52 protein-coding genes are annotated in these 55432 nt (G+C 53.4%); 29 read left to right on the top strand and 23 right to left on the bottom strand.

The window, feature by feature from the left end; translation table 11 throughout:
• The 3 genes from AC4FIC_RS10700 to AC4FIC_RS10690 all read left to right on the top strand — a co-directional run.
• A partial coding sequence (locus AC4FIC_RS10700; protein WP_488043845.1) for an ABC transporter substrate-binding protein occupies positions 1 to 340 on the top strand: 340 nt, incomplete at its 5' end.
• A gap of 3 nt (positions 341 to 343) precedes the next feature.
• Positions 344 to 2716 (top strand): putative bifunctional diguanylate cyclase/phosphodiesterase, encoded by a 2373-nt coding sequence (locus AC4FIC_RS10695; protein WP_273285271.1) that lies wholly within the window; start codon positions 344 to 346, stop codon positions 2714 to 2716.
• A 124-nt stretch (positions 2717 to 2840) separates the two neighbouring features.
• Positions 2841 to 4187 (top strand): class II 3-deoxy-7-phosphoheptulonate synthase, encoded by a 1347-nt coding sequence (locus AC4FIC_RS10690; RefSeq protein WP_100256717.1) that lies wholly within the window; start codon positions 2841 to 2843, stop codon positions 4185 to 4187.
• Between the two features lie 45 nt (positions 4188 to 4232).
• On the opposite strand, the gene AC4FIC_RS10685 is transcribed toward AC4FIC_RS10690, so the two are convergent.
• Together AC4FIC_RS10685 and AC4FIC_RS10680 are read right to left on the bottom strand one after the other, a co-directional pair.
• A complete protein-coding gene (locus tag AC4FIC_RS10685) occupies positions 4233 to 5351 on the bottom strand; it encodes a M15 family metallopeptidase (RefSeq protein ID WP_100256716.1) in 1119 nt (372 codons plus the stop codon).
• 209 nt (positions 5352 to 5560) lie between these two features.
• Positions 5561 to 6004: a tellurite resistance TerB family protein gene (locus tag AC4FIC_RS10680; RefSeq protein ID WP_273285275.1), complete on the bottom strand. Its 444-nt coding sequence runs from the start codon at positions 6002 to 6004 to the stop codon at positions 5561 to 5563.
• A 132-nt stretch (positions 6005 to 6136) separates the two neighbouring features.
• On the opposite strand from AC4FIC_RS10680, the gene AC4FIC_RS10675 reads away from it, so the two are divergent.
• Complete coding sequence (locus AC4FIC_RS10675) at positions 6137 to 6532, top strand: DUF2721 domain-containing protein (RefSeq protein ID WP_100256714.1); 396 nt, start codon at positions 6137 to 6139, stop codon at positions 6530 to 6532.
• Here AC4FIC_RS10675 and dapE read toward each other — a convergent pair.
• A complete protein-coding gene (gene dapE, locus AC4FIC_RS10670) occupies positions 6529 to 7659 on the bottom strand; it encodes a succinyl-diaminopimelate desuccinylase (RefSeq protein ID WP_100256713.1) in 1131 nt (376 codons plus the stop codon). The two genes, AC4FIC_RS10675 and dapE, sit on opposite strands and share 4 nt — an antisense overlap.
• Before the next feature lie 75 nt (positions 7660 to 7734).
• Between dapE and AC4FIC_RS10665 the strand changes: the two genes are divergently transcribed.
• Both AC4FIC_RS10665 and AC4FIC_RS10660 read left to right on the top strand, forming a co-directional pair.
• Positions 7735 to 8019 (top strand): hypothetical protein, encoded by a 285-nt coding sequence (locus tag AC4FIC_RS10665; protein WP_100256712.1) that lies wholly within the window; start codon positions 7735 to 7737, stop codon positions 8017 to 8019.
• Complete coding sequence (locus tag AC4FIC_RS10660) at positions 8012 to 8404, top strand: hypothetical protein (protein ID WP_100256711.1); 393 nt, start codon at positions 8012 to 8014, stop codon at positions 8402 to 8404. Before AC4FIC_RS10665 ends, AC4FIC_RS10660 begins: the two co-directional genes overlap by 8 nt.
• Positions 8405 to 8463: 59 nt before the next feature.
• On the opposite strand, the gene AC4FIC_RS10655 is transcribed toward AC4FIC_RS10660, so the two are convergent.
• Complete coding sequence (locus AC4FIC_RS10655) at positions 8464 to 8925, bottom strand: cold-shock protein (protein WP_100256710.1); 462 nt, start codon at positions 8923 to 8925, stop codon at positions 8464 to 8466.
• Between the two features lie 231 nt (positions 8926 to 9156).
• Here AC4FIC_RS10655 and AC4FIC_RS10650 point away from each other — a divergent pair, with 231 nt between their 5' ends.
• Complete coding sequence (locus AC4FIC_RS10650; RefSeq protein ID WP_100256709.1) at positions 9157 to 9363, top strand: SlyX family protein; 207 nt, start codon at positions 9157 to 9159, stop codon at positions 9361 to 9363.
• 91 nt (positions 9364 to 9454) lie between these two features.
• Positions 9455 to 11914, top strand: a complete 2460-nt coding sequence (gene plsB / locus AC4FIC_RS10645) for a glycerol-3-phosphate 1-O-acyltransferase PlsB (protein ID WP_273285281.1) — start codon at positions 9455 to 9457, stop codon at positions 11912 to 11914.
• Positions 11915 to 11946: 32 nt separating this feature from the next.
• On the opposite strand, the gene AC4FIC_RS10640 is transcribed toward plsB, so the two are convergent.
• The 5 genes from AC4FIC_RS10640 to AC4FIC_RS10620 all read right to left on the bottom strand — a co-directional run bounded on the left by AC4FIC_RS10640 (position 11947) and on the right by AC4FIC_RS10620 (position 16974).
• Positions 11947 to 12717, bottom strand: coding sequence for a class I SAM-dependent methyltransferase (locus AC4FIC_RS10640; RefSeq protein ID WP_476194900.1), 771 nt, complete (start codon positions 12715 to 12717; stop codon positions 11947 to 11949).
• 491 nt (positions 12718 to 13208) lie between these two features.
• Positions 13209 to 14012 carry an undecaprenyl-diphosphate phosphatase gene (locus AC4FIC_RS10635; RefSeq protein WP_100256705.1) on the bottom strand — a complete coding sequence of 268 codons (804 nt, stop codon included), beginning with the start codon at positions 14010 to 14012 and terminating at the stop codon, positions 13209 to 13211.
• Positions 14013 to 14163: 151 nt separating this feature from the next.
• The gene (gene tsaB / locus AC4FIC_RS10630) at positions 14164 to 14862 is read right to left on the bottom strand and encodes a tRNA (adenosine(37)-N6)-threonylcarbamoyltransferase complex dimerization subunit type 1 TsaB (RefSeq protein WP_100256704.1); all 699 of its coding nucleotides are present in this window, start codon (positions 14860 to 14862) and stop codon (positions 14164 to 14166) included.
• A 137-nt stretch (positions 14863 to 14999) separates the two neighbouring features.
• Complete coding sequence (locus tag AC4FIC_RS10625) at positions 15000 to 15740, bottom strand: hypothetical protein (RefSeq protein WP_273285286.1); 741 nt, start codon at positions 15738 to 15740, stop codon at positions 15000 to 15002.
• A 625-nt stretch (positions 15741 to 16365) separates the two neighbouring features.
• On the bottom strand, positions 16366 to 16974 hold the full coding sequence (locus tag AC4FIC_RS10620; protein WP_475843661.1) for a hypothetical protein: 609 nt from the start codon (positions 16972 to 16974) through the stop codon (positions 16366 to 16368).
• A 361-nt stretch (positions 16975 to 17335) separates the two neighbouring features.
• On the opposite strand from AC4FIC_RS10620, the gene AC4FIC_RS10615 reads away from it, so the two are divergent.
• A complete protein-coding gene (locus AC4FIC_RS10615) occupies positions 17336 to 18292 on the top strand; it encodes a class I SAM-dependent methyltransferase (RefSeq protein ID WP_100256701.1) in 957 nt (318 codons plus the stop codon).
• Between the two features lie 32 nt (positions 18293 to 18324).
• Here AC4FIC_RS10615 and AC4FIC_RS10610 read toward each other — a convergent pair whose 3' ends face one another.
• The 5 genes from AC4FIC_RS10610 to AC4FIC_RS10590 form a co-directional block, all read right to left on the bottom strand.
• Positions 18325 to 19056 carry a winged helix-turn-helix domain-containing protein gene (locus AC4FIC_RS10610; protein WP_100256700.1) on the bottom strand — a complete coding sequence of 244 codons (732 nt, stop codon included), beginning with the start codon at positions 19054 to 19056 and terminating at the stop codon, positions 18325 to 18327.
• Between the two features lie 237 nt (positions 19057 to 19293).
• Positions 19294 to 19923, bottom strand: coding sequence for a uracil phosphoribosyltransferase (gene upp / locus AC4FIC_RS10605; protein WP_100256699.1), 630 nt, complete (start codon positions 19921 to 19923; stop codon positions 19294 to 19296).
• Positions 19924 to 23553, bottom strand: a complete 3630-nt coding sequence (locus tag AC4FIC_RS10600) for an ATP-binding protein (protein ID WP_100256698.1) — start codon at positions 23551 to 23553, stop codon at positions 19924 to 19926. It lies immediately after the preceding gene.
• A gap of 6 nt (positions 23554 to 23559) precedes the next feature.
• A complete protein-coding gene (locus AC4FIC_RS10595; protein ID WP_100256697.1) occupies positions 23560 to 24288 on the bottom strand; it encodes a DUF4194 domain-containing protein in 729 nt (242 codons plus the stop codon).
• Positions 24278 to 25798, bottom strand: coding sequence for a Wadjet anti-phage system protein JetA family protein (locus tag AC4FIC_RS10590; protein ID WP_227003776.1), 1521 nt, complete (start codon positions 25796 to 25798; stop codon positions 24278 to 24280). The genes AC4FIC_RS10595 and AC4FIC_RS10590 overlap by 11 nt, the downstream gene beginning before the upstream one ends.
• A gap of 139 nt (positions 25799 to 25937) precedes the next feature.
• Here AC4FIC_RS10590 and bcp point away from each other — a divergent pair, with 139 nt between their 5' ends.
• The 3 genes from bcp to AC4FIC_RS10575 all read left to right on the top strand — a co-directional run bounded on the left by bcp (position 25938) and on the right by AC4FIC_RS10575 (position 28181).
• On the top strand, positions 25938 to 26414 hold the full coding sequence (gene bcp, locus AC4FIC_RS10585) for a thioredoxin-dependent thiol peroxidase (protein ID WP_100256696.1): 477 nt from the start codon (positions 25938 to 25940) through the stop codon (positions 26412 to 26414).
• A gap of 74 nt (positions 26415 to 26488) precedes the next feature.
• Positions 26489 to 27136, top strand: a complete 648-nt coding sequence (locus tag AC4FIC_RS10580; protein ID WP_273285294.1) for a tetratricopeptide repeat protein — start codon at positions 26489 to 26491, stop codon at positions 27134 to 27136.
• A gap of 79 nt (positions 27137 to 27215) precedes the next feature.
• The gene (locus AC4FIC_RS10575; RefSeq protein WP_100256694.1) at positions 27216 to 28181 is read left to right on the top strand and encodes an asparaginase; all 966 of its coding nucleotides are present in this window, start codon (positions 27216 to 27218) and stop codon (positions 28179 to 28181) included.
• A 10-nt stretch (positions 28182 to 28191) separates the two neighbouring features.
• Here AC4FIC_RS10575 and AC4FIC_RS10570 read toward each other — a convergent pair whose 3' ends face one another.
• Positions 28192 to 28560 carry an SEL1-like repeat protein gene (locus AC4FIC_RS10570; RefSeq protein ID WP_100256693.1) on the bottom strand — a complete coding sequence of 123 codons (369 nt, stop codon included), beginning with the start codon at positions 28558 to 28560 and terminating at the stop codon, positions 28192 to 28194.
• Positions 28561 to 28675: 115 nt separating this feature from the next.
• Between AC4FIC_RS10570 and AC4FIC_RS10565 the strand changes: the two genes are divergently transcribed.
• From AC4FIC_RS10565 to AC4FIC_RS10555, 3 genes are read left to right on the top strand one after another with little or no spacing between them, the layout of a single operon-like run.
• Positions 28676 to 29065, top strand: coding sequence for a hypothetical protein (locus tag AC4FIC_RS10565; RefSeq protein ID WP_100256692.1), 390 nt, complete (start codon positions 28676 to 28678; stop codon positions 29063 to 29065).
• Positions 29062 to 31416, top strand: coding sequence for an ATP-dependent helicase C-terminal domain-containing protein (locus AC4FIC_RS10560; RefSeq protein ID WP_273285298.1), 2355 nt, complete (start codon positions 29062 to 29064; stop codon positions 31414 to 31416). Before AC4FIC_RS10565 ends, AC4FIC_RS10560 begins: the two co-directional genes overlap by 4 nt.
• A gap of 37 nt (positions 31417 to 31453) precedes the next feature.
• Positions 31454 to 31843: a diacylglycerol kinase gene (locus AC4FIC_RS10555; RefSeq protein WP_273285300.1), complete on the top strand. Its 390-nt coding sequence runs from the start codon at positions 31454 to 31456 to the stop codon at positions 31841 to 31843.
• Between the two features lie 7 nt (positions 31844 to 31850).
• Here the strand turns inward: AC4FIC_RS10555 and AC4FIC_RS10550 are convergent, their stop codons facing one another.
• Positions 31851 to 32198: a hypothetical protein gene (locus AC4FIC_RS10550; protein WP_100256690.1), complete on the bottom strand. Its 348-nt coding sequence runs from the start codon at positions 32196 to 32198 to the stop codon at positions 31851 to 31853.
• A 276-nt stretch (positions 32199 to 32474) separates the two neighbouring features.
• The gene (locus AC4FIC_RS10545) at positions 32475 to 32792 is read right to left on the bottom strand and encodes an ArsR/SmtB family transcription factor (RefSeq protein ID WP_100256689.1); all 318 of its coding nucleotides are present in this window, start codon (positions 32790 to 32792) and stop codon (positions 32475 to 32477) included.
• 125 nt (positions 32793 to 32917) lie between these two features.
• Between AC4FIC_RS10545 and AC4FIC_RS10540 the strand changes: the two genes are divergently transcribed.
• From AC4FIC_RS10540 to bioA, 6 genes are all read left to right on the top strand, one after another.
• Complete coding sequence (locus AC4FIC_RS10540; protein ID WP_100256688.1) at positions 32918 to 33358, top strand: RDD family protein; 441 nt, start codon at positions 32918 to 32920, stop codon at positions 33356 to 33358.
• Positions 33359 to 33478: 120 nt separating this feature from the next.
• Positions 33479 to 34948 carry a leucyl aminopeptidase gene (locus AC4FIC_RS10535; RefSeq protein ID WP_100256687.1) on the top strand — a complete coding sequence of 490 codons (1470 nt, stop codon included), beginning with the start codon at positions 33479 to 33481 and terminating at the stop codon, positions 34946 to 34948.
• 129 nt (positions 34949 to 35077) lie between these two features.
• Positions 35078 to 35506 (top strand): DNA polymerase III subunit chi, encoded by a 429-nt coding sequence (locus tag AC4FIC_RS10530; protein ID WP_100256686.1) that lies wholly within the window; start codon positions 35078 to 35080, stop codon positions 35504 to 35506.
• Positions 35507 to 35508: 2 nt separating this feature from the next.
• A complete protein-coding gene (locus AC4FIC_RS10525; RefSeq protein WP_273285304.1) occupies positions 35509 to 36168 on the top strand; it encodes a hypothetical protein in 660 nt (219 codons plus the stop codon).
• A gap of 169 nt (positions 36169 to 36337) precedes the next feature.
• Positions 36338 to 39226, top strand: a complete 2889-nt coding sequence (locus AC4FIC_RS10520; RefSeq protein WP_287438378.1) for a valine--tRNA ligase — start codon at positions 36338 to 36340, stop codon at positions 39224 to 39226.
• 98 nt (positions 39227 to 39324) lie between these two features.
• Positions 39325 to 40617 carry an adenosylmethionine--8-amino-7-oxononanoate transaminase gene (gene bioA, locus AC4FIC_RS10515; protein ID WP_100256683.1) on the top strand — a complete coding sequence of 431 codons (1293 nt, stop codon included), beginning with the start codon at positions 39325 to 39327 and terminating at the stop codon, positions 40615 to 40617.
• A gap of 16 nt (positions 40618 to 40633) precedes the next feature.
• Here bioA and AC4FIC_RS10510 read toward each other — a convergent pair whose 3' ends face one another.
• Positions 40634 to 41065, bottom strand: a complete 432-nt coding sequence (locus AC4FIC_RS10510; RefSeq protein ID WP_100256682.1) for a YqaA family protein — start codon at positions 41063 to 41065, stop codon at positions 40634 to 40636.
• Between the two features lie 309 nt (positions 41066 to 41374).
• Here AC4FIC_RS10510 and yfbR point away from each other — a divergent pair, with 309 nt between their 5' ends.
• Entirely contained in the window at positions 41375 to 41998 is a 624-nt protein-coding gene (yfbR, locus tag AC4FIC_RS10505; RefSeq protein WP_100256681.1) for a 5'-deoxynucleotidase, read from the top strand.
• A gap of 3 nt (positions 41999 to 42001) precedes the next feature.
• On the opposite strand, the gene AC4FIC_RS10500 is transcribed toward yfbR, so the two are convergent.
• Genes AC4FIC_RS10500 through AC4FIC_RS10490 form a run of 3 tightly spaced genes read right to left on the bottom strand, consistent with a single transcriptional unit; the run spans position 42002 to position 45033 of the window.
• On the bottom strand, positions 42002 to 42676 hold the full coding sequence (locus tag AC4FIC_RS10500) for a TetR/AcrR family transcriptional regulator (protein ID WP_100256680.1): 675 nt from the start codon (positions 42674 to 42676) through the stop codon (positions 42002 to 42004).
• A 54-nt stretch (positions 42677 to 42730) separates the two neighbouring features.
• Positions 42731 to 43408 carry a sensor histidine kinase gene (locus tag AC4FIC_RS10495; protein WP_273285312.1) on the bottom strand — a complete coding sequence of 226 codons (678 nt, stop codon included), beginning with the start codon at positions 43406 to 43408 and terminating at the stop codon, positions 42731 to 42733.
• Positions 43409 to 43416: 8 nt separating this feature from the next.
• Entirely contained in the window at positions 43417 to 45033 is a 1617-nt protein-coding gene (locus AC4FIC_RS10490; protein WP_100256678.1) for a tetratricopeptide repeat-containing response regulator, read from the bottom strand.
• Positions 45034 to 45416: 383 nt separating this feature from the next.
• Here AC4FIC_RS10490 and AC4FIC_RS10485 point away from each other — a divergent pair, with 383 nt between their 5' ends.
• The 5 genes from AC4FIC_RS10485 (at position 45417) to AC4FIC_RS10465 (ending at position 50963) form a co-directional block, all read left to right on the top strand.
• On the top strand, positions 45417 to 46607 hold the full coding sequence (locus tag AC4FIC_RS10485) for a tetratricopeptide repeat protein (RefSeq protein WP_158524305.1): 1191 nt from the start codon (positions 45417 to 45419) through the stop codon (positions 46605 to 46607).
• Positions 46608 to 46619: 12 nt separating this feature from the next.
• A complete protein-coding gene (locus tag AC4FIC_RS10480) occupies positions 46620 to 48686 on the top strand; it encodes a FecR family protein (RefSeq protein WP_476194318.1) in 2067 nt (688 codons plus the stop codon).
• Positions 48687 to 48873: 187 nt separating this feature from the next.
• Positions 48874 to 49392, top strand: coding sequence for a bifunctional 3-hydroxydecanoyl-ACP dehydratase/trans-2-decenoyl-ACP isomerase (fabA, locus tag AC4FIC_RS10475; RefSeq protein WP_100256675.1), 519 nt, complete (start codon positions 48874 to 48876; stop codon positions 49390 to 49392).
• Between the two features lie 9 nt (positions 49393 to 49401).
• Positions 49402 to 50622: a beta-ketoacyl-ACP synthase I gene (gene fabB, locus AC4FIC_RS10470; protein ID WP_100256674.1), complete on the top strand. Its 1221-nt coding sequence runs from the start codon at positions 49402 to 49404 to the stop codon at positions 50620 to 50622.
• Between the two features lie 173 nt (positions 50623 to 50795).
• Positions 50796 to 50963 (top strand): GNAT family N-acetyltransferase, encoded by a 168-nt coding sequence (locus AC4FIC_RS10465; protein WP_193437324.1) that lies wholly within the window; start codon positions 50796 to 50798, stop codon positions 50961 to 50963.
• On the opposite strand, the gene AC4FIC_RS10460 is transcribed toward AC4FIC_RS10465, so the two are convergent.
• On the bottom strand, positions 50952 to 51554 hold the full coding sequence (locus AC4FIC_RS10460; protein WP_100256673.1) for a MarC family protein: 603 nt from the start codon (positions 51552 to 51554) through the stop codon (positions 50952 to 50954). The genes AC4FIC_RS10465 and AC4FIC_RS10460 overlap by 12 nt on opposite strands.
• A gap of 505 nt (positions 51555 to 52059) precedes the next feature.
• On the opposite strand from AC4FIC_RS10460, the gene AC4FIC_RS10455 reads away from it, so the two are divergent.
• A complete protein-coding gene (locus AC4FIC_RS10455) occupies positions 52060 to 52245 on the top strand; it encodes a hypothetical protein (protein ID WP_100256672.1) in 186 nt (61 codons plus the stop codon).
• Positions 52246 to 52374: 129 nt separating this feature from the next.
• Positions 52375 to 54351, top strand: coding sequence for an amylo-alpha-1,6-glucosidase (locus AC4FIC_RS10450; RefSeq protein ID WP_273285318.1), 1977 nt, complete (start codon positions 52375 to 52377; stop codon positions 54349 to 54351).
• A gap of 67 nt (positions 54352 to 54418) precedes the next feature.
• Here the strand turns inward: AC4FIC_RS10450 and AC4FIC_RS10445 are convergent, their stop codons facing one another.
• A complete protein-coding gene (locus tag AC4FIC_RS10445; protein ID WP_100256670.1) occupies positions 54419 to 55321 on the bottom strand; it encodes a VF530 family protein in 903 nt (300 codons plus the stop codon).
• Positions 55322 to 55432: the final 111 nt, after the last annotated feature.

The following is a 55432-nucleotide window of genomic DNA, read 5'->3' as shown; positions in this document are numbered from 1 at the left end:
CGTGCTGCAAGAGCGCTACGACAATATTGAATTTGTCGTGCCGGATGAGGGCACCGTACTGTGGATCGACTATTGGACGCTGAGCGCCAACAGTACCCAAACAGAGCTCGCAATGGCCTTCTTCGATTTTCTACTCGAACCGGCAAATAACGCTCAAAATGTACGTTATCACTACTCGGCGACCTTCAGCGACCAGGCCAAGTCGTTACTGCCGGCGGACATACGCACTAATGAGGCGGTGTTCCCGGCCAATGCCGACCGCTTTGAAACGCTGCAGCGGCCGTCCCGCCAAACAATTCGTACCATGATGAAGATTATCAATAACCTTGATATTGACTGAGCGATGAAGCTACAGACCAAATTCTTAGTCAATCTGGGTTTGATAGCCGCAGTGGCGCTGCTGGTGTTTGCGTTTTTCAACCGACAGATTATCGATCAGTTTAATGAGGATGAGATCCACAGCCGGCTGAGCACTCATCTACAGCTCAGCAGTGAACTGGTGGACAACCTCTTGGCCAATGTGAAATCCGACCTGGATTTGATCAGCAACGACAGCGTGATCACCAGTTACTTCGCAACCAATGAGATCAGCCGCTATCAGCTGTTCCATTCCGAGGGCACCCGGACGCTCAAGCGGTACTTTAAACATCGGGAATTCTATGCCGAAATTGCCATCGTGTTACCCGATGGTTTCAAAGACATCTATGTCAAGGATAAGGCCGTTACCGATACAGACCTGGACACAGGACTCCTGACACGAGCCGGAAATAGCGTGGCGCAAAGTGACACCATCCTCTTTGGCGTTGAGTTACTCGATCCCAAACGCGTCTTATTGAATGCCTACCAACCGATTCGGCAATTTTCCAGTCGGCTGATGACCGATCTTAATCCATTGATCGGTTATATTAAAATTTCCGTCGACCTGGTGCGTTTGACCAACAAGAACAGTTCCGAGCGTATTCTGTCGTCCTTTATTGTCGATGGCCAAAATTACTACGATCTTGACACGGCAGCCGAGCTGAAAATTGATCTCGCCTCAGTCCAAGCAAGTCGAGTCAATAGCGTCTCAAAACCGATCTTGGATCGGCTCATCCTGCAGTCCAGCTTACGCAACGATATTTACTTCGATGTCTCGACCCAACTGCTGCAGCGCGGCCTGATCATTATTATTCTCGTGGTGGTCAGCCTGTTAAGCATGACGGTGCTGTTGTTGCGAGTCGTTATCCTCAGGCCACTGGCGGTCTTTTCGGATTTAATCGCTCAATCCGATAGCCCTGCCGTCGGCGATATAAGCTTGCGCCAATACGATGACAATGAGTTCGGCAAACTCAAACAAAAATTTGATGGCCTGATGTACCGCCTGCGGGAATCCTCATCCAGCCTCGAACGTCAGGCCTTTTCCGACCCACTAACCGGCCTACCCAATCGAGCCGCCCTGTATCGCTTCTTGGCAAGCAATACCGGGGCAGAGGTTCTGCGACCCCTGTCGATTTTGTTTCTCGATCTGGATGGCTTTAAACAGATCAATGATATGTATGGCCACACCACCGGCGATTTAGTCTTGATTGCCGTCGGCAAGCGCCTGCGCCAACTGGTCCGCGGCCAAGCGATTGACGATCTGTGTCTGCACCAACTTGATGCCCGGCAAGACTCGGTGATCCGGTTGGGAGGCGATGAGTTCACCATTATTTTGACCGGTGATGAAAACGCGGAGTTTGTTGCCCGGCGCATCGTCGAGGGCTTTCAAACAGCCATAAATATTGATGACAAGGCCTTCTACACCGGCGTCAGTATTGGCATTTCGCAGTACCCAGCGCATGCCACGTCGCCATCTACCTTGATGCAATATGCCGATTTGGCGATGTATCAGGCCAAGAAGCAAGGCAAGATGCGCAGCGTGCTCTTTTCACCGGAACTGGTCGAATTTGAAAAGCAACGCCAACTCATTGAGACCGCTGTGCGTGAGGGCATCGAGCACGGTCGCTTCAGCGCCTACTTCCAACCCAAGGTGCGCATTGACACCGGCGCCATCGTCGGATTCGAAGCGCTCGCCCGGCTACGGGATGATCAGAGTGCACTGGTGCAACCCATCGCCTTTATTCCGGTGGCCCAGGACAGCGGGGTACTGGAATACATCACCTATGCGGTGGCCGAATCAACCTGCAAGTTACTCCAACAGTTGGCTCAACCCGGTTTGGTTGGGGCTATTAATATCTCACCCACACAGCTAAACGATTTGCGCCTCATAGCGGACATTCGTACCATCATGGCGAGCTATGATGTGGTGCCGCAACAGATTGAATTTGAGATTACCGAGGAGGAATTAATCGGCAATCCACAGATTGCCAAACAAAACCTAGATCTATTGCGTAGTTTCGGTTTTCGCACAGCTCTGGATGACTTCGGCGCCGGCTATTCCTCGCTCGGCCAGATTAAAAAATATGCCTTCGACACATTGAAACTCGACCAGCTGTTTGTCAATACCGAGGATTACAACAGCACCGCAGCCTATGGGGTGGTCAACTCAATCCAGGCGTTGGCCAATACCCTAGGCATGGCGGTGGTTGCCGAAGGCGTGGAAACAGCGGCACAAATGGATTTCGTGCGTGCCATCGGGATCGAGATCGTGCAAGGATTCTACTATTCCGAACCCTTACCTCTGGAGGCCTTCGTGGAGTTCTATTATGCCAATCAACGCACCCTAAAGCGCTCCTAGTTGGCGAGCATGTATGCAATTTAGTACAAGCAAATCGAACTCATTCACCGCAAGGGTCGATTGGGCCTAGCAATCGAAAATTTGTCGCCTAGAATACACCTTCTTATTTTTTACAGAGAAACTCATGACTGACTGGACCCCGGACTCCTGGCGCGGCAAAACGATCCGTCAAATGCCGAATTATCAGAACCCAACTGCGGTCACCGCCGTTGAACAGCAATTGGCCAACCTGCCGCCCTTGGTCTTTGCCGGTGAAGCCCGTCAGTTGAAAAAGGAATTGGCGAAGGTGGCTCGTGGCGAGGCTTTTTTACTGCAAGGGGGCGATTGCGCCGAGAGTTTCCGTGACTTCCGCACCAACCATATTCGCGACACCTTTATGGCCTTGCTGCAAATGGCCGTGGTGCTGACCTATGGCGGGCAGAGTCCGGTGGTCAAGGTCGGGCGTATTGCCGGGCAGTTTGCCAAACCTCGATCAACCGACAACGAAACCATCGATGGCGTGACCTTGCCCTCATATCGGGGCGATATCATCAATGATATTGAGTTTACCGCAGCGGCCCGAGAGCCTGACCCGGAACGCATGCTAAAGGCCTATCATCAGTCCGCTTCGACCCTGAATCTAATCCGCGCCTTTGCCCAAGGCGGCCTCGCGGACCTGCATCAGGTGCATAAGTGGAATCAAAATTTCGTTGAAAAAAGCCCCCAGAGTGCTCGCTATCAATCATTGGCCGAGCGCATTGATGAAGCCTTGGCCTTTATGAGCGCCTGCGGTATTTCGCCTGAAAATACCGCCCAGATACGTGAAACGCAATTCTATACCTCGCACGAGGCGTTGCTGTTGCCCTATGAACAGGCGCTCACCCGAAAAGACAGCTTTAGCGGTGACTGGTATGACTGTGCTGCGCATATGGTATGGATCGGGGATCGCACACGTCAGCTCGATGGCGCGCATTTGGAGTTCTGCCGCGGCATTAAAAATCCGCTCGGCCTCAAGGTTGGTCCGTCCACTGACCCGGAAGAGTTGATCCGCCTGATCGATATTTTGAACCCGAACAATGAAGCCGGCCGCTTAAATCTAATAGTGCGCATGGGAGCGGAACAGATCGGCGAGCACTTTCCGCGTCTGTTACGCCATGTCAAGGCGGAAGGCCGCTCGGTGGTGTGGAGTTCCGATCCCATGCATGGCAACACGATCAAAGCCAGTACCGGTTACAAGACCCGTCGGGTCGATGATATTTTGGCCGAGGTGCGAGATTTCTTTGCCATCCATAAGGCAGAGGGCACCTACGCCGGTGGGGTCCATTTTGAGATGACCGGGCGCAATGTCACAGAATGCTTGGGCGGTGCCTTTGAGATTTCAGAAACTGATCTGGCCGATCGTTATCATACCCATTGCGATCCGCGCTTGAACGCAGACCAGGCCCTGGAATTGGCCTTTTTGATTGCCGATAGCTTGAAGCAGTCACGCTGAAGGACAATTTAAAGGCAAAAAAAAAGCGCCCTCGGCGCTTTTTTTTTAAACCACTCGAATGTGCCAAGGCTCGTAGCGAACCCCTAGGCTGTTATCGGCGGTATAGCGAATCTGCACATAACCTAGATTCTGCAGTTTTTTGAACTCATCGGTGGCCGCAAAGGCGGAGGTGAAGTTCTCCAAACCGGCGCCAACCTGACCCACATCGAAATCACCGATAGCGTGGTACGAATGACCTGGCGGGGCGAGTGAACGGGATGCCCGGGACATGTTACCGCTGGCCTGAACGGTTTTGGCCATAAACAACTGGTACTGCTTCGGTACATTGCGGACGCCACTGGTTAGGATCAGCGACTCACCGACTTCGGTGCGCAATTTGCTGTAAAAGTTTTCTGACTGACCTCGAAACACATAGTGTCCGGTACCGGATATCTTAATTATGTCTTTTTCCGCAATCACATTAGTTTGCTTGGCGATAACCTTTTCACCGAAAAAGCCCAATCTGCTTGAGTCTGCGGTAAAAATCTCATCCAAAAAATCTTTCTCGGCTCGGGTAAATTCACCTATTCGGGCCGAGTATTTACCGTACTTATAGGTATCATCGAGCGACAAAACATTGAAATTGCCATAACCAACGTATTTTTGGACCCTGTTTATCCGCTCTAATGTTTGCACCAGCAGCGTGTATTGAGCGCCATCTAAGACGATATCGTCGGTGTAGTTCGCTTCGAAATTGGCAATTTTTTCTTGGCTGGAATCTGCTGAGGCCTGCATCTGGGATGCATCCTGTGGTGCAGTAGCACGTTTTTGCGCTGCGGTTAAGACAACCTCTTCAATAGGGGTTTCACTCGCCGGTTGTGCGGGGAGTTGGTCTATCAGCTGCTCGGCGCGATGTTGTTCAAAGGCCACGGCCGGTCGGGCATGACTTGGAGTCGCAGGCTGCATTGGGGCTTTTGCCTGGGTTGCCGGTCGCACCAACATGCCCTCATCCGATGACGGATTGGAACCGTTTAACACCTGCGCAGCAGCTTTGGTTGCGCGCTGGGCCAAGGGTATGTCGATCAGCGCAGAGCCTTGAGCCAGCATATCCCATGACACATAGCCTGCGCCCGCCACTAAGGCTGAGGCGGACACAGACTGTACAATAAATTCTCGACGCTTCAATTAGGTACTCCGCCCCGAAGGACACCAAATATCAGATAAAAAAAACACACTCATTGCTCAGAATAGCGTCTGTACTGCTGTCTGTGCAACTACTTTAGCACCTTGAAGTTGCACAAGATGGAAAACAGCCCGGCTCTAAGGCCTTTTTGTCTGAAAAACGCCTCGACGTCGATCTATCGGCGATCCAGGTCAGGTATTAGAGCCCGTTATCATTGTGCTGCGCTCGGGCTGGCAGCGGCCTTGGCACGAATAAAATGAGAATGGTGCAGGTGCAGCAAATCGGCCACACGGCGAATGCGGTGATCCTCATACTTATCGAGTCGACCGTCGGCATAGGCGACCCGCCACAGATCGACGATCAGTTCAAAGCGCTCGGTTTCACTCCACTGGCTATTGAGCACCGTGGTGAATTGGAATAGGTCACTACTGGCGTGACGCCGTTCGAGCGCCAAATCGATACAGGCTGCTATAGCGGCGGGGGTGTCGCCTGTACGACGGGCCAGAATGTCACTGATGCAATCACGCTCACGACGATCGATTTCATTGTCTGCCAGCATCACCTCGATCAACAACACCGCGGCGGATTCGTCCACCGTGAGCGCCAATGGGACTTCGGTCTTATTGGCAAAAAAGGCCATTATTTGGTCGAGCATTAAATTTCCCCTCCCCTCTTATTAGCGTTATATGGCAACATGGTATCACTTAGGTCGGCCCACGGCCCGCCAGCGAAGGCTAAGCCGCCGCTATTGGAACGGCTAGCTTTCAAATTCGGAGTATTTACGCGCATGTCCCTGACCACACCTGCCCTGCTTTTTCCGGCTATTTCCCTGCTCCTGTTGGCCTATACCAATAGGTTTTTGGTAATCACCCAATTGATCCGATCGCTCTATAAACAGAACGACACCAATCCCGATCTAGACATCCGTAAACAGATCCTGCATTTGCGAGTGCGTATTATCGCTATTCGCCGAATGCAGGTCGCCGGGATATCTTCTTTTATACTCTGTGTCGTGACCATGTTTGCGATCTTTGTCCAGCAACTCTATCTCGCCAATATTTTCTTCGCCGGCTCAATGGTGCTATTGCTGGTATCACTCTTTATCAGCCTGTATGAAGTCCAGATCAGTGGCCAAGCCCTGCAGCTGCAACTGAAGAACCTGGAACAGCTCAGCGACGACTAGGCCAATAGATTGACCATGATGCCGTAATACATTTTGGTCAACGGCTCTAGGTCGGCCACCGCGACACATTCATCAACCTGATGGATGGTTTTATTGGTCGGACCCAATTCAACCACCTGAGCGCCAGTCGGTGCGATAAAGCGGCCGTCGGACGTGCCACCGGCAGTCGACAGTTCGGGCGCATGGCCGGTGACTTCGGTAATGGCTTGAACGGCAGCTTGCACCAAGGCACCCTTGTCGGTTAGGAAAGGCTGGCCCTTTATCTCACAGCGCAGACTGTAGTCTAGACCATGTCGATCCAAAATTGCCCGCGTGCGCTGCTCCAAACTCTCGCCCGTGACCTCGGTACTAAATCGGAAACTGAACATCAGTTCCGCCGTGCCCGGTATCACATTGGACGCACCGGTGCCGGAGTTGAAGTTGGAGACCTGAAAAGATGTTGCGGGAAAATAGTCGTTGCCCAGATCCCAGACCTCGGTTGCCAGATCGGTCAGTGCAGGCACCACCAGATGTACCGGGTTTTTCGCCAATTGCGGATAGGCGACATGACCCTGCACGCCTTTGATCGTGAGGTGACCCAACATCGAACCGCGCCGACCGTTTTTAATGGTATCGCCCACGGTCACGCTGCTGGATGGTTCGCCTACTACAGCCCAATCAATCTGTTCCTGGCGTTTGGCCAGCTCAGCCAAGACCGCCACCGTGCCATGATAAGCATCGCCCTCCTCATCGGAGGTGATCAGGTAGCCAATACGGCCGCGATGATTGGGGTAATCGGCCACAAACCGTTCGCCGGCGACCACCATGGCCGCCAGACTGCCCTTCATATCGGCGGCACCGCGACCGTAGAGCATGCCATCGCGTTCGGTCGGCACAAAAGGTGGCGACGTCCAGTGCGCCGGGTCGCCGGTCGGAACCACGTCGGTGTGGCCGGCAAAGACCAGCAGTGGCGCACCCGTGCCATGGGTCGACCAGAGGTTATCGACATCTTCCACGCGCATGGGCTCATTAACAAAACCGTAATCGGCCAATCGACTGGCCATGATCTCTTGGCAACCCTTATCATTGGGTGTTACTGAATCGCGTTCAATCAACTGACGGGTCAGCGCTAGGGTTTCAGACTTCATTGGCAAGGCACTCACACTTTGATTTAAAAGACAGCTATCATACGCATAAAGCAATCCGTATTTAAGAGGCGTGCCATGAACTTCCGAGATCGACTGCATGACTGGTTGCAGCGCCACACTGGCGATCCCCGGCGTGCGATGACCTTTTTTACTGGCGGAGGGTTCGGCTTCGTGATTGGAATGATGATAATATTGATCAGCGAGCGCCTGATGACCCCCAGTTTAAATCAGGAATTAACGGCTTTGGCTGGCCTTTTAGTAACCTGTATCGGGACTATGATCGCGTTTTGGGGCTATATGGGTATAAGTCTATTTAAAATATTAATCTATCTACTCGAGCGGAAAACCAATAATGAGTAACGCACCCGATATTGAAATTTATATCCAGGAATTATCAACTGATCGGGCCATCGCCTGGCTTGAGTCGATCTTCAGTGAGGTTAAGGTTGCACAGAAGAAGAAAGGTATGCCGAAAAAAGCCCAACCCTTAACTATTAACTGGCAGGGGGCCACGATCCCGGCCGTGGTATTTGAAGACGTAGTGCCGGGCTTTACCAGCATATGGCTCGACAGCCCGAGTCTACCCTGGTCCGATGACCGAGAGTGCGCCAGTGCCGCGGCGCAGTTTTTAGACTTGACGGTGCGTGTTACCGCCGGCAGCTGGCAACAGGATGACAATGGCGACGCCTGGATAGAAGTATTGCCCAACGGCAGCACGCATGAGATTAGCTGGAAAACCGATTGATAACTCGGTGGCCATAAAAAAAGCGGCCAAGCCGCTTTTCAAAGCCGATTAAAAGGGTTTTAGTTCTGGCGCAGGATGGTCACATCTTCTGCTTGCAAGCCCTTAGAGCTTTCGACAACGCCAAACCGTACCCGCTGGCCTTCCTGTAAAGATCGATGACCTCGGCCGCGAATCGAACGAAAATGGACAAAAACATCCTCACCACTTTCACGGGTTACAAAGCCAAAGCCCTTGCTGACGTTAAACCATTTGACCTGACCCTCTTCGCGGTTATCTTCATCAAATTGTGCGGCCAGAGGTTGTACAATGAGTTGACCTAGCAGCATCAAAACCAACACGGCGAGGGCTAAGACTCCATAAGCGGCCATCTCACCACTTGAAAATTCCATATCGATCAAGGACGCGACGCTGTTATTCGCCACACCGGTCACCAAAGACAAGGCACCGGCTAAAATGATTGGTGCTGGCAAGGCCACCAATATACTGACACCCAAACGAACTAACCATATTTTACTGTTCATATCATCTACTCATTAAATTACACTATGACTTAACCGGTCGGACAACCGAACGGTGTGACTGACCCGCACCATCCCCAAACTGGGCATTTACGGTATTTAAATAAACCATTTAAACATTCTACATCTAGGGAACGTCTCGAACCCGATACTTTTTCGCCCATTTTGGCGACCAAAGCGGCATAATGCCAACATTTGCCCCCTAAAAGCAATTAACTAATAACCGAGAGCCGAATGACTGACGAAACCCGTATCATCGAATTGGAATCCCGACTGACCCACATGGACGACACAGTAGAACAACTGAACGATGTTATCAGCGCACAGCAACACCAAATAGACCGCGTGGAACGGTTGTTGAAGCGGTTAATGGATCAGCAGCAGGACCTAAAAGACCAGTTTGCGCCAGAGGTCAACGATACACCACCACCCCATTACTAGCTCTGACTCAGGCCGCAAACTTCAGGCCGCTAGGCGTTCGGGCGATTAGCGGTTAAAATAGTATTACTTAATTCAGGACATCAGCCTCTCTATGCAATCGTTACGTTCGAGCCTTCGTCGCGTGAGTCAAACAGTCCTGTTTTGGTGGGTCAAGGTGGGCGAAAACCCGCACCATACCGACATCGACTTACTTAAAAGTAATAAACACTGCGTCTTTGTTTTAGAGCATGAGTCAACCTCCGACGCCTTGGTCGCCGATCATAAATTGCGTCAACTGGGCCTGGCCGGACTCTATCCGAAAATTGATATCCCCGAATTGGCCGATGAGCCGTCTTTGCTCACAGTACATCCGCGCGCATCGATGATCCGGCGCAATAAGGCCGGCATAACGCCGAGAATACAGCGTATTCTGGGTTATCTGGCTGAGCACCCGGACGAGGACATCTTGTTGGTCCCGGTGGCACTCTATTGGGGCCGAGCGGCGACGAGCGGCAACAGTTTACTGAGCGCGTTTTTGAGTTCAAACTGGACTGTGTTCGGTCGCTTCAAAAAACTGCTCACCGTCCTGTTTAATGGCCGTGATACCTATGTTGAAATCAATGAGCCGATTTCTTTGCGCCAATTGGTGCTAGCTGACAAAGATCTGGCCGTCACCACCCGTAAAGTTGCCCGCGTCTTGCGCATACATTTTCGGCGTGTACGAACCGCCGTGATCGGGCCCGACTTATCGCACAAGCGCGTGATGATTGACCGACTGCTGCAAACCGAACCGGTCCGCAACGCTATCGCCCAACATGCCAAAGCCAAAAAAATCAGCCTGGAAAAATCGCGTGCTCTGGCCCGTAAACATGCGCTCAATATTGCTGCGAACGTATCGTATGGCACAATACGCATTCTCGAGATCCTGTTAACTAAGCTGTGGAACAAAATTTACAACGGCATCATTCTGCGCGGCATCGAACCGGTTCGAGAACTGGCGAAGGACCATGAAATTGTTTACGTGCCCTGTCATCGCAGCCATATCGACTACCTATTGCTGAGCTATTCACTGCACAACCACGGCCTCAATGTGCCTCATATAGCGGCCGGAGAGAATCTGAACATGCCCATCGTCGGCAACATTTTACGCCGCGGCGGGGCCTTTTTCATCCGTCGCAGCTTTGGTGGGGATAAGCTCTACACGGCGGTTTTCAACGAATACATCCACACCGTCTTTACCCGCGGCTATCCGGTCGAGTACTTTGTCGAAGGTGGCCGCTCGCGCACCGGGCGTATGCGGGCGCCAGCCACCGGAACCCTCGCCATGACCGTGCGCAGTCATCTGCGCGATAACAGTCGACCGGTCGTTTTTATTCCAGTCTACATTGGCTATGAAAAGGTCTTTGAGGGCGGCTCCTACCTGGGTGAACTCAAAGGTAAGGTGAAAAAGAAGGAAAATCTATTTGACCTAGTCAAAACCGTTAAACAGCTGAAAAACTATGGCCATGTGTTTCTGAATTTTGGCGAACCCTTGAAGCTCAATGACCAATTGAATGCCCAACAGCCCGATTGGCAGGACAAAACTTATGGTCCGGATGATCGACCGACCTGGATGTTCAACTTCATTGACCGCCTATCGATCGATGTGGTCACACGTATCAATTCCGCCGCGGCGCTCAATCCAATCAACCTCATTGCCACGGTTTTATTGTCGACACCGCGCCAGGCCATTGAAGATCGGTTGCTGCGGAACCAATTGCAGTTGTTGATATCGCTGCAAAAAGACGCGCCCTATAGCCCCTATGTCACCTACCCCGAGGGTAGCGTCGACGAGTGGATCGGCTATGCGATAAAAATGGGCAAGCTGCGGCTAATACCGCAAAAACTTGGCAACCTGTACGGCTTTGACAGTCAAAATAGCGTATTGATGGCCTACTACCGCAACAACATTCAGCACCTTTTTGCTCTACCTTCTCTGATCGCCGCGCTGGTCGTGCGCGCAAACGGCATTAGCGTTGAGCTTTTGTTGAAGCGCATTGCACTGATTTACCCCTATGTTCGCAGTGAGTTGTTTATTCAAGATGATCGCGACCAAGCGTTGGCAAAAACGGCCGATATCGTTGAACTGTTGCTCAGCTATCACTTAATTTGGCGCGACGATCAGGGAATATTACACAGTCCCGATAAGGCTCAAGATGAAAGCTTGCAACTGCAATATCTGGCAAACATCATGCTGCCAACGCTGGAACGTTATCTACTGACCCTGTCAGTATTAGCGCGCATGGGTTCTGGCCAATGCAGTCAGACGGTACTGGAGAACCAAGCCCAACAGATGGCACAGCGCTCGGCCTTACTCAATGGCCTAGATGCTCCGGAGTTTTTCGATAAGGCGCTGTTCAAGAACTTTATTCAAACCTTGAAAGCGTTGAAGGTTTTAACCTTGAATGAGGATTCCAAGCTGGATTTCGATCATCGCATACAGGATGTAATCGATCAGGCTGGATCGGTGATCCCGGACGACGTTTGGTACAATGTCTATCAGGTCACCAAACGCTCCAGCCCACCGACCTAAAACCTCGCACGCTGACGGGCCCTCAACGGGACCTAGCTGATAGCCTTTTTGGAATAGATGTCAAAGCGACTGCTCTTTCCAATATGGGAGGTAGTGGGAGCTTTGCCGGCCAAATGCGGCGCTTGCTTTGGCCGCTTAACCACTACCCGACACGCCGCTATGTCTAAGGCCGGTTCCAGAAGAGCATCGGCATCGGCATCATCCCCCACCAAGTCGTGAAACAGCACCATCTCTTTTTTAACCTTGGCCGATTTTGAGCGCTCAGGAAACATCGGATCAAGATAGATAACCTCTGGAGCGAATTCGCTCAGACTCGCGCTGCTGTCCAGCAAAGATCCGGATGCTAGGTTAAGTCGATGTTGAATATCATCCAGCTCTGCGTTGAACCCGAGCCTATATAGGCCATCAACCAGAAGGAGATGCACACCTCGATGCCGCTCTAACATGAGCACCTGCGCGCCCAGACTGGCCATTACAAAGGCATCGCGACCCAGTCCCGCAGTCGCATCGAGAATGCGCAGATTTTTCTTCTTGCCCAGACCGACGGCCTTGGCAATCGCTTGACCGGCGCCGCCGCCATACAAGCGCCGATGGGCTGCGGCACCCGACTGAAAGTCAACATACACCGGATGCACCTTTGGCCAACCGGCATCGGCGAGACCCAGCATGCCTTGATCAATAATCAGAAAAGGTTGTTCGATCGGCTTAGTGATTTGACTAACCCAATCCAATGCCGTCGTGTCACGCAGCAGGAGTTGATTTTCATAGTGCTTAGGATTTGGACAGTAGAGTCTCAGCTTCATTTTCCTAGCGTAGTTTGAATATAGTTAACTGCCCCTGCAGCGCAGGTGGCGCTCTAAACGTAGACATCAACACGATATAACCCGGGGTCTTGATTTTGAACGCTAAAGGTATCGGCCGCTTCGACTTGCTGATAACGACTGATAGCATCACTGTTGACCCTGGTCACCGCTTTTGGCAAAACCATTAACTCTTGACTCGCCAGCTGTGACTTTGCCGCCCCTGTTATCGACCCGAAAGCGTCTTTGCGGTTGTCGTTGGCCGGAGCTGAGGTCGTTTGAGGGTCTTTGGCGACGCGCTCAAACTTGGACCGATCCTGGTTTGCCGTGCGCTCGCTACTCTCGCTCGAACCGTTGGTTTTCCGAGCAGAATTTACCGAGCCTGAGGCGCCATGTAAGCCATACGAATTTGGAATCTGCATCAATCAATACCCGATAAAAACAAGTCAATTCGATTCCCGATCAGCTTACCATTTGAAGCGCGCCAGTGCGACCTACCCAAAGTAGACATAAAATAGGACCGCACCCAAGACTAAGCGATAGATCACAAAAGGCAGAAAACCCGATCTCTCTATCCATTTAAGGAACATCACAATGCAGGCAAAAGCGCTGACAAACGAGAGGATGGTACCAAAGAGGATCGCCGACAGATCAAACGCTGATGGGGTTTGAATCAGCTCGACTGATTTCAGCAATCCGGCCGCCAGAATCAAGGGAATCGACAACAGAAAACTGAACTTGGCGGTATCCACCTTGTTAATACCCAGCATAAGGCCAGCGGTCATGGTAATACCCGAACGCGAGGTGCCCGGTATCAACGCCACCGCCTGGGCCAGGCCAACCCAGATAGCATCCTTGAAGGTCAGGTCCGACAGTGCGCGAGTCTCTTTCGCCTTTACATCGGCCCACCAGAGGACCAAACCAAAGACGCTGGTGGTTACCGCTATCACCAAGATACTGCGCAAATGATTTTCGATGAAGCTTTCGGCAAGAAAGCCAACAATGACTGCAGGGATGGTAGCGATGACCACCATCCAACCTAGGTTGGCCGTGCCGCGGTCATGCTCTTGCCGGCCGATGGCTTTCAGGCAGTTGACGACTATTTGAACAATAAGCTGTCGAAAGTAGATAATAACCGCGAGCAGGGATCCGACATGCACGGCGACATCGAAGGCCAAACCCTGATCGGGCCAGCCAAACAGATGAGATGGTAAAATTAGATGAGCCGAACTGGAAATAGGCAAAAATTCCGTTATACCCTGAATGATTGCTAAGACGATCCACTGTGTCATTGTCATGTTGTATTGTGCGCCAAAGATTAAAATTATTAATAGAGCTGCCGATAGTAGAGCGAAAACACCACAGAAACCACCACCGAGGGGCTAAATATTGCCCAGCCCGCAGCCCACACCCGTCGCTGGGTTGGCATCGCGCGGCGCAATGAGTCCTTTAGGTACCGATTTTGGGTTTTTGCGTCCAGGTCACCTGGTTTCTTAGATAGACCGGCTGGGCCAATTCTGCTGCGACCGGCACCAGAAGGGTCTCGGCCACTAGCACCTGAGCCAATTGTGCGCTGGCCAAGGCATGCGGCAGTTTTTGTTCGAGCACCCCTTGCTGCAGGCACTCACTGAGCCGTGCGGGGGTTTCATAGTCAGTTGACCAGCCACTGCCAATAAATACCGTGCCGGCCTCGGGCAACACGTCTATATCGGCCAGAGGAGTGACCCGTTCGGCCATGGTCAGTTCGGGTATGCCCTGAGCGTTGACTCGATAGGCGGCAAAATAGACTTCGGACATGCGCGCGTCCAAGGCAACCCAAATATCTCGATGACCCAATTGCGCCGCGCTCCAAGCCAATGACTGAAGTGTGCTGATCGGTGCTAATGGGCATTGCGCCGCCAGGCCCAGGCCTTGGGCAACACCGGTAGCAATCCGCACTCCCGTAAAGGAACCCGGACCCCGGCCAAAAACAATCAGATCGAGCGCATCGGCACGGATACCGGCCAATTGCAGTAACTTCTCTATTTCGGGCAACAGTATTTTGGCGTGTTCACGCGGTCGCAGCTCATGAAACACAAAATGCTTTGACTCGAGTACCAGGGCAATAGAACAGATGTCTGCAGTGGTATCGATTGACAGTATATTCATTGTTGGCGACTTAACCCAAAAAAATAAGAAGCCCAGTTTACCATAGCGAGCGGCATAAAAAGAAAGCTTTGCGGACAATAAAAAAGCCGCTGAGCGGCTTTTTTATTGCTTAGGGCAAGGGGCTTAACCTTGGAGGTCTAGGCCTTTGCCTTGTTGACCTTTGACTTTGTGACCTTGGCTTTATTCAGGGCCGACACCTTCGCCTTAATCTTCTTCGCCGCAGCGGCAGTCTTAGCCAGCGCCTTTTTCTCGGCCAACTTGAGCTTACGAGCATTGCGTCGGGCGCGGGCAGCCAGCCACTTGCTCTCAAACGCTGCCAAAGCTTTGGCCAAATCGGCTTTCTGCTTGGCAGCCAATGTATCGGCCAGGGCCTTAACGGTGGCATCGGCTTTGGCAGACTTGGCTGTCAGAGCAGCTTCGGTGGCAATTACCTTGAGATCAAACTTTGCCGCACGGACTACTTTCTTGGCATCGGTTAACGCGGCGCGCGCTTTGGCAACGGCGGCACGAGCGGCAATAAGTTGATTCTTAGTGGTGGCCGAGTTACTGGTTTTAGCTTTAATAGCTAGCTGAGCTTTCTTGGCACTGGCTTTGGCCAAAACCACTTCGGCTTTGGCAACCGCAGCAATGGCCTTGTCAGCGGCTTTTTGACTGGCGCTCGCCTGATTATTGGTCGCTACAACCGCCTTGCGAACCGTTGGTGATTTTGTCGCGGCTGTGGCTTTCTTTGGGCTTGCCTTGTTACTGACTGTTTTTGCGGCTTTAGGTTTACGGGCTGTTGCCGGTTTTTTTATTGTGACCTTTTTAACTGAAGTTTGTTCGGCTACTTGCATTTTTGGGTCTGTAACAGATGCGGGTTTTTTCTTGGCGAGTGCCATTGTGGATTCCTCATATTAGGATTAAATAACGATACATTACATTTAAGTAATGTAAGTATGCCGCCTAATGCCATCACTGTGAATCGAAAAATAAACTTTTTTTGTAAAATTTAAAGCTTTTCCATATTTATTTTCATTTTTTGGCTAAATCGGTACTGCAGAAATTATCATATTGATCCATCAAACTATTTATAGACTTAAACCGAGAATATGGCGAATAAATGCATAGGCCTATTTTATCCACCGACTAAGCTAAAATTCATAATCGGTCTAACAGGTTATTCTATCGACTATAGTGAGATGCATGCATTGTCAATAGCGAGTGCGAAAAAAAAATTTACAACCTAAGTATTGGCAGCGTCATGTGTAATGGGGCCTTTATTATGTTCATAAAGATTATTATGAACGGCCGCCGTTAATATCATGGCGGTATCATTTGAACTGAATGAGGTTGGCCCGAACTTAGAAAATAAAATATTTATTGACGTCAATGCAGGCGATCAAAAAGTCAATTTGAATAGCATTTTAGAATACCGGGTTGGGATGTTGTTGCGGCTTGGAAAAATATTCGAATACATTGAATATAATTTAATATTTTTATTGATGCCAAAAAAACATGGTGACCTTAGCGCAACTGCGGGGGCGTATCGAAGCGCCAATCCGTATCGTGCCAATGGGCGGTCACGGTACCGGATTGCCGTTGACGGCTGGCAAGACGGAGCCGAATGATGTCGGACAGTCCATCCAGTGCGGGGGCCCACAGCCAATCTACCGCTTCGTCCAGTTGCCAGGCAAAGCGAAGCGCGTAAGCGGGTTGGCTGTTATTTTGGGGTAGCGGCTGCATAGTGTCAATTTCGATCACTCGAACCATACCAAGGGGTAAGGCCAAACGCACAGACGCGCCCGGCCTGGAAAATATTTGCACCTGCCCTATCAGCACTCGCTCTTGGTTATCGATACGCTTTTGCGCTTTCTGTTCACGGGTAAGCCAGCCTTCTTCGCTCAAAACAGTCAGCAGTGCAAGCCACTGAGCGCTGTCCAGCTGTTCGCTCGGCAGACTTATGGGCAAGCTTGGCAAACTCAGGGTTAACGGATAGTCTTGATAATAGGCGTCCAGCTTGGCCAAAAACAACAGCGTTAGGCGCTGCCTGTCGTGCCCACCGACAAGGTCTGCACTCACCGAACCGGCTAGGCATGACAGTACTAGGTATAGCCATATGGTTTTAACCAACATCGAATTTCCTTTCGCGCAAAGCACCCAGGCACGCCTCAGCCGGACAGACTGTGCTGTTGTGCGACCTATGCGCCAACATAGAGCTCTATTTGGGCTCCAGGACCATTAGCCGGTGTGCAGTTTAAACTGATTTGGACCCTAGGGTTAATCTTAGCAGTTGGCGGGCAAGCGTACCTATCGAACTGAGCCATGCAGACTTGTAATGGCTACAGGCGTTGTGTGACAACCAATAGACCGGCAAGGTGACGTCCTGTTCAACGGACTAAATAGACGAATAAAAGCCCCAATGCCACGCCGAAGCGCTGATTCTCACGCAGGCTTTTGCTACACTGCTGTTTTCCTTTGAAAGTCACCCCTTAGCATGCACCCAACACTCCAACTGTTAGAGCGCCACGACGCAGAATTACATCTCACTCCGGTCCATTGGTTTGATTTGCCCGAACCCACGCAGCTCACAAAACCGACGGATTTGGCTTTCAACCTAAACTGGTCAGTATCGAACGCGGCCACTCTGGCGCAGACCCAATGGCCTTGTGCGCCACTCAATATCTTGTTTTATCCAAAGGCTAAGGAACGTCTCGATTGGTGGCTAAACGTCATCTTCTCCACCCTCCAGTCGGGTCAACGACTCTGGGTAGTCGGTGAGAACGTTGGCGGCATCAAGAGTCTGCCTAAACGCTTGGAGGGTGTCTTTAGTTGTGTCAAGGTCGATTCGGCGCGTCATTGTGTCCTCTTTGAAGTTATCCTAAGCGAGAGTTTTCAGGGTCATGAAGGCTGGACGTCCTATCAACAGGGCGACCATACCATTCATTCGCTACCGGGGGTGTTCAGCGCCAAGCGCTTGGATAAGGGTACCGAGGTTCTGCTGTCGATCCTACCGGAACTCAAAGGAGCGGTACTGGAGTTTGGCGGCGGCGCGGGCGTGTTAACGTGCATGCTGGCCGAACAACCTAAGGTAACCTCGGTGACGGCCGTTGAAATCGACCTTTTGGCCGTCCGATCAAGCCTGAAAACCATTGCGGCGAACCAACTTGCCGATCGGGCGACGACGCTCTGGTCTGCTGGCACGGAAGCATTGCCTGAGCAAAAGTTTGACTTCATCGTCACCAATCCACCCTTCCATCAGGGTATTAAGACCGCCTACGGTCCGACCCAAGGCTTCTTTGCTCAAGCCAGCAACTGGCTGAAACCGCGCGGTCGTTTAATTTGGGTGGCCAATGAATTTTTAAATTATCAGGGTGAACTCGGCAAGACCTTTCATTCGGTCAAGGTGTTGGCCCATGAAAAGGGCTATAAGGTTTATCAGGCTAACAAATAGACTCGAGCAACGACCCTCGCGCCGGCTGGGGTCTATTGTTTAACGTCACCGACAAACAAATAACCCTTAGAGCGCACTGTCTTAATACGCCGGGGCCGGATTGGGTCATCCCCTACTTTCGGCCGGATTCGGGATACGCGCACATCAACCGACCGGTCTTGACCGTCGTACTCGATGCCGCGTAGCTTATTGAAGATGGCTTCACGGGTTAACACCTCACCAGCATGGCTGGCCAATAACCAAAGCAGATCAAATTCGGCACTGGTTAGTTCAATCGGCTGGCGATCAAGCCAAGCTTCGCGCATGCCATTATCGATGACCAGATTGCCGAACTCCAAGCGTTCACTATCCTGATTGGCCATGATGGGGCGGACATAATCACTGCGGCGCATAATGGCCTGACAACGGGCGAGGATAAGTCGATGGGCGGTTGTGCGCGCTATGTAATCGTCAGCGCCCATATCCAAGCCCAACACCTGGTCGAGTTCGTCGGTGCGATGACTGAGCAATATGATTGCGCCGGTGTAGTCTTTTCGGCTGAGCTTGCAGATCGTTAAACCTGACTCACCCCGCAGGTCGACTTCGATAAGCACGAGGTCCGGTTTTTCATCGCGAATCCGGCTGATCGCGGAGGCGGAATCGGTTTCCAATTCGACCTCCAGCTCATTGCTGTTTAAATAATCGCGCAAGCGACGGGCGTAGTCCATGTCATCATCTACGATTAGGATGCGTTTTTTCTTGCTTGCGTCTACTCTGTATCCCACCTGAGAAACCTGCCTTAAGCTCAATGACTAACGATTAGCTCGGCTGGACCCAAGCAACAGCGAGCCCAACTCTATTAACTTAGACGTTTTTGTGCAGAATGCGAGATTTATGTGAACAGATGTTAATAATTGTGAGTAACGGCGCGGATCAAGTCTGATAGCCCTGCTCCGCGCCAACAATTTGTCGGCACTGGGCGCAGAAAGGACTCGCTTTGGTTAAAATGACAAAATTTGCGCTTAACGGGTTCCGAACAGCTTGTCGCCCGCATCGCCAAGCCCCGGAACTATGTAGCCCAGTTCGTTGAGATGACTGTCCATTGCGGCAATATATATATCGACATCCGGATGCGCGGCTTGGATCGCATTGGCGCCTTCAGGGGCGCCAATTAAGCATAGGCCCATGATTTTTTTGCAGCCCTTTTGCTTTAACAAATCGATGGTGGCAATAAATGAGCCGCCAGTCGCCAACATGGGATCAACGATCAGGGCCGTGCGTTCGGCGATATCCTCGACGACCTTGTCGAAGTAATAAACCGGTTGTAGGCTGGTTTCATCACGATACAACCCGACCACACTGACCCGGGCCGACGGGATTAATTGCAGCACCCCATCCATCATGCCCAAACCGGCGCGCAGGATCGGCACCACGGTAATTTTCTTCCCGGCTATGCGTTCGACGCTTAGCGTGCTGCCGTCCCATGCGGTTATCTCAACCTGATCGGTGGATAAGGTTCGAGTGGCTTCATAGGTCAATAAATTGCCGACTTCAGAGGCCAATTCGCGAAACTGCTTAGTAGAAATCCCTTGCTCGCGCAGAATGCCCACCTTGTGCGCTAGCAGCGGATGTTTAATCTCAATAATGGCCATCTATAGTCCCTCCAAAAAATCGAGTTCGGCCTGTTTGCGAATCACTTTACGATGATTGGCCCACAGCTCTTGAATTTTTTCTTGATTACAATGCTGGCGGTCGACCAATACCTTGGTCTGCAATTCACCCCGCATCTGCCCATTTAATAACGGTACCTTTGAAAACACAAATTGGTTCGAAATCATGTCCATAAAGGGACCAGACTTACTAGTCGGCATAATAAATAATAGCTGCAAACCCAGGCTCTCGGTTAAGTAACGGATCACTTCTTTGGACCGTGCCTCGTCCATCTTAGAGAAGGCCTCATCGACCAAAACCATGCGCAAATGGCTGTCGCCTTCATTAAAACGGAAGGCCGAGGTGATCGCCGCTGAGCGAATAATATAGGCCGGGGTCTCCAATTGGCCGCCCGATCCGGTGCCATATTGGCTCAGGGCGATCGGCTGTTTGCCTTCGGGTTGCTTGTAGATTTCATAGCTACGATAGTTGCGATAGTCGGAGATCCGTTCCAGCTCTCGCAGGGCCCGATGCTCGTCGTTGTCGAGCAACATGCTCATCAGTTGGTCGCGGATCTTGAGCGACCGTTCGCTGAGCTGGGTATCAAACAGGGTCTTACCTTCGCCCAAGGACGGGCTCTTATAGACCTCGTCAAAGAAGTGCCAATACTCCCGAAACTCGGCAACCCACTCATAACCGAACCAATATTTTTCTCGATCAGCGCCGAAGCGATGATGCTCGAGCTCTTTGTTCAGGTCAGTGAGGACTTTTTTGCCCTCATTGATCGCCTGATAGATCGAATGACATAGATTGGTGACGAAGGCGCTGTTAAAACTTTCCCGCAGCAACGCCAGTTGATCAACCTTCTCGACCAGAACATTGTTTTTGACTCGGTTGTGCACCAGATCCGCATCGCGCTGCAACTGCACCATGCCGCGAAAGAATTCGACGTTATGCAGAATACTGTAGTTGAGGTTAACGACAATGGCATCTTGCGGCTGACAGTCCTGATTGTGCTCTTTAAGAAGCAATTCAAACTCGTGAGCCTTTGCATTTAAGGCACTTTCCAGTGCCATGCGGTTATTTTCTTCACGTTCGGCGTCAGCATCCTGTGCGGCAAGATCGGCCTCCTGCAAGCGGGTGTCGACCGCAAAGGCGGGCCAGACATCGACTATGTCGCGCAAATACTGCTCTTTTTCTTCTGCCCGAACCTGAGTCTTTTCTTGCTGATTGCTGAGCAGTTCGCAATGCTTGGTGAGCGCCAGAATGCGCTCCTGCAATTGGCCCTTTTCTTCGGCGCCACGACGCACCCGTGCCTCCAGTTCGCTGAGCTGTTCGGCGACGCTGCGGTATTCCGTTTCGATGCCCTGTACGTCGCGCAAGTCGAGCGCAGCCAACGCCTGTTCGGCGCTGCGCAGTTCGCGCTGGGTTGCCAACATGTCACGCATCAACTGGCCATGCTGCAAATGGCGTAACTGATTGACCCAGCCATAGAGATTTTTAGCTTCGAGCACCAGCGCCTGCAAGTCATTGGCCTGTTTGGCCAAGTCATTTAACTCGCGTTTCTTCGCCGCCGATGCCTTTTCACGGGCACCTTGACCGAATACTAGATCGCCCTCGGCCATATCGCACCGATACATGGCGTAGGCACCACTGCCCAGGCCATTGGCGGTGACACCACGGCGGGTGCGGCGCAGCTGCTCGGCATCGGCGCACTGCTCGACCATGGCATAGCTGGCGGTGATATAGGCCTGGGCAATGGCATGATCGAAGTGCATTAGGTGGATCACCGAATTGGCCGGCGCCTTGACACGGGCCGCATCTTCGCGGGCCTTGCTGCCCTGGATAACCCGGGCACGACTGTCGCGTGCCAGTCCTCGCACGATACCAATCGCCTCGGCTTCGTATTCCGGTGCCACCAAAATGGCGAAACGAGCTCCGCCCAAATAGCCTTCGAGGGACGACTGCCACTGCTCATCGAGCACCTCGACATGGTCACAGAGCACGCGTGGGTCGGCTTCGGGACACTCTCGTCGGATGGCCTCGAGTGCATTACGGACCTGGGCCGGATAATTGACCTGAGCGCTCGCCAGGCTGTCGATATCCTGTTGTTTGCGACTGAGGTTCTGACGCACCTGAAGCAGTTTCTGTTCGCGCCGGTCGACCAAGCGCTGCAACTGATCGCGCAAGGAGATGCGGTCGACCTGAGCACTTTCATCAAACCAGAGTTGGCGCCATTCGTTCAATTCGGCCTGCTGCACTAGGGCCTGGTCAAGATGTTGTTCCAACGGACTAATATCGATCCAGTCCTGATTGAGCAGACTGCGGAAATCGACACCGAGCGACTTCTGCCCGACCACCGCCTTAGCCTTGGCCGCGAGACGTTTATCGCCTAAGGCCGGAATATCCAGCGCCAGCGCACGGCTCAATAGGCTCTTATGAATTTCAAAACTGGCCGCCAGACTCTGCTCCAAACTATCATTTTGCACCAGTAGGGGCTCAGCTTGTTTTTGCAGTTGCGCGGTACTCTGTTCGATGCGCCGATCGAAGCGATCCTTATCCTGCAGCGCGTCGATGCCGCGCCGTTGAGCTTCCAACGACACCAGCTGCTCATGGGTCTGGGAGCGGCGTTCGCTGGTGATGTCCAGATCGGTATCGAGTTGATCGAGTTCATTACGGATCCGCTGTTGATCGGCCTTGGTGCTTAGGTAGCGTTTTTGATCAACGAGGAAGCGCGCCTTGGCCGCGACATAGTCGGTTACGTTGTAGTCGATCCAGTGCGTGATATAGGCATCCGATTGCAGTCGTGATTCCTGCAAGCGATCGATCATATTTTTCAGCCGATTGGCTTCCGTCTCCATACCATTGATGGTTTTCATCAGGTCGGAGACGGTGCGAATGGCTTCGCCTAAATCGCGTTTTTCAAGAATTTCTTGGGCCACAAAACCGTCGATACTCTTCACCGGCTTATAGGCCATAAACCGCGAGAAGGCACGGGCCGCGTTCATCGCTTCGCGTTCACTGATAGCATCTTTACGGCCGCGCAAAGCGGCATAGAGCCGACGCAGATACTGTTTTTTGGTGTCGTATTTTTCCACTGGGTCGATGCCACGACCGTTCAGATGGGCGACCAGGCGCTCCAACGGTATCACCTGTTGGCGACCGTCCTGCTCCTGCATAAAATCGGCCTTGGTCAACTCGGCGTCCTGAATAATCATATAGATCATATCGGACTGACGCGCGATGGCCGTAGCGCCGGTTCGGTCGATATAGGCGGTGACGCCGATGATCGCGGTAAAGGGCTCGGCGGTTTCGCCCTGGGTCGGGTGAAACACCGCCGCCAGATAGCCAACCGTGGCTTCAGTACGCGCGAAGGCGCCATCGTCGCAACCCAATACATAGGAAGCCAAGGTGCGCACCTGCTTGCCCCGGCCGCGTTGACTGGCCTCATCCTGACCCGGGTTGTAATGAAACAGGGTATCGTGGGCCGCGGTCATAATGGTTTGCAGGGCGTCGGCGGCCGTCGTTTTACCGGAGCCATTGCCACCGGAGAATAGGTTGACCGGCCCGAAGTTGAAGTCCAGGGCTGGTATATTGCCCCAATTTACAAAGACGAAATTCTTTAAATGCATGCTGGCTTATTCCTGCTCGAGAACGCCGGGGCCATCGGCCGCTGAGTTTGGGTGGGTATCCGTCCGTTCAGAGTCTGAACCGGCCTCATCGTCGATCTCATCGGGCAATAGCTCGCTACCGCTGAGGATCGCCGATAAGACCTCATCGGAGACATAGCTGATAATCATCGGCCGAATCCGGATCCACAGGTCGCCGGATTCTTCGGTCAATTCCTGATTCAGCTGGATCAGTCGCAACTGTTTCAGGCGGCCAAACAGATGGCGCCGTTCAGTTAGTTTTTCCGGCAAGGTGCGCTTTAACAAATTGCGCAGCGCGATCACGATATTTTCGATCGAGACAAAAACACAGCCCTGCTCGTCCAACTGGCCTTCGCGTAAGGCACGGTCATAAAGGCTGCGCAAAATCAGCACGGTGGCGACTTCGGCCTGTGACAACTTAACCCGCATGCCATTGTTAAACGGCCGCTCCTCGTCGGCGAGACCGGGAACTTCCGCTCCTGGTGGAAACAGACGAACAAAATTAAAGCGGCTATCGTGCTGGACACGGACCCCGATAAGCGCCAGATATTCTTCCACCGGTTCGGCGATGCGCACAAATCGGTCGTACAGCAGCTGCTCGGTTTGGCTCTCGTCGCGACATAGCACGCCGTAATCGAGCAAGCGAATTAACAACTCGCTGTATTCGTTACGCGTGATGCCCGCCTGGTCGAGGTGTCGGTCTAATTCATGATGCATGGTTTTTACCCTGTTCCGGCGCCGTGAGCGTCTCACGTATGCGGATTTCAAACTGATCCTGTTGGTGAAAGTAAGCGCTCGCAACCGGTTCGCTGCCGCTATACTCAACGCTAAACTGCAGTTCGTCAGTCAGCGAATTGGCGCTGCCGACTTCGATGGCGTGTGCCAATGAGAGCAATTCCCCGGCACTGTCCACCGGCAAATCGCTGGTCTTAACGGCCTCACCCGCCAATAGGTGTCGCGCCAAAAAGCGTCTCACCTGAGTATCGTTAATTAAGAAGGCCTGATCGAGCCATTGCTGCACTACCAGCTCACGATGTGCGTCGCGGTCAAACTCTTCATCGCGATCTTCGGCGACATCGAGCTGGAAGGTCCGTTTGCTGCGGCGACTGTGCAAATACAGATGCACGGGGTCGACCAGGCCAACCCGCGGCACCGCCATCAGGTCACCCGCTAGGACCAGCAAGCGATCCTGTTCTGCGCGCGGCTGCGCGACCAGTTGCTGACACACCTTGGCCATATCGTTGTGTGACGAACTGGCCAGATAGCTCATCTGTCGGATAATGATGTCGGCCCGCTTGGTAAAGCCCTGCAAAGCCTTGCGCAAAGCTGGCAGCATAATGTCGCTGGCGGCCTGCAAACGTGACTCGATACTGTCGAGCAGGGTCCATAAGACACTCTGTCCCTCGTGCACCATTTCCGGCAACAGCTCGCGCAGGCGGCGCTCCACCTGTTGTTTAAAGTTGCGATCCTGATGGCGGATTTGAACAATTTTCTGGGAGATTTCATCACGGTATTTTTCGACATTGTCGGCCGAGAGGCGAATCGCCAAATCGGGCTGAAAGCGTTTTTCCATAAAGTCAAAAAAGTCGATGGTTGCCTGGTGCACCATGACCTGACTTTCCATCTGTTGCACCAAGGAGCGCTTGCGCTCGTCGAGCTCGGCAATTACATCGGTGAAATCGCTGATAATCCGCTCGGAATATTCCCACGCATCGAGCAGATCGTAGGCTTCGCCGGTTTCCATAAAAGAATTTATGGCATTGCGCACGTTGCGGGTATTGCGATGTCGGGTGCGGATACTGGCGCTACCGCTGGCGACAAAAGGCTCGGTAAAGGTTCGACCGTAGCGGCTGAAGTTAAAGCTGCTCTGCAACGACGCTTCGTCGACCTGCTTCTCGATCCAACCGTAGTCAATGAGCTGGTTCAGGACCCAATTGGCCTGCTCCCTATTGGTTCGAAAGCGGGTATCAGGCTCATCATCGTCGGCCGCCAGTATCGGCGCGCGCACCAGGGCCGCGCTGAAGGTGTCGATAACATCCTCGCGTGACAAAGCATGGCCATAATCGGCACTGGAACTGGTATAGAGACGACGATAGAGTTCTCGCAAACACTCGATTACCTGCTCACGATACTTACTCGTCAGTGGCCGGAAGAACTGGGCTCGGTATTGGTCAAAAAACATAAGAAAATCAGCCGGTTGGCGCGCCAAAAATAAGCGCTCTAGCATACCGGAAATTCATCCGCTGCACAGCCATGGGCGCTGCACAGCGGGCAAAACAATAGTTGAACGCGCCCACCGAGCCGGGTAGGCTAGAAAATTGCCTTGAATAAGTCCTATTCCCAGGCCAACAGCGGAGAAACATCCCATGAACGCCCTGACCCTACCCCCGACTGGCAGCCCTGCGCCAACCTTTAGCGCCCTAAACCAGCACGGCGAATCCGTCGCACTACAAGATCTTCTTGGCAAACGGGTGGTGCTGTATTTTTATCCCAAGGCCATGACGCCCGGCTGTACGACCCAAGCCTGCGGCATTCGTGACGCCCAGGCCGAGTTCGCGCAGCGCAATACCGTGGTGTTCGGCATCAGCCCGGATGCCCCGGCTCGCCTGGTAAAGTTTATCGCCAATCAGTCGCTTAATTTTGATCTGCTCAGCGATGAGGATCATCAAATCGCCGAACAATACGGCGTTTGGGCGCTGAAAAAATTTATGGGCAAGGAATATGTTGGCATCCACCGACTGACCTTTATCATCGATGAGACAGGCACGCTGGTACACACCATGGCCAAGGTTCAGACCAAGAGCCACCATGACGATGTGTTGGCCGTGCTCGACGCCCTCTAACGGTGGGGCCTGGCAGCAATCCAAGTCGCGCTGGCGTACGTAAAGCCCTAGCAACCTCTATGAGAATTTAGCCTGTGCGCCAATCCCTGTACCTGCTCGTTACTGCCCTCCTAGTCAGCACCCATGTGCTGGCCTGGGATGATAACCGGATCGATACCCTATGGCGTACCAATGCCCCGGCCGAGTTGGGTCAAACACTCGACACGGATGGCTTCGGTCGCCTATACGCGCACTATCGACTGGGACAACTGGCACTGGAACGAGGGGATAAGAAGGCCGCCAAGGCCTCGCTCTATCTGGTTTTAGATGAGCTCAAAGACAACTATCAGGATAATGATCAGGCCGCCTTGTACGCCGCGAGCTTAGGCTTGTCGATCGGTCTAAAGCCCTGGCAAGCGGTGTTTATCGCGGGTCGGGCCGAGGATGCTATGACTGCTAGTGAAGCCATGGACACAGATCATGCGCCCACGGCCATGGTGCGTGGCATCGGTCTGTTCAACACGCCCGCGTTGATGGGCGGAGATAAGGAGGCGGCCTTGGGCCATTTCAACCGGGCCCTAGCACTCTATGATGGCAATGAAGCTTGGGGTTTAGAGGACGCTTGGCTATGGCAAATCAAGGCGTTAATGGCGCTCGACCGTCGGGCCGAGGCCGAAGTCAGTGCCCGAGCGCTGCTCGAGCGGTACCCAGATTTCATTTCGGCTACCGAGGTTTTGAACTAGCCATTGGTCTGAATCACTTGTATAGGCCTTGGGTAAGCCCTTACTATCGCCCTTTCGACACGGCAAGGCAGTAACACAGATGGCGCATTTTTTAATCATTAATACCGGTGGCACCATCGGTATGGTGCACGGTGACCGTGGCCTGGAACCCCGAGCCGGTGAAATTGAGGCGGCTTTGTCCGGCCAGCCGGCCTTGCGCGATTGGCAACAGCATCAGCTCTCTTGGCACCATTGGGACCCCTTGCTCGATTCCTCTGATCTGCAACCGACTCACTGGTATGACCTGGCGGCCACCATCCGTGCCCATGCTCATCTAGCGGGCGTATTAATTGTGCACGGCACCGACACCCTGGCCTATACCGCCTCTGCCCTGAGCTATCTACTCACCGATCTGAGCTTACCCGTGGTGATCACCGGCTCAATGTTGCCGATATCGGCGCCCGATACCGATGCCATCGCCAACCTACAATTGTCGCTGTCGGCACTGCTGGCTGCTAAACCTGAGGTTGTCGTGGCTCTAGCCGGACAGCTGCTGCCCGGCTCACGCGTTACCAAAATCAGTACCGAACTTGACAACAGCTTTGCGGCACCCGGTTGGCACGAACAACGTTGGGCCCTGCCCGCCAACTCTCAGCCCATGCGGATCCAAAAAAACTGGCGCCCAGCCGCAATTGGCGTGCTAACCCTGTACCCTGGCATTCCCATGGACGGTCTAATGAGCATGGTCGACCGTTTCTATCGAGCGATTGTGATTAACGCCTTCGGTAATGGCAACGCCGCCAAAGATCGGGCCCTGCAACGCATTTTGAGTAAGGCGCTGGAAAAAGGCATTCCGGTCTTTGTGCGCAGCCAATGCCTGAACGGTGCCGTCGACTTCCGGCTTTACGCCGCCGGCGCCGTTTTTGATGAAAACGGTGCCGTGGCCTGCGGTGCCATGCCGTTTGAGGCGGTGATCACCAAATTACAGATCCTCTGCTCCGAATTTGATCGCAGCGAGCAAGTCATCGCGGGTTTTAACCAACAGTTCGCGCGCGAATGGCAATAGCCGCCGCCCGCTAGACCTCGGTGAGCGGCAGGTCTAATGCCAACGGATGCCCGGCCTGCTTGGCTAGGTCAAGGTAGGTCTGAGCGCGCTGACTGTCTTGACTGAAGCCCACGAGCTTGCCCTCCTGGTAGAGCCGATGCAGTTGCCAGCACACTTTCGGACGCTCAACCGATACACAGCGCAGCAGGTACTGGGCCCCGGCACTGCGGCTGGGCTGATCGGCACCCTTGAACAACAACAGAAAGCCATACAGCTCCTGGGCATCGCCATCGCCTCGATCCGCCAAGCGGGCAAAACCTTTCATTAGATAGCCGTGAAGTTTTTTCGACCAGGTTAGCCAGCGCTGATGGAAGGCCCACTGCAGAATCCGAAACAACATGCTTTTATTTCCCATGGGTTAGACTTGAAAGCGCAATTTCACCATACTAACGACTTAACCTACAACCGGCAAAACACGCAACCGGCCGCGCACATCACATCATCGAGAGCACACTATGACCATTGGCACCTGGGACCCCGACGCAGACCAAGCGCATATCAGTCCCGAGCAACTGAAAGCCGCACTGGCTTACACAGATCCAGAGACCTTCCCAGCACAGGCGCCTGCCGAACTGATGCCGATTCAGGCCCTAATGAAAAGCCCACGCAGCGTATGGCAACCCTTGCTGGCAGCGCTGTCGAGCTCCGACTTGGGCGAGCTGTGTCGCTTCTTTACGCTGGCCGAAGCGCGTTGGGCCGACTGGTTTGGCGGTGACAAAAATCCCGTTATCTGGATCTATAAGGATTTAAAGGCCCGCGGCGACATGCCCGATAAGGCATTGGCGTTGTGGATCAAGGCCCATAGCGAAAATCGCTTCCTGCCCCATGGCAACCTGCTTGGATGAATGATGTTTTACCGGTCGAGGCCATTCGACAGAAGGTAATCCAGGCCTGGCATCAGGGCGGTTGCATTGTCAGCGCGCCACCGGGCAGCGGCAAGACCACCCGAATTCCCCTCTGGTTGCTCGAGCAATCCGAGCGGCCCATCTATTTGCTAATCCCAAAGCGCATCGCCGTCAAACTGGCGGCTGAACAGCTGGCCCGCAACCTCGGTGAGACGGTCGGCCAACGCGTCGGGTATCGCCTGCGTAATGATAGCAAGACCGGTGCCGCTACCCGAATCATCGTTACCACCTATGGCAGCTTTCTGCGGCTGTTGCTCAATGAACCCGACCAAATGGCACAGTCGACCATTATTCTCGATGAATTTCATGAGCGCTCGGTGGACCAAGATTTGGTCTATGCACTGGTCAATCAATACCACGATGGCCTAGACGACTCAGTCCGCAGAGTGATCATGTCGGCGACCTTAGATATAGCAAGGGTAGCCGAGCAACTCAGTCTGCCGGTCATCGAATCGCAGGGCTTCAGCCACCCGGTGCAGGTCGACTACCAAAAAACCGATGTTAAGCGTAGCGATCAGGTCGCCCAACTGATCCACCGCAACTGGTTGGCTAACGCCGATCACGTGCTAGTGTTTTGTCCGGGTATGGGCGAAATTCGCGCTATTGAACGCAACCTACCGGCCAGTTGTCCGATTGTGATTTTGCACGGCAAGCTGTCCCAGGCTCCCGACCTCGCGGCGCTGAACGACGCGCCGCCGAGCATAATTCTGGCCACCAACATTGCCGAAAGTAGCATTACCTTGGCCCGGGTCCACTCGGTCATCGACCTAGGGCAAGAACGTTACGTGAGCCTGCACCCGGTGACCGGTTTGGCCGAGTTGAAAACGCGGCGCATCAGCCAAGCCAGCGCCAAACAACGCACTGGGCGGGCCGGCCGGCTTGGGCCGGGTCACAGCCTGCGGCTCTGGAGTCGAGATCAGCAGGCCGAACTGATTGCGCACCAACCGGCCGAGCTAAGCTACGCCGACCTAACCGAAACCTATCTGCAATGTGCATTCTGGGGTGCCGACCGGGCCGACTTGGACTGGTTGGAACAGCCGCCAACCGGTCGCTGGCGAGCGGCCCATAACAGATTAGTGGCGTGGGGCGCGATCGACCCCAATGGTCAGATTCGCGCCCATGGCAAGCTGATGGTCAACGTGGGCCTGGAGCCCTGGCTAGGCCATTTCTTAATTACCGCCCAAAGCTTCGACTGCCTGAGCGCAGCGATCTATCTGGCCGCTCATCTGTCGAGCCAGGAAGCGCTGCAGTACGACCCCTTTTCCCAGCGTTCGGCGCGAAGTTTTAAGCCAGCGGTGATCGCAGAAGCCCAAAAACTGGCGCAACGCTTTAATCAACCCCATGTACTGCAGTTCGAGCCGATCACCGAACCGGCCCTGATTCAGGCCCTGGCCGACCGCCTGGTCTATCAACTCCAAAGCGAGCGCGCAATCCTGATTAGCGGCACCGAAGTGCGCAGCAAGGCACACTTTAAGGTCGGCCAATGGTGGTTGCTGTTGGACGGCATCCGCTCCGGGCGGCAAATTCTAGCCAGCGCCTGGTTGGCCGTGTCGACCGAGGCTGCATTAGCCCAGCGACCCATTAAAGAACGCACCGAATTCGACCCAAGCTTGGCGCCCAAACCCTTTCGAAAAATCCGTGCCGTCGGCCAGATACGCCTATCGAGCCAGCCATGCACCCCCAGTCGTGAAGAGAAAATCAGTGCTTGGGTGGCCTATATCGAAACCCACGGTGAGCAGGCCTTTACTTGGTCGAAGGCCTCGGCCCTGCTGCGGCAACGCTGGTTACTGCTGTCCGGAAACCAAGCCAGTTGGTTGAGCTGGCCAAAGCAAGATCAATGGCTTGACCTCAGCCTGCCCTTTCTGAACGGACTGGGGCAGTTACACGAGCTCTCTATGGTGGCCGTGCTCAATCAATATATGGGCTATGCCAATCAACAGACATTAAATCGTTTATGCCCAGACCATTGGTGCGCCCCCAGTGGCCGCAGTGTGCCGCTGACCTATGACCCGGTACACGGTCAGATCCAGGCCCAGCTTAAATTACAGGAAGCCTTTGGCCTTGCCACAGCGCCCACGATCCCGGCCGGGGTCCCCATTCGCCTAGCGCTCACGGCGCCCAATGGCCGACCGGTCGCCGTGGTCACCGATTGGTCACACTTTTGGCTCAACATTTACCCGCAGATACGCAAGGAATTACGCGGTCGCTATGCCAAACACCCGTGGCCAGATGACCCCCTGACCTTTAAAGCTACGGCAAAAACCGCTCGACAAATTCGCAACCCGAGCTAAATCGTTTTAAGATGGCTTTTTTAGTAAGTATCGATTGATGATGACAAGCGAAATACCCACACCTGAGCGCGTCAACGGCGTAAAACGCCTGATCAACGCAACCCGTTACAGTTGGCAAGGCTTACTGGCGACGGTTAAGCATGAGGAAGCCTTTCGGCAAGAGCTCTTACTTTTAACGGCGGCCCTAGTGGCAACGCCTTGGCTGGCACAAAGTTGGTTCCACGCCATTGCGTTAGTCGGTTCGGTGATTCTTATTTTGATCGTCGAAATGCTGAACAGCGCTATCGAGGCCTTGGTCGACCGGGTCGGTCTGGAATTTAACGAATTATCTGGGCGGGCGAAGGACATGGGTTCGGCCGCGGTATTCTTAAGTATCAGCCTAGCCGGCATGGTCTGGTTGGTGTCCCTAACCCAAAGATTGTTGTAACGGGTCGTTAGAAGTCTTTGACGGGCCATCGGTGTGCCGGACGATCTTCGATTCGCTCTATGGTGCCAATTTCTTTTTCTATATAGGCCATCAACAGCATAGCAAGTTCGAAATCGTTCTGTTCGTCCAGATCTTGGGTAATGACTGCGAAATAGAGCAAGCGGTGTGTTCGCATTTGGGTACGAATGGTGACAATTTCGGAGGAAAAACGATCTACCAAGGACGGTAGTTTATCTGAAGAATTGACCGGATCAATCAAGGCAACACGCCACACTCGTTCCCATGCATTGGCCGCCAAACGAACACGGGCCGGTAACGGGGGGTGCATGGCATCGTCATATACGGGCTTGTGCATTCGACGGATTTTCGCTTCTGTCATAGGTTCTGTGCCTCAAAACGTATTGCGCAGGACAGCTCCTCAACCTCAGGGAGCACACTAGAAGTATAGATTATCAGACGATTTGTCAAATTTTGAACCGGTTTTGGGTCCATTTTTAGGTAAAAACGTGAAATTCATCATGAAATTGAACAATCTTGCCGTTATTGACGGCCAGTTGACGGATTACGCTCGTCAAGCGTCAGCGCAACTCCCACAAGCCTCGTTCGGTCTTGGTAAGGATGCCTTGAGGCGTCAATCGTCGACCCGACAATAGACATTATAGAGCACTTCGATGACCTGCTCAGCTTCGGGGCTGGAAATCCGATAGTAGACGGTTTGCGCTTCTTTGCGCACACTAACCAACCTATCTCGACGCAAACGGGCCAGATGCTGGGACAGGGCGGATTGACTCAAGGGTATACGCTCATTGAGTTCACCAACATTTTTTTCACCCGAGACCAGATTACATAGAATCAATAATCGGCTTTTATTGCTGAGGGCTTTTAATAGGGAAGAGGCATCACCTGCCTTGCTTTCCAACTGTTCCATGGGTAGGTTGTGGCTCTTCATAAGGCTGACCAAGGTTAAGAGCCTACAGTCTAATGCAAATTTACTCAGAGCTCTATTGGCAACGCTTGGCTAAGCTCAGACAATCCCCTATTCTGTTGCGATAATTCGCCCAACAAGGACTTTTTGTGCCCGTCGATCCAAAAACACCCACTTATCGTATCCTCGGCAGTGCCATTTACGATTGGCTCGTCATCTTAGGCCTGCTTATGATAGCGGGCTTTCTGGCGGTGCAATTAAACTTACTGATCACCGGCGCCGAGGCCATCGCCCCTCACAATCGGTTCTTTCAGATCTATTTAGTGGCCATCATTATTGGTTACTATTTCTATTTTTGGCGCCGCTCTGGCCAAACGGTCGGGATGAAAGCCTGGCGAATTAGACTGGTGACGCTCGACGGAGAGCCCTTGACCCTGCGTCATATGAGCCTGCGCATGCTCGGTGCGATACCTGCCTTCGGGGTGTGCTTGCTGGGCATCGTCTGGCACTACTGGGACAAATCGGGCCTCAATTGGCACGATCACATCAGTCAGACTAAGCTGACTTATCGGCCCAAACCGTCTCTGTGACAGAGTCTTGAGTACCCTTTGGAGCGCGCTCCGCCCAATCGAACACAGTGGTTGCCTTAGGGTGGCGCTGCATCCGACCAGGCCAAGGCCTGAGTTTCTAATTAAAATGGACCTATCCCTATGAAAATAACGTCTTTCCGTCCCGACTTTAACTTGATTAAACAAGACCTGTTAACAGCGTTCTATTTTGAAGATCAGGACACCGCCAGCTTTACCGCACTGAAGCAGCAATCCCCCGTGTTGATCGACGATCTGGTGAATAAAAAAGTACTCACCGCCAAACTCGGCTCGGTGACACCTCTGATTGGTCATGCCAACCTGCCCTGCAGTCATGTCTTGGTCATCGGCTGCGGCAAGAGCGCTGATTTCAACGAAAGTAGCTTTATTAAAACGCTTAAGACCTTGGCCGCCGAAGCGAAAAAAGCGGTCTCAACCTCCGTGGCCGTTGCCATTGATGAAATTAAGCCCGCCCATCGCTCAGTACAGTGGTCGGTCGAGAAAGCAACTGAGACCCTTTTGACTAGCCTCTATCAGTACGACGCGACCAAAAGCCAGAAGGCCGAGCCATCAGCACTCACCCATATTGCTTATATCGCCAGCGAGGAAAACCTCGAACTGGCTATGAAAACCGGCAAGTCCATGGCACATGGCATCAATCTAGCGCGTGAACTGGGTAATCTACCGGCCAACATCTGTGATCCGGCCTTCTTGGCCGAACAGTCGATCAATCTGGCCGATGCCTATGACGAAATTGACGTTGAAGTCATCGAAGAGCACCAGATGACCGAGATGGGTATGGGCGCGTTTTTGGCCGTCTCTCAGGGCAGCGACAAGGCCGGCAAGATCATTGTCATCAAGTACAATGGCGGCGCCGTCGGAGAAAAGCCCCATGTCCTGGTTGGCAAGGGCCTGACATTCGATTCCGGCGGCATCAGCATCAAGGCCGCAGCCGGCATGGAAGAAATGAAATGGGATATGCTCGGGGCCGCATCGGTCCTTGGCACCCTGAGTGCCATAGCGGAACTGAAGCCAGCCATCAATGTTATCGGCGTGATCGCCACGGCGGAAAATATGGTCAGCGGCGGCGCCACACGACCCGGTGATGTAGTGACCTGCATGAATGGCAAGACCGTGGAAATCATCAATACCGATGCCGAAGGTCGCCTGGTGCTATGCGATACCTTGACCTATGTTGAACGCTTTGAGCCGGCCAGCGTGGTCGACATTGCCACCTTGACCGGTGCAATCGTAGTCGGTCTTGGCCACCACGCTACCGGCGTTTATGCCAATGATGAGCAACTGCAGCATAAGCTGATCAGTGCCGGCTTAAGCAGCTGGGATCGCGGTTGGCCGATGCCTTTGTGGGATGACTATAAGGTCGATCTGGAGTCACCCTATGCTGATTTCCGCAATGTTGGTTCGCGCGCCGGCGGTTCCATTACCGCTGCAATCTACTTGGCCGAGTTCACCAAAAACTACAGTTGGGCGCATTTAGATATAGCCGGCACCGGTTGGAATAGCGCGAAAGAGGGCGCCTCCGGTCGACCCGTCGCTATGCTCACCCAGTATCTGCTCGATCGAGTGCAATAGCCTGGAGCGCCTTGGTCGACCTGACGGGCAATCGAGCCCTGAGTAGCAAAAAGACACCCTAATGATCCCCCTTTCGAGGGGAGATTTGGTAAGATTAGGTTTCTCACGACAGACATAACGGCGACTCCTATGACCAAGGTTGATTTCCATATCTTGGCGACCACACAGGAAAATGATTTCCTGACCTACGTGGTGCGCCTAACGCAAAAAGCGCACAGCCGTGGCCATCAGGTACTGATTGCAACCGATCATGCCGAACAGAGTCTGGCTTTAAGCACAGCCCTCTGGGGCATACAGCCCGATGCCTTCATCGCTCACAGTTCGGTTGACGAGGCGCACGATGCCATCCAGATCAGCGACAGCGAACAATGCGGCACTCACCATGATGTCCTCATCAACCTTCGCCAAGCCATACCCGATTTTTTTTCCCGCTTCGAGCGCGTGTTTGAGGTGGTCAGCCAACAACCCACCCTATTGACGGCCAGCCGACAGCGCTATCGGTTTTACAGCGACCGCGGCTATGCCCTGACCCGCCACGATTTACGGGATCGGGTCTAGCCATGGCCGATCACCGCTCACAACAGACCTTATTGGAAGACTTGGAAGCCATTCGTAACAGTCTCGACAAGGGGCCAGAGGCGCAGTCGATCATTCCAACGCTCGAGGATATAGTTGGTCAACGCGCTCCGACGTCGGTCAATTTGAAAAATCCATTCCTGTCCAGTAATTCCCTGTCCGAACTGTTGAGAATTCGTAATGACGCAGAGTCCGTTGCCGCACAAGAACTGTCTGAGCTCAAGCCGCTTTGGGCTCGAGCCGAGATGACCGACTCACAGAGCTTAGCGGACTGGAAACTCACGTCGGCGCCAGGGCTGGAACTTGAAGCGGAATCGAAACTCGAAGCAGGATTAGAACTGGAATCAGAGCCAAAACTGGAACCGTTACTCGAATTGGAAGTCATGCCCGATCCCAATCTAATTATCGGCCAGATGGAACAACTCCTTGCCAGCTGGATCGAAGACTCAGTCACCGAGCATATGGTCCGGTTTGAAAGCGAACTGCGTTCTCGGCTGCAGCAGGACTTCGACCAGCTGATCACCCACTGGTATCAGGAACAGGGTTTGGAATTACCGGCTAATGTCCGGACCCGGTTAAGCCTTGAACAGCCCACGGAGGCGGCCAGCAAACCCAGCATCGATGACGCGGGATTCGTGCCCTAGCCTGACCGGCTCGAACGGACGGGTCTGGACACCCTTTTTTTTATCCCTGAGGCAAGTCAACACTCGGCTCAAGCCTGACCTATGGCCCATAAGCATGTATAATCGCCAGCCTTATGGTCGCCCAACACTCACAGTAGATCAACCGAACAGTAAAGAGATATAGACCCTCATGGATAAAACCTACCAGCCGAATCAAATAGAACGTAAACACTACGACCACTGGGAAGCTCAGCAGTACTTTAAGCCCAGCGGCACGGGTACGCCCTATAGCATTATGATTCCACCGCCGAACGTGACCGGTAGTTTGCATATGGGCCATGCCTTTCAGCAAACCATTATGGATGCTCTGACCCGTTACCATCGCATGATGGGCCGCGACACGCTGTGGCAAACCGGTACCGATCACGCCGGCATCGCGACCCAGATGGTGGTCGAGCGCTTGCTCGCCGCTGAAGGTAAGACGCGACACGACCTGGGCCGAGAAAAGTTTATCGATCGGGTCTGGCAGTGGAAAGAGCAGTCCGGTGGCACCATTACCTCGCAGATGCGCCGATTGGGCGATTCGGTTGATTGGACGCGTGAACGCTTCACTATGGATGAGGGTCTGAGTGAGTCGGTCCGGGAAGTCTTTGTGCGCTTGTACGATGATGGTTTGCTTTATCGCGGCAAACGCCTGGTCAATTGGGATCCAGCCTTCCACACCGCGATCTCCGATCTGGAGGTTGAAAACAAGGAAGAACAGGGTCATCTCTGGCATTTCCGTTACCCGCTCGCCGATGGCGTCACCACCGATGCCGGGGAAAATTACTTGGTCATCGCGACCACTCGGCCGGAAACATTGCTCGGCGACTCGGCGCTGGCCGTGCATCCAGAAGACGACCGCTATCGTTCCCTAGTGGGTAAATTTATCGAGCTGCCATTGGTTGGCCGCCGAATTCCCATTATTGCCGACGACTATGTCGACATTGCCTTCGGCACCGGCTGTGTAAAAATCACCCCGGCACACGACTTTAACGACTATGCCATTGGCAAGCGTCATCAGGCACAATTGATCAATGTGTTCGACAAGAGCGCTGCCATTCTGCCGCAGGCGCAAGCCTTCGACTATGCCGGTAACCTGCTCGATGATTTCGATGGCCTGTTACCCGACGGTTTCGCTGGGCTGGATCGCTATGAGGCGCGTAACAAGATCGTTGCCGATCTCGACCAACTGGGTCTGCTCGACGGCATTAAGGACCACACCCTGATGGTGCCGCGCGGCGATCGTTCCGGCGCGGCCATTGAGCCCTGGTTAACCGACCAATGGTACGTTGCGGCCACCAAGATGGCGCAACCGGCCATCGACGCGGTGAAAAGCGGCCAGATCGAATTTGTTCCGAAGATGTTCGAAAATGAATACTGGTCGTGGATGAATAACCTGCAAGACTGGTGTATTTCTCGGCAACTCTGGTGGGGCCATCAGATCCCGGCCTGGTATGACGCCAGCGGCAAGGTCTATGTTGGCCGTGATGAGGCTGAGGTGCGCAGCAAACACCAGCTGGCTGACAGCGTCACCCTAACCCGCGATGAAGATGTGCTCGACACCTGGTTCAGTTCCGCCCTATGGACCTTTTCCACATTGGGCTGGCCCGGTGATATGACCATGGTCAATCGCTACCACCCGACCGATGTCTTGGTGACCGGTTTTGATATCATCTTTTTCTGGGTTGCCCGGATGATTATGATGACCACCCACTTCCTTAAGGATGAACAGGGTGCGCCACAAATTCCGTTTAAGAAGGTTTATATGACCGGCCTGATCCGGGATGAGCACGGCGCTAAGATGTCAAAATCTAAAGGCAATGTGCTCGATCCAATCGACCTGATCGACGGCATCGACTTGGAAACGCTGGTCACCAAGCGCGTCGGCGGCATGATGCAGCCCAAGTTGGCGGCCCAGATCGAGAAGAACACTCGCACCTCCTTCCCCGATGGCTTTACCGAATCCGGCACCGACGCCTTGCGTTTTACCCTAACCTCGCTGGCGTCCTTATCGCGCGATATCAATTTCGATGTCAAACGGCTCGAAGGCTATCGCAACTTTTGCAACAAGCTGTGGAATGCCGCCCGCCTAGTGCAAATGAATACCTTTGCCAAGATCGAGGACAGCGACGAGCTCGGCGCGCCACTCGATTGCGGCCAAAACGGCGGCGATCTTGAGCTCTCATTGGCCGATCGGTGGATTCGGTCACGCGTGCAGCAGCTCACCATAGATGTGCATAAATATTACCAACAGTACCGCTTCGACCTGATGAGTCAGGCCCTCTATGACTTTATTTGGAATGAATACTGCAGCTGGTATCTGGAACTGTCCAAACCGGTATTCTGGAACGAAGCCAGTACCGAGGCGCAATTGCGCGGCACGCGCAAAACGGTGGTCGGTGTCCTAGAAACCCTTTTGCGTCTGATTCACCCGATCATGCCCTTTATTTCGGAAGAAATTTGGCTCAGCTTGAAGCCGGTGTCGGGCGTCAGCGGCGATTCTATTATGCTCGCACCCTTCCCCGAAGCACAGGCTGATAAGGTCGACCCCGCGGCCGAAGCCGATCTGGAATGGGTCAAGGAGGTAATTATGGGCATCCGTAATATCCGCGGTGAAATGAATATCGCCCCGAGTAAGGCGCTGCCGGTACTGTTACAGAATGGCGCTGCGCAAGACCTGCGTCGCTTTAAAGACAACGAAACCTTTCTTAAGCAGCTGGCCAAGCTCGAGGACATTCGTTGGGTCGAGTCCGACGAGGCGGTGCCGCCTTGTGCGACCGCCATGGTCGGTCAACTCAAGGTATTGGTGCCGATGGCGGGCCTGATCGATGTGGCCGCCGAGCAAGCGCGCATCGCCAAGGAGCGCGATAAGACAGAGAAGGAATTGAGCCGGATCGAGGCCAAGCTGGGCAACGAGAAGTTCCGCAGCAAGGCACCGGACGATGTGGTGGCCAAGGAGCAGGCCAAGGCCGACCTAATGCAGACCAAGCTCAATGATTTGCAAAGCCAGGCCGATCAACTGCTGGCCCTAGCCTAGTCTATTGATGGGCCCGACCCGGACTCAGTCTGGGTCGGGCCCACTCTAGCACGCAACACCTCCTCTCAGCCTCGCACACCCCAGACCAAGGCGGCATCATGACAATCGACCTCGATTTTGACAGAGATCACCTCTGGCATCCCTATACCTCCACCAGCGCGCCTTTGCCGTGCTATCCGGTCGAGTCGGCGCATGGCGTGCGACTGAAGTTCGAAAATGGCGACACGGTGATCGACGCCATGGCCTCCTGGTGGTCGGCCGTGCACGGTTACAATGTGCCGGAGCTCAATGACGCGCTGATCAACCAAACCGGGAAAATGGCGCATGTAATGTTTGGCGGCCTCACCCACGAGCCGGCCATTGAGTTGGGCAAGCTGTTAGTCGCCATGACACCGGAGCCGCTGCAAAAGGTCTTCTTGGCCGACTCTGGCTCCATCGCGGTTGAGGTGGCCCTTAAGATGGCGATCCAGTATTGGTCCGGTCGCGACAAGCCCACCAAGACCCGTATGGTGACGGTCAATCGGGGCTATCATGGCGATACCTTTGGTGCCATGAGTGTCTGCGATCCCACCAATGGCATGCACAGCCTGTTTGAATCGGTCTTGCCCGAATCGCTCTTTCTCGGCGATCTGCCCCAGGGTTATAGCCAACCCTTAGATCCGGAGTTAATGCAGCATTTTGAACAACAGATAAAAGAGCACGCCGACACACTCGCGGCCTTTATCATCGAGCCTGTGGTTCAGGGTGCCGGCGGTATGCGCATTTACAACCCGCAATGGCTGGTGCAGATACGAGTCTGGTGTGAGCGTTACAACATCCTGCTTATCTTCGATGAGATCGCCACCGGCTTCGGCCGCACCGGTAAGCTTTTCGCACTCGAGCATGCTCAGGTGGTGCCCGACATCCTTTGCTTGGGCAAGGCACTGAGCGGCGGCTATATGACCTTGGCGGCCACCCTGGCGACCGATGAGGTGGCCGCGGGCGTTAGCGCATCGCCGGCCGGTGTTTTTATGCATGGCCCAACCTTTATGGCCAATCCGCTGGCATGCGCAGTCGCCGGGGCGGCCCTGCGACTGCTCGAGCAAAAAGATTGGGCCGTCCAAGTCGGCGCCATTGAAACCCAACTGCAACAGGCCCTGCTGCCGCTCGCGGCCTTGGCTTCGGTGGCCGAGGTTCGTGTTCTGGGGGCTATAGGGGTCATGGAGATGGTCGAGCAGGTGGATGTCGCTCAGGCTCAGGCCTTGTTTATCGACCGTGGCGTCTGGTTACGCCCCTTTGGTAAGCTAATCTATATTATGCCGGCCTATGTAATGACCCCGGCAGATTTGCAGACGGTAGTTGACGCCATGGCGGCCTTTGCCCGGTCATTAATCTTAACCGAACCCGTCTAACGGCGGCGGAACAGGCTCAACTCCCGAGCCCGGCATAGCGCACCGTTAACCAGAGTAAGACGCCATAGCGGGCGACCTTGCCGAGCAGCAGCCAGGCATAACAGGCCCTGCGCGGCAACCCCAGCATACCCGCGGCGACCGGTAAGAGATCGCCAACCATTGGCAACCAGGCCAAGCCGAGCAACACCGCGCCATGGCGCTTGAGTGCGACAAGGACGCGGTGTAGTCGAGCTGTCGAGCGCTGCAGCCGCTTCGCCAACCAGGGGGCGGCATGGATGGCCAACTCAAACATCAACACGGCTCCTAACCAATTGCCCAAGGCGACGGCGAAATACAATAACCATATCCGCTCTGGCTGCTGCTGCACCATAACCAAGAACACCGCTTCTGATGCTAAGGGCCACAGTGTGGCCGAAACAAAACCGACAAAAAACAGGGTTAACAACATCAAGCAGGTACCTTATTGAAACGGGCGTGAATTGCAGCATTTTGATTGCACCAGTGCAATTGCTCAAACTGTTTATCTGCTCGAAAAAGTTAATAGATAAGCCATGCTGAGCTCATGGGTTTGCTACAGGTTTCACCTGAATTCATCCCCAGAGTGTGGCAGAATACGTCCAACGGTCGCGGAGGATTGGAATGAGCCAACGCCAAGCTATTTCAACCGGCCTCAAGACCCACGGTGAACGGCCCGAGGGCGCCGGTAGCGAACGCTGCCACGACAATATCCAAGCGCGCCAACCGATGGAATCCTAATGTGACTACTTTTCGTTTTTTTGCCTACCTCGATCGACTCCGCTGGATTAAACGCTGGGGCCTAAAGCGCAACGTGATCGAAGAAAACGTGATGGAGCATAGCTGGCAGGTTGCGACTATCGCCCATGCATTGGCAATCATCCGCTTTGAAATACTGCACCAGCCGTCGAGCGAGTTTAGCCCCGATGAGGTCGCCACGACAGCGCTGTATCACGATTGCAGTGAGATCATTACCGGTGATCTACCGTCCCCGATCAAGTACCATTCAAGCACTATCACGGATGCCTACAAGCGCATTGAAGATGAGGCGGAGCATGAAATACTGTCCTTGTTACCGGCGCCCATGCAGCCAAGCTACCGCAAATTTCTACTCCACAAGGCCATTCACCCTGAGGTCGCTAGCCTGGTCAAGGCCGCCGATCTAATCAGTGCCTATCTAAAATGTCAGGCTGAATTGCACGCGGGCAATAAGGAATTTTCCAGTGCGGCCTGCGATATTGAAAGTACAATCCGCAACTTACAGATGATGGAAGTGGATTATTTCATGACCAACTTTGTCCAATCCTATCAACTGACCCTCGATGAGTTGCTCAGCCAGCATGAACCACATAATGGGCCAAGCTAGGCGTTATCGATTTTCAGTTGGGATGGTTAGGCCTAAGCCTCCGAGCACAATCATAGCGACTGTTGCGGTTGCATCTTGAAAGTCCTGTTGATCGTATTCTTTTTTACCCAGAGCCCAGCAAACCTGCGTTGAGAAGTCAGCGTAATGCTGGGTGCTGCCCCAGATCAAGAAGATCAGGTGATGAGGGTTCACCGCTTTCATCTTGCCGGCGTCAATCCAGCTTTGAATCACACTGGCCCGATCGTCCAGCCATACTTTCAAGTCTTGGGCTAAGAAAGCCTCTAGGTGGGGCGCACCCTGGATGATTTCCATCGCGAAGATGCGCGAGGCCAAAGGGTGGGTATAGGAATAGGCAACCTTCGCCTCTATGTAGCGATAGAGCGTTTCGGCCGGATCGGAGTCGATACTGGCGACGCTAAAGGCCTGATTCCACATCTCTAAAATATCGGCCAAGACTGCGCCGTACAGCCCGAATTTACTCTTAAAATAATAGAGAATATTTGATTTTGGCAGTTGGGCACGGTCGGCCACGGCATTCAGGGATGTTCCCTTGTAACCGTTTTGAGCGAATTCAATTTCAGCGGCCTTAATGATCTTGGCTTCATTTTGTTGGCGAATACGGCCAGCTTTGGTGCGAGTGCGAAAGGCATCATTAAGTCTTTTTTGTGCTGTGTCCAAGAGATATTCCTGCAAAAGAAGTCAAAAGTATAAAAGAGTTTGGGCTCTAGATAGCTAGGGTAGCCATAAATTAAAGACTGCACCGCCCGTTAGTGCGTCATTGGTTAAATCGATAGACCCATACCGTTCTTTATCACGGTGTAACCTTGCTATTTTTTGGCAAAAAAACAAGCCTAAACCGGTCTCGCCAGACTGGAACGATATCTGGTCCGGCTGGTCCAACAATTCCAACATACTCTGCGGATAACCTGCGCCATCATCGCTTATGCGGATATTAAGCCATCCATCCACCACCCCGACATCGAAGGCAAGGTGGCTTTTCGCATATCGAATGCTATTGGTTAGGATATTACTCAGCAGACCTTCAATTAGGTTGGCGTCCAAGTACCAGAGCCGATCCTCATCACCATCGGCAAACCCGATCGTCAAGGACACGCCGAGGGACGCCAACATGCTGGTATAACGTGAGGTCGCGTCGATAATAACATCACAGATCAAGGCTTCAGCAAAAACCGGCCTAAAGGTGCCCTGATCTAGCTTATAGAACGCCAGCATATGCACCATGCCATTATTGATCCGGCTGCATTCGAGCTGTATGCGACGAATCTCTTGGGCGCTCGCAAAATCAGCCCGATCGAGACGTTTGATCACATCGTTTAGCTGGCTATCAATCAGGCCGAGTGAGTTTTTCACGTCATGCACCGTCACGGCCATCATGGCTTGTACGTCCATGCTATCCCCTAGAGTTTTTCCACATTGTCCAACAGTTTCTTGTAGCGCGGATATTGATAATGTTCTTCGGATAAATAAAATAAACGGCTAATTGTTTCCAGACACATGGCCGTCGTTTGATCATTTTTTCCTCTAGCCTCCATCATATGCAGATGCGCTTGGACGAAATTCAACACGATACCAGGGTGACGAGGAGACACCTTGAGCGCCTTTTCAAAGAAGCGCACCGATTCGGGGTATTTTTCCTGATCGTAAAGCTCCATACCCTGGCCGTTGAGCACCTTGGCTTCACTGCGCAAAATCAGCGATATGGGTTCGGCCTGCAAGTCGTCTAAGGTTTTAATAAACTCTGGCTGGTCACTGAAACCGCTTTTAAAGGCTCGAACCATCTCATCAGCATCGTTAAAACGTTCTTGACCATAATAAAGCTCGGCCATAAATAGAGCGGTTTCTGGAATCAGGCGGTCGACCGCGTTGATTATGTCGTTATAGAGTTCATCTAGGTCTTGAGTTGTCTTAATCGCGGGAACGTCTTTAGCGTCTTGGATTTCTACGCCACGAGTAAATAGCTCTGCATTAAAGTCAGCCGCAAAGCTCTGCTGCATTCGTTTGGCGGTAAAGACGATTTCTTTTTCGATGTCTCGCTTGCGTGTATTGTCACTCGACAGCGCCTCGTCCTTGAGATTTTTTATATAGTTTTGAAATAGACCAACCGACTCATGCATGGTGTCGGTGGCGAGATTCAAAATATCTTTTTGGGCCTGATTGGCCCGTCGGAAGTTCAGATTTGTTTGTGCCACCTTGACCAATTTCAACTGCCGATCGATGCTTCTAGGCGCCCGAGAAATCACCTCCTCCAGCCAAGTTTGCGCTTCTTCGTCTTTCTCCTGTTGCACCAAAGAGTCAACCAGATAATCATAGGCAATCAGTTCATTGGGATCCAATTCCAAGACGGCTTTAAGACCTATTTCCGCCGTTTCGAGTTTTTTCTGCAGTAACTCGATGCGATGCAACGCAGTTTGGGCCCAGCATTGATAACGTTTTTCCAATACGTCAAAGAGAAAAGTTTCTGCCTCGGCCATTTTTTTCTGACGAATAAGGGCTTCGACATAGTGCTTTTGGGCGGTACTACGGTAGCGCGGATAGCTTTCATCAATGCTTTTTGCTGTGTTGGCCACGGCCTTCCAGTCTTTTTTATCGATCGACACCAGCATTGGCAGTAACACTTTTCGCCGCTCAAACCAACGACCCAGGCGCACTGACAGAACATCTAAAGTGAAGGGTTTGGCCAAGTAATCGTCGGGTTGAAATTCAATGGCACTGATCACCACGGAACGGGAGGTTTCACCGGTAATAAGCACGAAGATGGTATCTTCTGGCATAAGCTTTAAGCGACGCCATTCTTCCAATAGACGCATGCCATCACGTCCCAAACCCAGGTTAAAATCACACAGCACCAGATCGTACTTACTCTCTCTAACCAACTTGGTCGCGGAATCACCATCACTCGCTTCGTGGACGGTAACAAAGCCCAAGTCCTCTAACATCGCGGTGATAGACTGACGCACATTGGCGAAATCATCCACGACTAGGGCTTTTTTATGTTTGAGATCGAGAGATTCCATAAAGGCCTTTAATGCCTCCTCAATAAACCAGCCTAGAACGTACTGTAGGCAAAAATTAAAAATATCGCTTAAACGTCTACACGATAACAGAATTTAACAATCTAGCCGCGAAATCGTCCGTGAGCTGCTATTCTGCAACAATATTTGGTTATTAGTATATCGTCAACGGCAAAAGGTTACCCTAAATGCGGCTTATCTCACCATCGCTTGTATGTTTTTTGTCCAGCTGGGCATCTGCTGCAGACGTTAATATAGTACCATTGTTTGACCAAGGTAGCGCTCCAGTAACCGATTTAGAACGCATTTCTCTTCAGCCCATCGAGACCTTAGTAAACTTGGTAAATACCCAACAATGGGCTAACGCTCGCTTGACGGCCGACCTCATGGCCGAACAATTTGAGGGCCTACCCCGTTTTGACCTGTACTTAGGCTTGCTGCAGATGGCTGAAGGGAACTTTAACGAGGCCATCTTCAGCTTTGAACGTGTCTTGATATTTGCGCCCGATCAACATCGGGCACGCCTAGAGCTTGGCCGTGCCTATTACCTGAACGCCAACTATGAGCGCGCGCGCAGCGAGCTGGACCAGGTTTTGGCAGCGGCACCGCCGCGCGAGGTTCGGCAGAACATTCATCAATTGCTGGCACGGATCGATAGCGCGCAGTCCCAGACCGACACTAAGGTCTCCTTTGGCGGCACCCTGCAGGGCGGTTGGGACAACAACGCTAATGGTGGCGGCAACGCCAAGGGTCGGTTGGACCCAAACCTGTCTGGCGCCACGGCACTGGATAGCGCCTCCAGCGCTATCGCCTCGCCCTATGCCCAATTGACTCTTCATGCCAGTCGCTTCCGGCCAACCAGTCGAAGTGCGTCGAAACGCCTGAGCGCGGACTTTAGCACGAAGAACTTTATTGACCCTGAACTGTCCGATTCCAGCGCACTAACTCTGACCAATACGATCTTTAATCAAAATGAACGATTACGCTTCCAGCTCCCCGCCAGTGCCCAAGTGAGTTGGCTTGCAGGGCAAAGTTGGCAAGCCATGCTCGACCTCAGTCTGAGCCAACAGTATAGGATTTGGGGGCCACTATGGGCCGGTGTCAAGTTAGGAACGCTCGCAACCCTCGCCCTCGACCCAGCCAACAGCTCCGGTGCCAAGGATTTGGCAGGTTTTGTTTTTGACGCGCAGGAACGTGGACGAGTTCACAGTTTCTCGACTGTCTATTTGCAAACGCAGCTTGCCGGGCAGGATGATGGTCACCTCGAATGGCGCGGATTGGCCAATCGATACCAACTGGGTTGGCAAGGGCCTTGGCAGTTCCAGGCGAATATGGCGGTTGAGCACCAATGGCGATATTACCAAGCCAACGACCTGTTTTTCACCCTAGACTCTGCGTCCACAGAGCTTAAAAGGCGCCAAGACCAAGTCATTCAGCTTGACCTAGGAGCTAATTGGAGCTCGGCCGACTGGCTTCAGACCCGCACCGCCATCAGTTGGGAATGGGTCAGCAGTAACATTAACGCCTATGGCAGCGATCGATTTACGATCAGTCAGGCGATGAGCGTTCAGTTTTAAGGGGATCTATCTATGACTATTCGATTATGGCATCTATGCCTGGCAGGCCTATTAATGGCATTGCCGGCCACTCAGGTAATGGCCAATATCGGCACGATCATTATCGCTAAGGGCGAAGTCTATGCGCTCGATACAGCGCAAAAATCGCGAGCGCTCGAACGTCGCTCGGCCGTCTTAGAGGGCGATACCCTAGTCACCGGTGCCAATGGTGAAATTCAAGTTCGCTTTAACGACAATGCCATCTTGGCGTTACGTGCTGGCTCACGACTTAAGATCAGCGAATACCACGGCGCGCTTAACGATCGGCCCGAGCAGGTGCTCATGGAACTCTTATCCGGTGGTTTTCGCACTATTACCGGCACCCTCGGCAAATCCGACAAGGAGGCGTACCAAATTCGCACCCCGAAGGCCAGCATTGGCATTCGCGGCACTAATTATGAAGCGGTCTTAACCGGTGCGGATCTGGTGATTGGTGTGTATCAGGGAGGGATACGGCTCGAAAATGAACTCGGCAGCCTAAACCTCGGCCTGGACAGCCCATTCAGCTTTGCTCAAGTGGCCGGGCCCCAAGCGCCCATACAGGGTCAGTTGGAAGCGCCTAAGGCGCTGTCCACGCCCTTGTCGACCTTAGCGCTGACCGCTATCGATAAGGCAAAAGACGATGCGCCAGAGCAACCTGCGTCGAGTCCAGACCCCGATGCAGGCCTGCTCATCGAAAGCCTCTTTGATGACCTGACCGATGACCTAGAGCCGGCAACTACCCTGCTGGCAGAAGCCCTGCCGGCAGCGAATGATGATGCGCAACTGGCTCGTCAGGAAGACGCGCCAGAACTTGATGTTAACGAATTTAGTGCCCAATTCGATTTGGCCGCCTTGCAAGATGTTCGCCTGACCCAGACGCAAATCCGCGACTTGTCGGAGAATCCCAATGTCGGCTTTGTCGTGCTCAATGACCAAACCACTGGCTACTCAACCGCTCGTTATAGCTTGGCCCCCTTCTTGGCGACCACCCTGAGCGAAGACGTCAGCTTTGACATCAGCCTGGGCACGCTGACCTTTGCCGTCACCGTCTCGCAATCGAGCGCTGGTAATATCAATGCTGTGGCCAGTGATATCAATGCCTCAATCCAGAGCGTACTCGGCCAGATCGATGGCGTGCCGATTGCGGCGCCGATCGTAGTTAGCCAAGAGGCGGGAAAGTTAATTTTTGATGGGGTGAGTGGTGACTCGGGTGAATTTTTAGTGATCACCAATCTGTCCGGTGGTGATGTGCAGACCTTTGCCGCGTCATTGGGCCTGTGCAGCAATGCCAGCAACTGTACCGGAACCTATGACAATGGCGGCGTCACTATTGGCCAAGTTAAACACGCCACGCGCTTTGGTTATCTGATTGAGGGTGAGGCTGGGCCGGAATTGGTCAGTTTCAACAATGAACAGATTGGTGCCCTGCAAGGGGGCTTTGCCAGCCCGGTGAGTATTTTACGCGGCAACCCGAATGCGACGCGAGTCGACTTTATCGGTGTCGATGTCGATGGTGACGGTGGTAGCGATATTGACTGGGGCGAGTGGAATAACAGTGCAGCGAACCCGGCCCTACTACTAAAGGATGCAAAAAACATCGAGAATGCCGACACGGTTGCCGCGCCATTCTACTATGTCAGTGCCATGCCAGCCCCGGCGGCCAGTCGGGTAGGCATTAAGACCTTTGGTGACAGCAGCGTCGAGCTCGATACGGCACAGTGGCATGCCAACGCATCGACCGGCCAAATCTTGACACTGTCGGCCCAGCTGGCGGTTAATTTCGGTACCGCCGAGGCCGTCGGCAGCCTGTCGCTGGCCAACGCCGCCGACGGTACCTTCTGGGATGTCAGCTACGTCGGTCAGCTGCGCGGCGCTCAGTTTTTTAGCGATTATGGCTACGGCACGCTCGAAACCGCGACTGGCAACCACTCAGTAGCCGGTCAGGTCGACGGTCTATTCACAGGGTCGGCCACCGGTATGGGCTTTGTCGGCGGCTTTGGCCTACAGACCACCGATGATGTGCACAACGCTCAAGGCGTATTTGTGATCAAAAACTAACCACCCCGCCGGCCCCGGAGGCATCTCCAGGGGCCGAAACGGGCCAAAATATCGTCCTGAGCCCCCGACTACTGGGATTATCGCGCTCAATGGGCTGAGAATTAATGATCTTTTTCCTGCAAAGCACGAATAAACCCGCGTTTTTTTGCTATTGTGCACACAGCTAACCATAACTGTGGAAATAAACATGTCTGAACGTCCTTCATCTTTAGATAAAAACGATCTCATCGAATGCGGTCATGGCCGTCTGTTTGGACCGGGCAACGCCCAGTTGCCGATCGATAACATGCTAATGATGGATCGCATCCCGCTAATTACCTCTGAAGGCGGTGCTTTTGGCAAGGGCATGATCCGCGCTGAACTCGATATCAATCCCGATCTGTGGTTTTTTAAGTGCCATTTTCCCGGTGATCCGGTCATGCCTGGCTGTCTCGGTCTTGATGCAATGTGGCAGCTGGTCGGCTTCTATCTCGGCTGGCGTGGCAATCCGGGCAAGGGCCGGGCCTTAGGTGTGGGCGAATTGACCTTCAAGGGTCAAATTATGCCAGACGCCAAAAAAGTGGTTTATAAACTTGAAATCAAACGCATCATTGAGAGTCGTTTGGTGATGTGTATTGCCGATGGTATCGTCGAATGTGACGGCAAAGAGATCTATTTTGCCAAAGATCTTAAAGTAGGCTTATTCAAGCCCGAACAGATGAAGTGAGGTGAATCTATGAAACGCGTAGTCGTCACAGGAATGGGCATAGTGTCGTGTATCGGTAATGATATCGCGACGGTCACCGAATCGTTAAAAGCAGGCAAGTCGGGCATTCGCTTTAATCCAACTTATGCTGAATTGGGTATGCGTAGCCATGTCAGCGGGACGCCCGATATCAACCTGGCCGATCATATCGATCGTAAAGCCATCCGTTTTATGGGTGATGCAGCCGGTTACGCCTACGTCGCCATGGCGCAGGCCATCGCAGATTCCGGCCTGACTGAGGCGCAGGTATCGAACCCACGTGCTGGCCTCATCGCCGGTTCCGGTGGTGCTGATTCGCAAAGCCAGACCGCAGCAGCCGATATACTGCGCGAAAAAGGCCTCAAGCGTGTAGGCCCTTATCGTGTCACTCAGACAATGGGCTCTACCGTGTCGGCCTGTCTGGCCACACCGTTCCAGATCAAGGGCGTTAACTATTCCATTACCTCGGCCTGTGCCACCAGTGCGCACTGCATCGGTAATGCCATGGAACTGATTCAGCTGGGTAAACAGGATGTGATGTTTGCCGGTGGCGGTGAGGCCGAACATTGGACCATGAGCTCCTTGTTCGATGCCATGGGGGCCCTCTCGACCCAATATAACGACCATCCAGAACAGGCCAGCCGAGCCTACGATGCCAAGCGAGATGGTTTTGTCATCGCCGGCGGCGGTGCCATGCTGGTGCTCGAAGAACTCGGACATGCCCAAGCACGCGGCGCCAAGATCTATGGCGAACTGGTTGGCTATGGCGCCACCAGCGACGGTTACAACATGGTCGCACCGAGCGGCGAAGGCGCTGTTCGTTGCATGCAGATGGCGATGGAGCACGTTGAGGGCTCTATCGATTACATCAATGCGCACGGTACCAGTACGCCGGCCGGTGATGTCACCGAGTTGAAAGCGGTTCGCGAAGTCTTTGGTGCTAAGATGCCGCCCATCGCGTCAACCAAATCGCTGACCGGTCACAGCCTCGGCGCGACCGGTGCTCAAGAAGCGATCTACTCGCTGATTATGATGCAGGAAAACTTTATTGCGGCGAGTAAAAACGTCGAAGAGCTGGATCCTGAAGCCGGCGACGGCATCAATGTGGTCACCCAACGTTTGGACAACGTCACGCTGAACAATGTGATGTCCAACAGCTTTGGCTTTGGTGGCACCAATGCCACCTTGGTATTTTCGCGCTTTAACGGCTAATATCCCGGCGGGGCCTCAGTCGAGAGGCGCCGCCGTTCCTTCCCGAATACCTTGCAAGCCCCCCCACTCGATTCTCTCGGCAGCCCCGTCCACATGGCCCTATTTCACTCTGTCTCTGACTTTGTGCACGAATCTGGCTAAACTGATTTCTTTATTGGATAGGATACCAAACGATGCCACCGGCCTATGACATTCGAGCTTATCAACCGACCGATCAGACACCGCTCATCGCGCTATGGCAGCAATGCGGCTTGCTGGTACCCTGGAATGACCCCATCAAGGATATAGAGCGCAAACTCAGGGTGCAGCCGGGTCGACCCGCGGATACCTTAGAGCATTAGACCGCGAATGCCATTGGCAACAAATTGAATCGCCAAGGCTGCCAAGAGGACGCCCAATAGACGTTGGATGATTTCATCCCCGGTCTTGCCCAGCCAGCGCCGCAATCGAGCCGCCAAGAGACTGAGGGCAACCGTCGCCAACAGTGTCAAGCCGGCCGCCAAGAGCACCTGAGATTTCTCAATCGAGCTGCCACTGTCGGCCATTAACAGCACGGTCAGCGTCAGCGTCCCGGGGCCAGCCATCAACGGGATGGTCAGGGGGTAAACGGTAATATCACCCACTTGCTGGGTATGCGGTTTATCTGGTACCGGTTCGCTGGTGATCATGCGGAAGGCGGTGTTGAACAGGAGTATTCCGCCGGCGACGCGTAGAGCATCCATGCTGATCCCCAAAGCGGCCAAGAGCTGCTGACCGTATAGGCCGAACAAGACAATAATAGTGGCGGCAATACCGAGTGCTTTTAGCAGCGTTCGGGCACGGCTTCTGAAGCTCTGCCCTATGGTCAGAGAGTAGAAAATCAGCGCACAACCGATTGGGTCGATGACCACCATGTAGCTGGCGAGCGCATTAAAAAAGAAGGTACTATTCACTATCTTGGACGCCTGTGTAAGAGACTGCCGCTTGCGATGGCATGAAATGGGGTCATAAATGTAGCTTGCGCTGGCCTTAGTCCGCCAGAGTAATCCGACTCGACCGCCAGCCCAGTCTGCAATAGAGATCTTGCCGGCGAATCCCAATGGCAAAAGGGTGGGTCATGATGGTTGCGAGTCTAACCCGAATAGGCTCAATCCCGCTATCATCTGCCCGTTTTCGTCGCTTTTAAGACCTGAGCCACGCCCGGAGGGTAGGCCAGACTGGCTATCATATTGGTTCGCACATTTGAATTCGATTCTATAAACCTTTTGAATTACGTCACAAAAGCTAGAAGACTTCCGGCAACTTTGTCACAATAGGCTATTAATGATAGAAAATATCTGCCCATCGGCAGGTTCAAAAACGGAATTGTATATATTAACCACATTGGCAGGTAATTGAGACATGGCAGGATGCTGCTGCTCAATTAATATTGCCAGTGACTGTAAATCGAGGGATGCAATGGACCAGGAATTAGACGGATTGGAACACGCTATCGAACAGGCAGAGGTCGAAAAGCGTGCTTTCGTAAAAGAAAACCCCAACGGTGGCGGTGACAAGGGTGAGCGCATGCGGCTGTATGGCAAGGTAGAAGGCGCACGCAAAGCATTGCGCAACTATAAACGAGCCAACCCGCATCTGTTATAGGTCCAATCGGTGCGCAACCGCCCAGGTTGCGTACTCAAGCCCCGATAGAATTCCATCCAGCTAACGCCCCCAGACAGGCTAGAATCCGAACCTAGGTCGAATTTCCGACGGTTAGGAGCCCTTCAAGCCATGCGCGCACTACCAGCAGCCATGCTGCATGATAGAACCTTAGGCAATAAAACCGAGTGTTTGGTCACCAATGGAACCGGCAGTTTTGCCAGCCTGGCCATCAACGGTGGTTTGAGCCGGAAATTTCATGGCCTGCTGATCCATGCGGCCGTCCCACCGATGGACCGGATGCTCACCTGGCACGGCTGCATCGAACGCCTCGATGGTCACAGCCTCGATGCCCGCTGTTGGCTCAGCGGCAACGACGTCGCCGGTGACGCCGGTGAACGCTATCTGACTCATTTCTGCGCGACACCATTACCCACCTGGCTGTATCAGGTCGGGGGTAGCCTACTGCAAAAAGAACTCTTTATGGTTCAAGGTCAAGACACCACGGTGATCCGCTATACGCTATTGAGCGCGCCTACCCAAAGCGTGACGCTTAACCTGGCGAACTATGTTCACTTCCGGCCCGCCGGCGAGCACTGCCAAAAATTGAGCGCCCATGACATTCAAGATTGGGCCGTTCATGCGGCACAGCACTGCGTCCAGGCAATGGGCACTAGCCTGCGTCTGGATTGCCAAACCCCCGGTGAACGGAGCCACCAGCGCTGTCATTGGCTGGCACCTTGCGTCGACCAACAATGCCACGATCTACTCTATGCCATCGAATTGGAAGATCAGGGCTACCCACAACGCGATAGCAGCCTCAAGATCCATCAGGCCAATATCGACCTCTATGTGGGCGAGAGTTGTTATATGGTGGGCACATTGGCCGAGCACTGCCCCGATGGCTCCATAGAATACCAGCGCACCCTGACCCGCCGTGAGCAGCGCTACCACCCCAATGACTTCGCCAACGATCTGGCTCACAGCGCCCTGCAACTGGTCGCCGATCGGGAATCGGTTCAGAGCAAGACCATTCTCGCCGGCTTTCCATGGTTTGGTGATTGGGGGCGGGATACGATGATTGCCCTGCCCGGCATGACCTTAGTGACCGGCCAGTTTGATATCGCCCGGTCGATACTGAAAACCTTTGCCTATTACCTTAATGGTGGCATGTTGCCCAATAAGTTTCCAGATCGCAGGGGCGATGATCTTAAATACAACAGCATCGATGCCACCCTATGGTTCTTTTGGGCCATCCAACAGTATATTGAGTACAGCGGCGATTGGGACTTTGTTCAGGCAGAACTCTATGACGACCTTAAAGATATTATCCACGCCCATCAACGAGGCACCCGTTATGGCATCAGCATGGCTGACGACGGCCTAATTCAGGGCGGCGATAGCGACACTCAGCTAACCTGGATGGATGTTCAATTCGATGGCTATGCAGTCACCCCCCGCTACGGCAAGGCCGTGGAAATAAACGCTCTCTGGTACAACGCCCTGTGTTTTGCGCAACAGTGCTCTGACCGCTTTGAGGACCACGCCAGCCAGTATCAAGCGCTTATGCGCACCGTCAAAAGCAGTTTTCAGACGTTATTCTGGAACGACACACTTCAATGCCTGTACGATTGCGTCACCCCAGAGCAGACCATCGACGACGTCCGCTGTAACCAAATTATCGCCGTCAGCCTGCCCTACTCGCCACTCGACCCCGCACAGCAAGCTGCGGTGCTGCAGGTGGTGCACCAACAACTCTATACCCCCGTTGGTTTACGCAGTTTGAGCACAAGGCACTCGGACTATAGAGGCCAGTATTACGGCGCGCTGCGGGAGCGTGACCTGGCCTATCATCAGGGCACCGTTTGGGCCTGGCCGATGGGCGCCTTTATCGATGCGGTCATGAAAGTTCACAACGATCCCGTCTTGGCGGCGCAATTGCTCACCGGTTTGAAACATCACTTTTATCATGAGGCTGGCATTCAGGGGGTCTCAGAGGTGTTCGATGGCGACGCGCCGCATAAAGCTCGCGGTTGCTTTCATCAAGCCTGGTCGGTCGCCGAGTGTCTGCGCGTGGTCAGCCAGTATGGCTTGGAGGTGCCGGATTAATGAGGCGGGTTATCCGGACGGATAACTCGCCTAGTCCTACCAAAGGCCAGAGCCCTTGGGCTTGACTCTATTGGTCTGAAGATTCCCCAGCATTCGGTTCGTTCTTCTTGGCTTTACCCCAAGGGTTAGCGTCCGCATCATTCGGCTCGCGGCGTTTGGCCTTGCCCCATGGATTGGCATCGTCGGTTTTCGTTTCACTGGCTTTAGCCTTGTCCCATGGCTTGGCATCACCGGTATTCGAATCGTTAGCTTTGGCCTTGCCCCACGGATTGGCATCGCCACTACTCGAGTCGCCGGCTTTGGCCTTGCCCCACGGATTGGCATCGCCACTATTCGAGTCGCCGGTTTTAGCCTTGCCCCACGGATTGGCATCGCCACTATTCGAGTCGCCGGCTTTGGCCTTGCCCCACGGATTGGCATCGGCGTCCTTAGAGACACTGCGCGAAGCCTTGCCCCACGGGTTACTATCATCGCTCGACGCGGCGGGGCGGTTGGACCGTTCCCAAGGCTTAGCGCCTGAGCGCTCCTGCCGAGGGCCTTTGGACCTACTGCCTGGCCGATCGTTACGCGGGCCCTGGCTACCGGCATTGTGGCCAGGTCTGGGTTTATTGGCCGCTGCTAGGTCTTTTTTGCGTTGAATTTCAGCCAAGCCTTCAAGGGTCAGCACCACTGGCTCGCCCGGAGTTTGGTCGTCTGGGACAATGCGATCGCGCGGCGGCAGGGCAAATTGCTTATCATCGGGCCGCGGCAAGTGCTTAAAGCGGTACAGATAAAAACCCTCTAGCTTCTCGCGCGCCCAATCGGTCTTGCGCAGGAACTTGAGGCTACCCTTGATGGTCGGGTTGGTCTTGAAACAGTTTATATTTATGGCGGCGGCTAATATTTCCCAACCGTAATGATCCACTAACTCCGTCAGTAAGGCTTCCAACTTTAGGCTGTGTAATGGATTATTGGTATAGAGATCTGTCATGGGGGTTCCTAAAACAACAATCAACTCAAAAAAACGTTCCGGCCAAGCCGACGCCCTATTCTACTGCGTCCCCAGCTGAAAGCAAAACGCCTATTCACGCCAATGCCTGCC

Source organism: Reinekea sp. (assembly GCF_982785585.1).
This window is presented reverse-complemented; position numbering and strand designations above follow the sequence as displayed.

Excerpts from the sequence above, each read along its gene's own strand:
- AC4FIC_RS10465 (WP_193437324.1), top strand. The coding sequence starts at position 50,796 with ATGCCACCGGCCTATGACATTCGAGCTTATCAACCGACCGATCAGACA.
- AC4FIC_RS10565 (WP_100256692.1), top strand. The coding sequence starts at position 28,676 with ATGACCATTGGCACCTGGGACCCCGACGCAGACCAAGCGCATATCAGT.
- AC4FIC_RS10520 (WP_287438378.1), top strand. The coding sequence starts at position 36,338 with ATGGATAAAACCTACCAGCCGAATCAAATAGAACGTAAACACTACGAC.
- tsaB (WP_100256704.1), bottom strand. The coding sequence starts at position 14,862 with ATGAATATACTGTCAATCGATACCACTGCAGACATCTGTTCTATTGCC.
- AC4FIC_RS10545 (WP_100256689.1), bottom strand. The coding sequence starts at position 32,792 with ATGAAGAGCCACAACCTACCCATGGAACAGTTGGAAAGCAAGGCAGGT.
- AC4FIC_RS10625 (WP_273285286.1), bottom strand. The coding sequence starts at position 15,740 with ATGGCACTCGCCAAGAAAAAACCCGCATCTGTTACAGACCCAAAAATG.
- AC4FIC_RS10535 (WP_100256687.1), top strand. The coding sequence starts at position 33,479 with ATGAAAATAACGTCTTTCCGTCCCGACTTTAACTTGATTAAACAAGAC.
- AC4FIC_RS10550 (WP_100256690.1), bottom strand. The coding sequence starts at position 32,198 with ATGCACAAGCCCGTATATGACGATGCCATGCACCCCCCGTTACCGGCC.
- AC4FIC_RS10690 (WP_100256717.1), top strand. The coding sequence starts at position 2,841 with ATGACTGACTGGACCCCGGACTCCTGGCGCGGCAAAACGATCCGTCAA.
- AC4FIC_RS10620 (WP_475843661.1), bottom strand. The coding sequence starts at position 16,974 with ATGTTGGTTAAAACCATATGGCTATACCTAGTACTGTCATGCCTAGCC.
- AC4FIC_RS10445 (WP_100256670.1), bottom strand. The coding sequence starts at position 55,321 with ATGACAGATCTCTATACCAATAATCCATTACACAGCCTAAAGTTGGAA.
- AC4FIC_RS10490 (WP_100256678.1), bottom strand. The coding sequence starts at position 45,033 with ATGGAATCTCTCGATCTCAAACATAAAAAAGCCCTAGTCGTGGATGAT.
- AC4FIC_RS10590 (WP_227003776.1), bottom strand. The coding sequence starts at position 25,798 with ATGCTAGAGCGCTTATTTTTGGCGCGCCAACCGGCTGATTTTCTTATG.
- AC4FIC_RS10600 (WP_100256698.1), bottom strand. The coding sequence starts at position 23,553 with ATGCATTTAAAGAATTTCGTCTTTGTAAATTGGGGCAATATACCAGCC.
- AC4FIC_RS10665 (WP_100256712.1), top strand. The coding sequence starts at position 7,735 with ATGAACTTCCGAGATCGACTGCATGACTGGTTGCAGCGCCACACTGGC.
- AC4FIC_RS10525 (WP_273285304.1), top strand. The coding sequence starts at position 35,509 with ATGGCCGATCACCGCTCACAACAGACCTTATTGGAAGACTTGGAAGCC.
- AC4FIC_RS10570 (WP_100256693.1), bottom strand. The coding sequence starts at position 28,560 with ATGTTGTTTCGGATTCTGCAGTGGGCCTTCCATCAGCGCTGGCTAACC.
- AC4FIC_RS10695 (WP_273285271.1), top strand. The coding sequence starts at position 344 with ATGAAGCTACAGACCAAATTCTTAGTCAATCTGGGTTTGATAGCCGCA.
- fabB (WP_100256674.1), top strand. The coding sequence starts at position 49,402 with ATGAAACGCGTAGTCGTCACAGGAATGGGCATAGTGTCGTGTATCGGT.
- AC4FIC_RS10485 (WP_158524305.1), top strand. The coding sequence starts at position 45,417 with ATGGCCGAACAATTTGAGGGCCTACCCCGTTTTGACCTGTACTTAGGC.
- AC4FIC_RS10655 (WP_100256710.1), bottom strand. The coding sequence starts at position 8,925 with ATGAACAGTAAAATATGGTTAGTTCGTTTGGGTGTCAGTATATTGGTG.
- AC4FIC_RS10680 (WP_273285275.1), bottom strand. The coding sequence starts at position 6,004 with ATGCTCGACCAAATAATGGCCTTTTTTGCCAATAAGACCGAAGTCCCA.
- upp (WP_100256699.1), bottom strand. The coding sequence starts at position 19,923 with ATGGCCATTATTGAGATTAAACATCCGCTGCTAGCGCACAAGGTGGGC.
- AC4FIC_RS10530 (WP_100256686.1), top strand. The coding sequence starts at position 35,078 with ATGACCAAGGTTGATTTCCATATCTTGGCGACCACACAGGAAAATGAT.
- AC4FIC_RS10450 (WP_273285318.1), top strand. The coding sequence starts at position 52,375 with ATGCGCGCACTACCAGCAGCCATGCTGCATGATAGAACCTTAGGCAAT.
- AC4FIC_RS10615 (WP_100256701.1), top strand. The coding sequence starts at position 17,336 with ATGCACCCAACACTCCAACTGTTAGAGCGCCACGACGCAGAATTACAT.
- AC4FIC_RS10675 (WP_100256714.1), top strand. The coding sequence starts at position 6,137 with ATGTCCCTGACCACACCTGCCCTGCTTTTTCCGGCTATTTCCCTGCTC.
- AC4FIC_RS10555 (WP_273285300.1), top strand. The coding sequence starts at position 31,454 with ATGATGACAAGCGAAATACCCACACCTGAGCGCGTCAACGGCGTAAAA.
- bioA (WP_100256683.1), top strand. The coding sequence starts at position 39,325 with ATGACAATCGACCTCGATTTTGACAGAGATCACCTCTGGCATCCCTAT.
- AC4FIC_RS10560 (WP_273285298.1), top strand. The coding sequence starts at position 29,062 with ATGAATGATGTTTTACCGGTCGAGGCCATTCGACAGAAGGTAATCCAG.
- AC4FIC_RS10660 (WP_100256711.1), top strand. The coding sequence starts at position 8,012 with ATGAGTAACGCACCCGATATTGAAATTTATATCCAGGAATTATCAACT.
- dapE (WP_100256713.1), bottom strand. The coding sequence starts at position 7,659 with ATGAAGTCTGAAACCCTAGCGCTGACCCGTCAGTTGATTGAACGCGAT.
- fabA (WP_100256675.1), top strand. The coding sequence starts at position 48,874 with ATGTCTGAACGTCCTTCATCTTTAGATAAAAACGATCTCATCGAATGC.
- AC4FIC_RS10480 (WP_476194318.1), top strand. The coding sequence starts at position 46,620 with ATGACTATTCGATTATGGCATCTATGCCTGGCAGGCCTATTAATGGCA.
- AC4FIC_RS10650 (WP_100256709.1), top strand. The coding sequence starts at position 9,157 with ATGACTGACGAAACCCGTATCATCGAATTGGAATCCCGACTGACCCAC.
- AC4FIC_RS10575 (WP_100256694.1), top strand. The coding sequence starts at position 27,216 with ATGGCGCATTTTTTAATCATTAATACCGGTGGCACCATCGGTATGGTG.
- AC4FIC_RS10635 (WP_100256705.1), bottom strand. The coding sequence starts at position 14,012 with ATGACAATGACACAGTGGATCGTCTTAGCAATCATTCAGGGTATAACG.
- AC4FIC_RS10495 (WP_273285312.1), bottom strand. The coding sequence starts at position 43,408 with ATGGACGTACAAGCCATGATGGCCGTGACGGTGCATGACGTGAAAAAC.
- AC4FIC_RS10640 (WP_476194900.1), bottom strand. The coding sequence starts at position 12,717 with ATGAAGCTGAGACTCTACTGTCCAAATCCTAAGCACTATGAAAATCAA.
- bcp (WP_100256696.1), top strand. The coding sequence starts at position 25,938 with ATGAACGCCCTGACCCTACCCCCGACTGGCAGCCCTGCGCCAACCTTT.
- AC4FIC_RS10595 (WP_100256697.1), bottom strand. The coding sequence starts at position 24,288 with ATGCATCATGAATTAGACCGACACCTCGACCAGGCGGGCATCACGCGT.
- plsB (WP_273285281.1), top strand. The coding sequence starts at position 9,455 with ATGCAATCGTTACGTTCGAGCCTTCGTCGCGTGAGTCAAACAGTCCTG.
- AC4FIC_RS10510 (WP_100256682.1), bottom strand. The coding sequence starts at position 41,065 with ATGTTGTTAACCCTGTTTTTTGTCGGTTTTGTTTCGGCCACACTGTGG.
- AC4FIC_RS10455 (WP_100256672.1), top strand. The coding sequence starts at position 52,060 with ATGGACCAGGAATTAGACGGATTGGAACACGCTATCGAACAGGCAGAG.